Here is a 57,671-nt window from a genome sequence, read left to right as displayed (position 1 = left end):
CCGCACGCCGGTCTACCTCTGGATCCGGGACGACGAGGTCGTCATCCGCGACGCGAGCGCCTTCTGGGGCATGAACGTGCACGACGCCGTGGACGCGATGCGCGCGGAGACCGACGAGGACGCCAAGGTCGCCTGCATCGGCCCGGCCGGGGAGAACCTGTCCCTGATCGCGTCGGTGATGAACGAGATGCACCGGGCGGCGGGGCGTACTGGCGTCGGCGCCGTGATGGGCTCGAAGAAGCTCAAGGCGATCGTCGTGGTCGGCACCGGTCCGGTGACCGTCGCCGATCCGGACCGCTTCAAGTCCGCCGTGCTCAGCTGCACGGGCAAGATCAAGGCCAATCCGGTCGGTGGCGCGGGCCTGAAGGCCTACGGCACCAACGTGCTGGTGAACATCCTCAACGAGGTCGGCGCCCTGCCGACCCGCAACTTCCAGGACGGCCACTTCCCGAACGCGGACAAGACCGGCGGGGAGTCCCTGGCCGCCAACCAGCTGGTCCGGCCGAAGGGTTGCTACGCCTGCGTGATCAGCTGCGGCCGGGTCACCAAGACGGACAACCCGCTGTATCCCGGCATGGGTGAAGGCCCGGAGTACGAGACCGCGTGGGGTTTCGGCGCCGACTCCGGCGTGGACAACCTCGATGCCATCGTCAAGGCCAACTACCTCTGCAACGAGTACGGCCTGGACACCATCTCGATGAGCGCCACGATCGCCTGCGCCATGGAGCTGTACGAGCGCGGTTATCTGACGAAGGAGGACACCGACGGTCTTGACCTGGTGTTCGGCAACGCTCAGGCCATGGTCGAAGCGGTCCGCAAGACCGGCACGGGTGAGGGCTTCGGCAAGCGACTGGCCGAAGGCTCGTACCGGCTGGCCGAAAGCGTCGGTCACCCCGAGCTGTCCATGACCACCAAGAAGCAGGAGATGCCTGCCTACGACCCGCGAGGGGTCCAGGGCATCGGCCTGAACTACGCGACCGGCAACCGCGGCGGCTGCCACGTCCGCGGCTACACCATCTCGTACGAGGTGCTCGGCCAGGGCCCGCCCATGGACCCGCACGCCACCGAGGGCAAGGCGGCGCTCGACATCGCGTTCCAGAACCTGACCGCCGCACTCGACGCCACCGGGTCCTGCCTGTTCGCGACCTTCGGCATCGGAGGCCCCGAACTGGCCGAGATGCTCAGCGCGCTCACCGGTGAGGAGTACTCCCTGGAGGAGTTCCTCAGGGCCGGCGAGCGCATCTGGAACAACGAGCGGCTGTGGAACCTCAAGGTGGGCTACTCGGCCGCGGACGACACGCTGCCCAAGCGGCTGCTGGAGGAACCGATCAAGACGGGCGCGTCACGCGGAGAGGTCAACCGGCTCGACGAGATGCTCCCGGAGTACTACAGCCTGCGGGGCTGGGACGCCGACGGCGTGCCGACGCAGGCAAAGCTCGAGGAACTGGCTCTGTAGCGAAGCAGGCCCGCAGCAAGGCCGATCCGAGGGGGACGGCCACCGGCTGTCTGCCGGTGACCGCCGCTCCCGTGGGGCTCGCGCCGAATCGAGGTTGACCGGTGCACATCAAATATTTCGCGACCTTCCGCGAACTCGCCGGAGAGCGGTCGTTCGACCTCGACGAACCGCCTCCCGACGTCGCCGGACTGCTGGAGCTGCTCGCCACGCGATACGGCGACAGGTTCCGGCGCGCGGTGCTGGCGGACGGACACCTCGGCCCCGAACTGATCCTCCTGGTCAACGGACGCAACGTCCGGCTCACCGGAGGCCTCGCGACACCGCTCACCCCGCGGGACGACGTCTCGGTCTTCCCGATGGTCGCCGGCGGATGAGTCCGGAAGGGATGCGAACCCCGTGCAGATGAACGACTTCGTCCTCGCCCCCGTCGCCGTGCTGCTGGTCGGCGTGGTCCTGCAGGCAGTACTGTCCCGCAGACTGTCCGGGGCCGCCAAGGGATGGCTGGCGACGGGCGTGACGACGGCGTCCTGCGCCGGCGTGGTCGCCCTGTGGCCCACGGTCCTCGACGGTGAGGTGCTCGACCGCCGACTGGGGTCGTGGGACGGGCCCGTCTCGCTGAGCTTCCACGTCGACGGACTCGCCCTGCTGTTCGCCTTCATGGCGACCTCGATCGGCGCGGCGATCCTGCTCTACTCCGTGGCGTACATGGCGCACGACGTCGCCGCCACCCGCTTCTACGTCATCATGCAGGTCTTCATCGCCGGTCTGATCACCCTGGTGTTCGCCGAAGACCTGCTGCTGATGTACGCCGGCTGGGAGATCGTCGGCCTCTGCTCCTTCCTGCTGGTCGGCTTCTGGTACACCGACAGGGCGGCGGCAGCGGGGGCGCGCAAGGTCCTGGTGATGACCCACAGCGCCGGCTACGCCCTCCTCGCCGCCATCCTGGTGATCTACGCCCGCACCGGCACCACGCTGTGGACGGACCCCAAGGTCGCCGAGGCGTTCACCGGCGGCGTCTTCGTCCTCATGCTCGTCTCCGCCGTCGCCAAGTCGGTGCAGTTCCCCCTGCACACCTGGATCCCCTCGGCGATGGCCGCCCCGACCCCGGTCAGTGCCCTGCTCCACGCGGCCGTCTACGTCAAGGCCGGTGTCTACCTCGTCGCCCGTATGCACTCCTTCGGCCCGTGGCCGTCCGCCTGGCAGAACGCCGTGGTCTGGGTCGGTACGGTCACGATGCTCGTCGGCGTCCTGTTCGCGATGATCCAGCACGACGCCAAGCGGCTGCTGGCGTTCCACACGGTCAGTCAGATCGGCTACATGATGCTCGGCCTGGGGCTCGGCACCCCGCTGGGCGTCGCCGCCGCCCTGCTGCACACGTTCAACCACGGACTGTTCAAGGGCGGCCTGTTCCTCGGGGCCGGCGCGGTCCAACACGCCACCGGCACCCGGGACATGGACCGCCTCGGCGGCCTGAGCCGGCGGATGCCGGGCACAACAGCGCTGTGGCTGATCTCGGCCGCGAGCATCTCGGGCGTCCCGCTGTTCAACGGATTCGTCAGCAAGCTCCTGCTCTACGTCGCCGCCCTCCAGGCCGACTTCACCGTGCCCGCGCTGATCGCCTGGGTCGTCAGCGTCCTGACCATGTTCTCCTTCATGAAGGCCAGCTCCGCCCTGTTCTTCGGCGTGGACGGCGAGGCCAGTGCGAAGGCCCACGAGTCGCCCCGGGGCATGCTCATCGGGTCCGGCGTCCTCGCCGCCGGCTGCCTGGTCCTCGGGATCGCGCCGCAGCTCGCCCTCGACCACCTCATCGACCCGGCGCTGACCAGCATGGGCCTGCGAGGGAACCTCGGCGTCGGCTGGTTCGGCTTCGCCTCCGCCGGAAGCTCCTTCCTCGCCGGCGGCCTCGTCCTGGCGCTGCTCTCGGTCGTCGGCGGAGCCGTCGTCCACCAGCGGTTCCGTCGCCGCGGCGCCCTGCCGGCGACCGCCTCCTCCACCACCACCTGGGAACCGCGAGAACTCGTCTCCGCAGGCCCCGCCGCGGCCGCCCTCCCGCCGGTGGGCCTCGGAAGCCACCTGGCGCCTCCCACCGCATCGTTCACCGGTGGGGAGCCGCTGCGGGACCACGGCCACCTGCGCGCCAGCGACTTCTCCTCCCCCGTCTCCCGCGGACTCGCGCCGTTCTACCGATGGGGCGACGCGGACCTGTACTACCTGGCCGTCTGGCACGCGACATTGCGCGTCTGCGCCGTGGCGGGCCGCGCCGGCGCATGGCTTGAACGCCGAGCCGCCGCCGCTCTCACCGCCCTCGCGGTGGCCATGGGCCTCGTCGCCCTCGCCGCGGCCGACGTCGTACGGACCGACGAGCCAACCATCGACGTGACCCGGCCCTGGGCCCTGGCCGCGACGATCGTGACAGCCCTCTGCGGACTGCTCCTCGCGATGGCCACCGCCCAGCCGACCAGGCCGTGGGTCCGGGTCGCCGCCGTCGCCGGACTGCTGGTCGTCCCGGGCCTGCTGGTCCCGTCCGAGCTGGTCCGTGTGCTCCTTCTGGAGGGCGCCGCGTTCGGGGCCTTCCTCGTGCTCGTACTCGCCGGTGTGGACACCGCGGCCCGCAACGCCTACCTCGCGGCGGCCGTGTTCTCCGCCCTCACCCTGGTGACCGGCACCGCCCTCATCGACACGGCTCCGGCCCGTGTGGTCCTGGCGCTGCTCCTGGCCGGGTTCGCCGTCAAGCTGGCGCTGGTCCCCGCCTGCGTGTGGCTGCCCGCGATGGCGGCGCGCACCCCGGCGGCCCTGATCGGACTCGTCGTCGCGGTCGTCGATGTCGCCGCGTTCGCCGAGTTGGTCAGTCTGCGGCAGACCTCGCCGTGGCTGTTCTCGCCCACTTGGCCGTGGCTCCTGCTCGCCCTGCTCTCGGCCGTCGGCGGCGCGGCGCTGGCCCTGGCACAGCAAGACGTCAAGCGCATGCTCGCGTTCTCCACCGTCACCGGTGCCGGGTTCCTGGTGCTCGGGATCGTGCTGGCCGGAGAGTTCGGCCTCGACGGCGCCATGGCCGGGGCCGCCGCCGACGCGCTCGCCATGGCCCTGCTGTTCACGACGCTCGCCGGAACCGAGGCCGACCGCCCCCTGACCCTGTCCTCGCGGGGTGTCGCCCGGGAACACCCGCTGGCCGCGGCCGGCTTCCTCATCGGCGGCCTGGCCGTACTCGGCGTCCCCTTCACAGCGGGTTTCTCCGGCCACTGGCGGGTGTACGCCACCGCCCTGAACGAGAGCGGTCCGGTGCTGGCCCTGCTCGTCGTCGCCACGATCCTGTCGGTGCTGGCCTACTCCCGTGTCGTCGCCCTGGTGTGGTGGGGCGGCGCGGCGGACGCCCCACCCCTGCCCCCCGATCGCCCGCGATCGGTTTCGGTCTGGGCCAGTGAGCCGCCTCCCCTGGTGATCGCCCTCGTCGGCCTGTCGACCGCCGTCCTCGCCACGGGCCTGTTCCCCCGACTGCTACAGGAGTGGGTTGTCCGATGAAACTCCTCAGATCCCTGATGCGCACGGCACGGCGCCGCTCCCCCTGGGTGTTCCACGCCAACGCCGGTAGCTGCAACGGCTGCGACATCGAGTTCCTGACGTGTCTGACCCCCCGCTACGACATGGAGCAGTTGGGCATCCGGCACGAGGGCAGCCCGAGACACGCCGACATCATCCTGGTGTCCGGGCCGGTGACCCGGACGACGTGCGAGGCGCTGCAGACGGTCTACGGGCAGGTTCCCGACCCGAAGGTGGTCGTGGCGCTCGGGTCCTGCCCCACCTCCTGCAACGTCTTCGCCGGAAGTCCCACCGTCGTCGGTCCCCTCGACCGCGTCCTGCCCGTCGACGTCTACGTTCCCGGCTGCCCGCCGCGGCCGGACGCGATGATCGCCGGTCTCGCCGAGGCCGCCGCGATCCTGGCCGGCGACAAGCCGCGACCGGAACACCAGCCAGGTCCGGCCGACCCGGACACGGCCGACCCGGACACGGCGGATCCGGACACGGCGGATCCGGACACGATCGATCCGCTCACGGCGGAAGCCGCCGGAGAGGCAGGCCGGAGATGACATCGGTACGGGCCGCCGTCCAGTTGCTGGTGTTCCCCGGCCTCGGCTACGCCGTCGCCGCGGGTTTCCTCATGGAGTGGATGCAGCGCAAGATCAACGCCCGCCTGCAGGGACGGCTCGGACCGCCGTTCTACCAGCCCTTCTTCGACGTGGTGAAGCTGCTCGGCAAGCGACCGGTCGAACGGCCGCCGTTGCAGGGGCTGATGATGACGGCGCTGCCGGCCGGTGCCGTGGTGGCGACCCTCGGCGCGGTCGCGCTGCTGCCGGTCGTCCCGTCCGGCGGCGGGTTCGCCGGAGATCTGGTCCTGCTCGTCGGACTGATCGAGCTCGGCCCGCTGCTGCTGGTGCTCGGCGGGTTCGCGTCCCGGTCGCTGTGGGGAGGCCTGGGCGCCTCCCGGGAGGCGATCATGACCGCGGCCTACAACCTGCCCTTCCTCACCGCGCTGATCGCGCTCGCACACAGCAGCGGCCTGTCCCTCAACGGGGCGGCGCTGGAAGGCAGTTGGCCGGTACGGGTGCTCGCTCTGCTGGCGATCCTGATCTGCCTCCCGGCCAAGTTGCACCTCAACCCGTTCTCGATCGCCGGCGCCGAGCAGGAGATCTACGCGGGGGCGACCACCGAGTACGACGGGCCGCGTCTGGCGATGTGGGAGCTCGCTCACAGCCTGGAATGGGTGGCGCTGGTCGGGCTGGTGGCCGCGCTCAGTCTGCCGGTCACGGGTCTCGGCTGGCCGGTGCGGGTCCTGGTGTTCCTCGGGCTGTCGCTGCTGGTCGTGGTCCTGCTCTCCGCCACGGCTGCCGCGACGGCCCGCCTGAAGCTCGCCCAGACCGCCCGGTGGTTCTGGCTGTGGGCACTCGTCCCCGCCGCATCCGCCCTCGTCCTCGCCTACGCCGGAATCTAGGAGCCCTCGCCATGAACATCCTCCATCTGATCGGCGGCAACTGGATCCGGCGCCCGCTGACCCAGCGGTTCCCGGACCGGGAGCCACCGCCGGCCGAATACCGCGGGCACGTGACCAACGATGCCGCCGCATGCGTCGCCTGCGGGATCTGCACGCAGGTGTGTGTGTCGGCCGCCATCGAACTGCGCCCCGCGGAGAGCTCCTGCGCCTGGGTCTACGACCCGGCACGCTGCACGTTCTGCGGGTTCTGCGTCCAGTACTGCCCCGTCGACGCGCTCCGCCAGGTGTCGGACCGGGGCGCGTGGGCCCACAGCCCCCACGAGCAGACAGACACCACGGTCATCGACTACCCGCCCTGCGCGGAGTGCGGCAAGCCCGCGATGCCGTACAGCGAGAACCTCGTCAGCACCGCCTACGGAGAGCGCACCGAAGAGCTGCGCCGGCGGGCCCGGCTCTGTGAGCACTGCCGACGGCAGGTGACCGCCGAGGTGATGAGAAAGACGTTCTCCGTCATGAGCGACGCAGGGCGGTCGGAAGGGAGGAGCCATGGACGTTGAGGCACTCCTGCGGAAGCTGGACGACGACGCGCCCTGCGCACCCACCGCCACCGGGTACTGGGCCGCCTGGCCGGACCTCGACGTCCGTGCCATGGCTCGGCTGATGCGGGAGAACGTGGTCCGGCTCGTCACGATCACGGCGGTACCGGAGGCCGGGGACGCGCTGCGGATCATCTACCACTGGGACGCCGACGGCGAACTGCTCAACCTGTCCACGACGGTGATGTCAGGACATGTCCCCACCATCAGCGACATCGTGCCGGGCGCGGACTGGGTCGAGCGCGAGATCCACGACTACTACGGCCTGGAGTTCGACGGCCGTTCCACGACACCGCCTCTGATGCTGCGCGAGGGTGACCCGCCCGGTCTGTTCGCCCGCACACGGCAGCAAGGAAACGAAGCCGACCCCGCGCGGACCGCTCATGCGGCGATCGCGGTCGAGGAGGGTGAACCCCGATGAGTCCCGTCGTCCCGATCGGGCCGTTCCACCCGGCCCTGGAAGAGCCCTACAAGGTGGAAGTCACCTGCGAGGGCGAGCGGATCACCGATGCCTCCGTCGTCGTGGGCTTCAACTTCCGGGGCATCGAGTGGCTGGCCGAGCGCAAGAGCTACACGCAGGACATCGCCCTGCTCGAACGCGTCTGCGGCATCTGCAGCAATGTGCACACGCTGATGTTCTCGCGGGCGGTCGAGAAGATCGCCGGGCTCGAGGTGCCCGACCGGGCCCAGTACATCCGGGTCGTCATCGCCGAGGCCGAGCGGCTGCACAGCCACCTGCTCTGGGCCGGCGTCGCCTGCAACCTCATCGGCTTCGAGACCCTGTTCATGACCTGCTTCTCCCTCCGGGAACAGGTGATGGACATCCTCGAGAGGATCTCCGGCAACCGCGTCAACTACGCGATGAACCGGCCGGGCGGAGTCAACCGCGACATCAGCGACCCCGGGGCCGTTCTGGCCGCGGTCCGCACGATCGAGAAGACCACGTCCGGGAAACTGATCCCGATCATGACCGGCGACCCGACCGTGCGGGCTCGTTGCGCGGGCGTCGGCGTCCTCAGCCGGGACGACGCCCTCGCGCACGGCGCCGTCGGCCCCCTGGCCCGGGCCTCCGGCCTCACCCAGGACATCCGCAGATCCGCTCCGTACGAGGCGTACGACAAGCTCGACTTCGACGTCCCGGTGCGGGACGAGGGCGACGTCCTCGCACGGATCGTCGTGCGCGCCTCGGAGATCCTGCAGAGCTGCCGTCTGATCGAGCAGGCCGTCGAGACGATGCCTGCCGGACCGATCGGAGGGCCGCTGTACCCGTCGGTGCCCGCAGGTGAGGCATCGGTCCGGGTCGAGGCGCCCCGCGGCGAGGTGTTCTACTACCTGGCGTCCGACGGGACCGACGTGCCCGTACGGGTCCGGGTCCGGACCCCCACCTTCGTCAACATGCCGACGGTCCCGCTCATGGCCGTCGGCGAGAGCATCTCCGACCTGCCGCTCATCCAGGCATCCATCGACCCCTGCTACTCCTGCAACGACCGGTAGGCAGGCCGCCGCCGCCCGCAGCGCGGCAGCGCCCGCGGAGTCCCACGACCAGTGCGAGCGGCGCCGGAGGACCTCGTCCGCCGGCTCGGCGGTCGTACGCACCTCAGGCAGACCGCGAGGCCCCGGCGAACAGTTCGGCGGGGCCAGGCTGCGGGACTCCGGCTGGCTCTGCTGGGTCCGGGAGGGGGCGTCGACGGGGGATCATCCGGTCGGCTGCCTCCCGCGTCAGCGAACCGATGGGAGGGCGCGGGCCGGCTGCCTCGGTGCTGCCTCGGCGTCAGCCGACCGATGCGAGGGTGCGGGGCCGGTATCCAACGACCCTTGCCGCGCGAGGAGTTGGTGTTCATCGCCGTCCCCCGAACAGGTGGTGGCGTGGCCGCGGAGTGGTGGTACCGCGGTTGCTGCCTCGTCCCGGGACTGAACGGCGCCTTGGCGAGTGTCGAAATCGGTGGTGCCTCCCTGCCGATAGCGATCGGGCTGCTGGTCATGATGTATCCCGTGCCGGCCAAGGTGCGCTACGACAAACTCGACGCGGTCACCGGCGACCGCAGGCTGATGGCCGCCTCCCTGATCGTCAACTGGTTCGTCGGCCCCACCGTGATGTTCGCCCTGGCGTGGATCTTCCTGCCCGACCTGCCCGAGTACCGCACCGGCCTGGTCATCGTCGGGTCTCGCCCGCTGCATCGCCATGGTCATCGTCTGGAACGACCTGGCCCACGGCGACCGTGAAGCCGCCGCCGTGCTGGTGACGCTCAACTCCCTCTTCCAAGTGCTGGCGTTCGGCGTGCTCGGCTGGTTCTACATCGACTGGCTGCCCGGCCGGCTGGGCCTGGGTGACGGCGAGCGCCTCGACATCTCCATGGGGAAGATCGCCCTGAACGTCGTGGTCTTCCTGGGTGTTCCGCTCGTCGCGGGCTTCCTCACCCGCCGCATCGGCGAGAGGAGACTCGGCCGGGAGCGGTACGAGAACGGCTTCCTGCCGAAGGTCGCCCCCTGGGCGCTGTAAGGGCTGCTGTTCACCGTCATCATCCTCTTCGCCCTGCAGGGGAAGAGGATCACCTCCCAGCCGCTGGACGTCGCCCGCATCGCGGTGCCGTTGCTCGCGTACTTCGCCCTGATGTGGTTCGGGAGCTTCGCCCTGGGCAGGGCCATCGGCCTGCCCTACGACCGCACCGCCACCCTCGCCTTCACTGCCGCGGGCAACAACTTCGAGCTGGCCATCGCCGTCGCGATCGCCACTTTCGGCATCACCAGCGGCCAGGCGCCTTCGGGTGTGGTGGGTCAGCTGATCGAGGTGCCGGTGCTGGTGGCGCTGGTGTACGTGTCGCTCGTCTGGCGACGGAGGTTCCCCACCACACCCCCGATCCGGACCACCGCATCGCACGAGACCTGAGGGGCGGCGCTTCCAGCCGGAGGCGCCTCCCATGAGAGTTTCAACAGAACCCTGCCCGAAATCGGGCAGAAATCTTGCGATTGCCGTCGCTTTACCTCAGGATCGACGGGTGCACGAGGAACTTGTCGATCATCTGACGCGCTCCACCCCGCTCAGCCGTGGTGAGGCGCAGCGAGTCGTACAGGACGTCCTCGCGTACTTCGACGAGACGACCGAGGAATACGTCCGTCGCCGCCATCGCGAGCTCCAGGGTCAGGGCCTGGTGAACGCGGCGATCTTCGAACGGATCGAGGCGGACCTGAAATACCGCGCGGTGGCGCCGCCCGAGCTCTCGCTGAGGCAGCTGCGCCGCATCGTCTACGGGTAGGGGAACCACTTTTATGTGCGGAATTGTCGGATACATCGGCCGACGGGACGTCGCACCGCTGCTGCTGGAGGGACTGCAGCGGCTGGAGTACCGGGGGTACGACTCCGCGGGCATCGTCGTCACCACGCCGACGAGCGGCAAGCTGAAGATGGTCAAGGGCAAGGGCCGCGTCCGTGACCTGGAGGCACGCGTTCCCAAGCGGTTCGCGGGCACCACCGGTATCGCGCACACCCGCTGGGCCACCCACGGCGCTCCGTCCGACGAGAACGCACACCCCCACCTCGACGTCGAGGGCAAGGTCGCCGTCGTCCACAACGGCATCATCGACAATGCCTCCGACCTGCGCGCCAAACTGACCGCGGACGGCGTGGAGTTCCTCTCCGAGACCGACACCGAGGTCATCACGCACCTCATCGCGCGTTCGCAGGCCGAGACCCTGGAGGAGAAGGTCCGCCAGGCGCTGCGCCTGATCGAGGGCACCTACGGCATCGCCGTCATGCACGCCGACTTCCCGGACCGCATCGTGGTGGCCCGCAACGGCTCCCCGGTCGTCCTCGGCATCGGCGAGAAGGAGATGTTCGTCGCCTCGGACATCGCCGCGCTGGTCGCCCACACCCGGCAGATCGTGACGCTGAATGACGGCGAGATGGCCACCCTCAAGGCCGACGACTTCCGTACGTACACCACCGAGGGCACCCGCACGACCGCCGAGCCGACCACCGTGGAGTGGGAGGCGGCGTCGTACGACATGGGCGGCCACGACACGTACATGCACAAGGAGATCCACGAGCAGGCCGACGCCGTGGACCGCGTGCTGCGCGGCCGCATCGACGACCGGTTCTCCACCGTGCACCTCGGCGGGCTCAACCTGGACGCCCGTGAGGCGCGCCAGATCCGCCGGGTGAAGATCCTCGGCTGCGGCACCTCGTACCACGCGGGCATGATCGGCGCCCAGATGATCGAGGAGCTGGCCCGTATCCCCGCCGACGCCGAGCCGGCCTCCGAGTTCCGCTACCGCAACGCGGTCGTCGACCCCGACACGCTGTACGTGGCCGTTTCGCAGTCCGGTGAGACCTACGACGTGCTCGCGGCGGTGCAGGAGCTCAAGCGCAAGGGCGCCCGGGTGCTCGGCGTCGTCAACGTGGTGGGCTCCGCGATCGCCCGTGAGGCGGACGGCGGCATCTACGTCCACGCGGGCCCCGAGGTCTGCGTGGTGTCCACCAAGTGCTTCACCAACACCACGGTCGCCTTCGCGCTGCTCGCGCTGCACCTCGGCCGCACCCGGGACCTGTCGGTCCGCGACGGCAAGCGGATCATCGAGGGCCTCAGGAAGCTGCCCGCGCAGATCTCCGAGATCCTGACGCAGGAGGAGGAGATCAAGAAGCTGGCCGAGCAGTTCGCCGAGGCCCGCTCGATGCTCTTCATCGGCCGCGTCCGGGGCTACCCGGTGGCCCGTGAGGCCTCCCTGAAGCTCAAGGAGGTCTCTTACATCCACGCCGAGGCCTACCCCGCCTCCGAGCTCAAGCACGGCCCGCTGGCGCTCATCGAGCCCGCCATGCCGACGGTCGCGATCGTCCCCGACGACGACCTGCTGGAGAAGAACCGTGCCGCCCTGGAGGAGATCAAGGCCCGCAGCGGCAAGATCCTCGCGGTGGCGCACCAGGAGCAGGAGAAGGCCGACCAGACGGTCGTCGTCCCGAAGAACGAGGACGAGCTGGACCCGATCCTGATGGGCATTCCGCTGCAACTGCTCGCCTACCACACGGCGTTGGCGCTGGGCCGGGACATCGACAAGCCGCGGAACCTGGCGAAGTCGGTGACGGTGGAGTAGCCGAAATACCGCTGCCGGGAGGGCTGCTGACGCCTCTTCAGGAGAGAGGCCAAGTGAACGACCCCCTGTGTGCCACCGAGCACAGGGGGTCGCCCCTTGGAGGCCGGGGCTGCCCTCCCCTGGCTCTCACCTTCGTTCGAGCAGGGAGCCCGTCCCGGCCTGCGCCCGCCTCAGCCGGTGGCCGTCACTCCCCGGCCGGCGGCGCGTCGCGGGAGCGTGGTGGGCCAGTGGGCGAGGGCCGCCGTCGCCGCGTACCAGGCGACCGCGCCCGCCGCCACCGCGAACCAGCCGCCGACCTTGCCGAGCGCGTCACTGCCCCCGAACCGGGAGACGGCGAGCAGCACCAGCGCGAGGCAGAACAATGCGTAGGTGCCCTGGTCGAGGGTGGATCCGCCCGCAACCGTCAGGGAGAGGGCCACCAGGGCGAACAGCAGGAGGAAGAGGCCCGCGGCGTTGTCGGAGACCTGGCTGCCCGCCGAGACGGCCCAGGTGAACCACAGGGCGCCGAGCCCCGCGAAGGCCGTGCCGGTGGCCGTGTCGCGGTCGCGGAAGGCGAACAGGCCCGCGACGAACAGCGCTACGCCGCCCACGTATTGGGCCAGTGACACGGCGTCCGCCGCCGTAACGCCGTCGACTACTTCGGTGTGTCCGAGACCGAACGCCAACAGGGTGATACCCAGGGCGAGTCGGCCGACGATCGAGGTGGTGCTTCCCGCAGAGACTCCGTTGTCCACGGCGGGCTCCCTTCTTGGCTGTGCAGTTGTGCTGCGCGCGTTCCGGTCACTTGGTGGAACCGGCGTCCGGTATATGCCCTTCACAAAGGCACAAACACCTCTACGCGCGGGTAGATTTATGCGACAACAAAGGGAGTTGACTATTCCGCTTCTCTGTCCCACCTGGGACGCGACCGGGAGGGCGGAGCCTTCGGAGGATGACCACGACGAGAGCCGCCAGGAGACGACGACCACGGGAGCCGTCAGTAGACGACGATAGAAGCCGTCACGGATGACGACCACGGGAGCCGTCAGGGAATGACGACCACGGGACGCCGCGCCCGCTTGGCGAGCCGCCCCGCGACCGAGCCGAAGATACGGCCGACGATCCCGTGCGTGGAGCCGACGACGATGGCGTCGGCCTCGTACTCCCGGCCCACCTCTTCGAGTTCGTGGCAGATGTCGCCACCCCGCTCGACGAGGATCCAGGGCACCTCTGCCAGATAGTCAGCGCACGCCAGCTCGAGCCCGAGCACCTCGGTGCGGTGGTCCGGCACGTCGACGAAGACGGGGGGCTCGCAGCCGGCCCACACGGTGGTGGGCAGCCGGTTGGCGACGTGCACGATGATCAGCCCGGAGCCGGAGCGGTGGGCCATACCGATCGCGTACGCGAGGGCGCGCTCACTCGACGTGGAACCGTCGAAGCCGACGACCACGCCGTGCTTGAACGCCGGATCGCAGGTGGGGCGTGTCTCTTCCGCCGCAAAGGGCTCGGCCGCCGTGGGGTCGGCGACGGGACGCTTGCGGTCCGCGGGATCGAAGAATTCGTGACCGGCCATGGGTATCTCGGCGTTTTGATCCTCGTGGGATGGGACGACAACATGCGGCGGAGCTGTGTCCGGGAATCACCTTCCCAACCCCATACCCCCAAGGGTACGGCGCCACTCCTCTCCTGCCCAGAGCCCGCCCGGGCTTCACGGGGTTCCAGGGAGCATGCATGAGCGGACGCCCGTAACGCAATGGTTGCTGCCCCGTACAGCCGGTTTGCACAGGCCTCCGCAGCCGCACCCACCGTTCGGTCACACGTCGGCGCGGAACCGGCGTTGCGTATGACAGTCTCGTACGACTCGTATGGCCCCCGTGAAAGTGACCGCCCGTCCCGCCACGCGTTGAACCCTGGTAAGCCATCGCCCTAGGGAGCCCGCCGTGCCCGGAACCTCGACCGTGCCCCCGCCCGCCCCCGCCCCCCGAGGGGGGCACCGGCCGCAGCCCGAGGGCGCGCCGCCGGGGCAGGACGGCGCGGGCGAGGTGGTCCGCTGGGCGGCCTTCAGCTGCGTGCTGGTTCCGGTCGTCCTCGTCTGGTTCGGGACCTCCCTGGCCGGGGCCGCCGGGGCGGCACTGGGCCTGGCCGCCGTCACGGGCGCCTGCCGGATACTGCTGCGGCACTCCGAGCGGGTGGCGGCACGCCCGTCGGCCGAGGAGATCACGCCCCACCGGGGCCGCCACGGACGGACCGGAACGGGGGCGCACAGAGGCGGCCGCCACTTCGGCGGAACTACGCCGGTTGACTGACCGGTTTGTGCGCGCGCCTCCGAATCTTTTCAGCCAACTTCCACCAACCGGTTACCCCCCGGTCGAACAACCCTGCACCCCCTGTTCGACCTGCGCCGAAAGGGGGCCGAAAGGCCTCCGTACCCTATGGGGATTGGCCACTCGAACGAGGCGCACTTCCCTGCGGGGCCCCCGAGTGCAACGCTTCGTGACCGAATGCTTCACGCCAAGTTGCCATGTCGACATTGTGCCGAGTGCTGAACTGGCCACGTTGGCATCACGGGACACAGTAGATTCGATCTTGACTGTCTTACGGCGGGGGACTCGTGCAGGACCGAGGGGAAACGTGCAGGAGCGACACAACCGAGGAGCCGCGACCACCGAGGGGGGCTTAGCAGTATGAGCCACGACTCCGCTGCCGCGCCGGAAGCCGCGGCCCGGAAGCTGTCCGGGCGACGCCGCAAGGAGATCGTCGCGGTGCTGCTGTTCAGCGGCGGCCCCATCTTCGAGAGCTCCATTCCGCTGTCGGTGTTCGGGATTGACCGCCAGGACGCCGGCGTACCGCGCTACCGACTGCTGGTGTGCGCCGGAGAGGAAGGCCCACTGCGGACCACAGGGGGCCTGGAACTGACCGCGCCGCATGGCCTGGAGGCGATCGCCCGGGCGGGCACCGTCGTGGTGCCGGCCTGGCGTTCGATCACCTCGCCGCCGCCGGAGGAGGCGCTCGACGCGCTGCGCCGGGCACATGAGGAGGGTGCCCGCATCGTGGGGCTGTGCACCGGCGCCTTCGTGCTGGCCGCCGCCGGGCTGCTGGACGGCCGCCCGGCCACCACGCACTGGATGTACGCGCCGACGCTGGCCAAGCGCTATCCGTCCGTGCACGTCGATCCGCGCGAGCTGTTCGTGGACGACGGAGACGTCCTCACGTCGGCGGGTACGGCGGCCGGAATCGACCTCTGTCTCCACATCGTCAGGACGGACCACGGAAACGAGGCCGCGGGCGCGCTCGCCCGCCGTCTGGTGGTCCCGCCCCGGCGCAGCGGCGGTCAGGAGCGCTACCTGGACCGTTCTTTACCAGAGGAGATCGGCGCCGACCCGCTCGCGGAGGTCGTCGCCTGGGCGCTGGAGCACCTTCACGAGCAGTTCGACGTGGAGACGCTCGCCGCGCGCGCGTACATGAGCCGGCGGACCTTCGACCGCAGGTTCCGTTCGCTGACCGGAAGCGCGCCCCTGCAGTGGTTGATCACGCAACGGGTGCTGCAGGCGCAGCGGCTCCTGGAGACCTCCGACTACTCGGTCGACGAGGTCGCCGGGCGCTGCGGGTTCCGTTCGCCGGTGGCGCTGCGCGGGCACTTCCGGCGCCAGCTCGGCTCGTCCCCGGCCGCGTACCGGGCGGCGTACCGGGCCCGGCGCCCGCAGGGCGAGAAGCCGGTGGACAACGAGCCCTCGCTGTCCTCGGACAACGGTCCGCTCCCGCACCAGGCCCGCCGCACCGCGGCGGCGACCTCGCTGGGGCCGACGGCGACCACATCCCTGACGACGGACTCACACCGGCCCGCGTCGGATCTGTACGCGTCGGGGCGGCCCAGCCTGCCCGGACAACGGAGCGCGCCGTAGGACGCGGGACCGCGACCTGCTGAGGGGCCCGGGACGCCCGATGAAGGCGCGCGGGCACCGACCTGATGAGGGCCCGGGAGTTTCTGGCTCCCGGGTCCTCGCCCGTGCGGTCCGCCCGGGAACACCGTGGCGCCCCGAACCCCCAACACCGTGGCGCCCCGAACCCCCAACGCGGCCCCGGGCACCGTCCCCCACCTGCCCCTGACCGGCCACGGGCCGTAGGGTTGAGGCCATGAACGATCGCATGGTGTGGATCGACTGCGAGATGACCGGTCTCTCGTTGTCGAACGACGCTCTCATCGAGGTGGCCGCGCTGGTCACCGACTCCGAGCTGAACGTTCTCGGCGAAGGGGTGGACATCGTGATCCGCCCGCCGGACGCGGCCCTGGAGACCATGCCGGAGGTGGTACGCGCCATGCACACCGCCTCCGGTCTCCTCGACGAACTGGCCGCCGGGACCACGCTCGCCGACGCCGAGGAGCAGGTGCTGGCCTATGTACGCGAGCACGTCAAAGAACCGGGCAAGGCGCCGCTGTGCGGCAATTCGGTGGGCACCGACCGCGGCTTCCTCGCGCGTGACATGCCCACGCTGGAGGACTACCTCCACTACCGGATCGTGGACGTCAGCTCCGTGAAGGAACTCGCCCGCCGCTGGTACCCCCGCGCGTACTTCAACAGCCCCGAGAAGAACGGCAACCACCGGGCGCTGGCGGACATCCAGGAGTCCATCGCGGAGTTGCGCTACTACCGCGAGGCGATCTTCGTCCCGCTGCCCGGCCCGGACTCCGACACCGCCAAGGCCATCGCCGCGAAGCACGTCCTGCCTGCGCCGTAGGCACCGCACGCCCGTGCCGGTGCCGGCGCGACCCCCCGCGAAAGCCGTGCGCGAGCACCCCTTCGGACCCTGTACACTTTTTCTCGGCCGGTCGGCGAAACAGCTCGGACCGGTCGCGGTGGGTGTAGCTCAGCTGGTAGAGCACCTGGTTGTGGTCCAGGATGTCGCGGGTTCGAGTCCCGTCACTCACCCTCGGTGAATCGCCCCGATCCGGGTTCCGGATCGGGGCGATTTCGTTTCCCGTCTGCCGGGTTGCCCGGCTGCCGGCTTCTCGAAGGCGTCCTGACACAGACGCCGGCGCCAAGTCCGCGCCTGCACGCGTGAGTTGATCTCAGGCCGCGCGGACCGGCCCCCGCCTGGACACCGCGCCGTCGCGGGCCTGCCCGCCCCGGGGCGGCGCACCCTCGCGGGGCGCGCTGGACCCGGTGCCGGCCGCGGCCGCCCATTCCATCACCAGTCGCTGGTACTCCCGCCGCTGCTCGGCGTCGAGCCGACCGCGGGCACGCTGCCAGAGCGCACGGATCTCCTCGTTCACCTCATCGGCGGTACGGCGGGCTCGGCGGGGCGTGGACATGGTGTGAAGCATACGTCGCTGCGCGTGAGGACAATGTGAGTGATCCACTCGAAAGGTGAGCGAACGGACGCGATATCCGCGTGAGGCGATCGTCACCTTCCGCGTACGCTCCGCGCATGGAAGCCCAGCCCCTGCACACCGCCCGCCTGGACCTGCTGCCCCTGCTCGTCGAACACGCCGAGGAGATGGCGGTGGTGCTCGCGGACCCGGCGCTGCACCGGTTCACCGGGGGCACGCCGGAGACGGCCCAGGAGCTGCGTTCACGATACGAACGCTGGACCACCGGCTCGCCCGACCCCGGCGTCATTTGGTGCAACTGGGTGCTGCGGCTGCGCGCGGAGTCCAGCCTCGTGGGCACGGTCCAGGCGACGATCACCGACCAAGTGGCCGAAATCGCCTGGGTCGTGGGCACGCCCTGGCAGGGCCGGGGCTTCGCCGGGGAGGCCGCGCGCGCCCTCGCGGCGGCGCTTCCCGTACGCACGCTCGTAGCGCACATCCACCCGCGGCACGCGGCATCCGCGGCCGTGGCCAGGGCGGCCGGTCTGGCACCGACGGACGTGCTGCACGACGGCGAGGTCCGGTGGGAGTCGACGCGGGCCGAAAGGTAGCCGGGGGACGTTCGCGACCTCGCTCACGAGGAAGCCCGCACTACCAGCTCCGTCGGCAGCACCACCTGCCGCCGGTCCAGCCCCCGTGATGCGACGGGGCGGCGGTCGGCGATCTCCGCCAGGAGGAGGTCGATCATCGCCCGGCCCATCTCCTCGATCGGCTGGCGCACGCTGGTGAGCGGTGGGTCCAGGTGGCGGGCGATCGCCGAGTCGTCGAAGCCGACCAGGGCCACGTCGTCGGGTATGCGGCGGCCCGCCTCGCGCAGTGCCTGGCGGGCACCCGCCGCCATCACGTCGGAGCCGGCGAAGACGGCGTCCACCGAGGGGTGGCGGGCGAGCAGGTCGGCCATGGCACGGCGGCCGCCCTCCTCCGTGAAGTCACCCGGCGCGATCAGGGTCTCGTCCACCTCCCGACCCGCCTCCCGCAGGGCGTCGCGGTAGCCGTCGATGCGGCGCTGGGCACCGTAGACGTCGAGCCGTCCCGCGAGATGGGCGATGGTGTGGCGGCCCTGTGCGATCAGGTGCTGGGCGGCGGAACGGCCCCCGCCGAAGTTGTCCGAGTCCACCGAGGGAAGCGTCTCGTCCGCCGAGCGGCGGCCGCTGATCACCGCCGGGATCTCCAACTGCGCCAGCAGGTCGGGCAGGGGGTCGTCGGCGTGCACGGAGACCAGCAGCACCCCGTCGACCCGGTGAGCGGCCAGGTACTGGGCCAGCCGGCGCCGCTCCCGGTCGCTGCCCGCGAAGATCAGCAGGAGTTGCATCTCGGTTTCCGACAGCTCCGCGCCGACCCCGCGCAGCACGTCCGAGAAGTACGGCTCGGCGAAGAAGCGGGTCTCCGGCTCGGGCACGACCAGCGCGATGGCGTCCGTGCGGTTCGCGGCCAGCGCGCGGGCCGCGGTGTTCGGTACGTACCCGAGTTCCGCGACCGCCGCCTCGACCGCGGCCCGGGTCGCGTCACTGACCCGGGGCGAGCCGTTGATCACCCGGGACACCGTGCCCCGGCCCACTCCGGCCCGCGCGGCGACCTCCTCCAGCGTGGGCCGCCCACCACTCCGGCCGCGTCCTCCGTGGACTGCCATGGCCCGCCTCCGTCCCGCCCGGTCACACCGCGTTCGGCTGGAATCTAACAGTCATGCATGATGTCCACCGCCCGGCCGGGGGCCCGCACCGCGACCGACGGGCGTTAGTTAACGTCCCGATAACTGAACACATCTCGCCGCGCGCATCGTCTTGACACCCCCGCCGAGACCGACGACTCTTCAACACATCACATGTGGGAGCGCTCCCACGGCACCTGGCACATACACAACCCGCACGTTCCCCGCCCGAGCCGCAGCATGAACAAAACGGGCCCAACAGAGCAGTTGGCCGGGGGGTCGGCACGTCAGGGCATCAGGAGGACGCAATGCGAGCACGTACCTGGACCCGCCAGACGGTGGTCCTGGCGGCCGTCGCCACGCTGGGCGCCGGGCTGCTGGCCGGCTGTGCCGACGACGGCAAGGACGAGGAGAACTCGTCGTCGGGCGGCGGCGGCGGCAAGACCACGATCTCGGTGGGCCTCTTCGGCACCATGGGCTTCAAGGAAGCCGGTCTCTACGACGAGTACGAGAAGCTCAACCCGAAGATCAAGATCGAGCAGAACGTCGTCGAGCGCAACGAGAACTACTACCCGGCGCTGCTGAACCACCTGACCACCAACAGCGGCCTGCTGGACGTCCAGGCCGTCGAAGTCGCCAACATAGCCGAGGTCACGGCCACCCAGGCCGACAAGCTCGAAGACATGTCGAAGGCTCCGGGCGTGGACAAGAGCAAGTGGCTGCCCTGGAAGTGGCAGCAGGCCACCACCAAGGACGGCAAGACCATCGGCCTCGGCACCGACGTCGGCCCGATGGCGATCTGCTACCGCACGGACCTCTTCAAGCAGGCCGGTCTGCCCACCGACCCCTCCGAGGTCGGCAAGCTGTGGGCCGGTGACTGGGCCAAGCTCGTCGACGTCGGCGAGCGGTACAAGTCGAAGGCTCCCAAGGGCACCTTCTTCATGGACTCCCCCGGCGGCCTGATCAACGCGATCCTCAGCAGCGAGAAGGAGAAGTTCTACGACTCCTCCGGTGAGGTCATCTACAAGACGAACCCGGCCGTCCAGGCCGCCTTCAACCTGACCGCGGAGGCCGCGGAGAAGGGCCTCGTCCAGTCGCAGACCCAGTTCCAGCCGTCCTGGAACTCCACGATCGCCAACAACAAGTTCGCCGCGATCGCCTGCCCGCCGTGGATGCTGGGCACGATCAAGGGCAACGCGAAGCCCGAAGCCGCCGGCAAGTGGGCCGTGGCCGTCGCGCCCAAGGGCGGCAACTGGGGCGGCACCTTCCTCACCGTGCCGAAGAGCGGCAAGAACGTGAAGGAGGCCCAGAAGTTCGTGACCTGGCTGACCGCGCCGGAGCAGCAGGCGAAGCTGTTCAAGGTGCAGGCCAGCTTCCCGAGCGCGCCGTCCGCCTACACCATGCCCGAAGTGACGGACGCGACGAACGAGATGACCGGTGACCAGAAGATCGGCCCGATCTTCGCGGAGGCCGCCAAGGCGGCCCCGGTCCAGGTGATCGGCCCGAAGGACCAGATCATCATGCAGGGCCTGTCGGACAACGGCGTGATCCTGGTGACGAAGGGCAAGTCGGCCAAGGACGCCTGGGAGTCCGCGATCAAGACCATCGACAACAAGCTGGACCAGTGACCCGTATGGCCACCCGGAACGACACCGCCGCGCCCCCTGTGAAGGGGGGCGCGGCCCCGGGCCGCCCGCCCGAGGACGCCGCCGTGGAGAAGGAGCGGCGGCGCCGGGACCGGCTGTCCCGGCGCTGGCAGCGGGACATCCGCTGGAGCCCGTACGCGTTCGTGTCGCCGTTCTTCCTGCTGTTCGTCGCGTTCGGCCTGTTCCCGCTGATCTACACGGGCTGGGCCTCGCTGCACCAGGTGGAGCTGACCGCGCCGACCGACATGAACTGGGTTGGGCTGCGCAACTACACCCGGATCTTCGACGACGACTTCTTCTGGAACGCGGCGAAGAACACCCTGACCATCGGCATCATCTCCACCGTTCCGCAGTTGCTGATGGCGATGGGCATCGCCCACATCCTCAACTACAAGCTGCGGGCCTCGACGTTCTTCCGGGTCGCGATGCTCGCGCCGTACGCGACGTCGATCGCCGCCGCCTCGCTGGTGTTCGTGCTGCTCTTCGGCCGGGACTACGGCATGATCAACTGGGCGCTCGACACGGTCGGCATCGACGCGGTCGACTGGCAGAACGACACGTGGGCTTCGCAGATCGCCGTCTCGTCGATCATCATCTGGCGCTGGACCGGCTACAACGCGCTGATCTACCTCGCCGCGATGCAGGCGATCCCGCACGACCTCTACGAGTCGGCCGCCCTGGACGGGGCCAACCGCTGGCAGCAGTTCATCCACGTGACGCTGCCGGCGCTGCGTCCGACGATCCTGTTCACTTGTGTCGTCTCGACGATCGGGGCGAGCCAGGTCTTCGGCGAGCCGCTGCTGTTCGACGCCAACAAGGGCACCTCCGGCGGCGCGGAGCACCAGTTCCAGACGCTGGGCCTGTATCTGTACGAGCAGGGCTGGGTCGCCCAGCACCTGGGCCGTGCCTCGGCGATCGCCTGGACGATGTTCCTGATCCTGATCGTCATCGGCATCGTCAACTACGTCATCTCGCGCCGGCTGCGCGCCAGTAGTTAGGAGTTGTGGCCGTGACGACGACTGTGACGCCCCCGGAGACCAAGCCCGTCGAGAAGACAAAAGGCCCCCGGCTGCCGAAGTCCGCGCGGGCGGGCGGGCAGTTGCACGGTGGCCCGATCGCGTACGCGATCCTCATCGTGTTCACACTGGTGTCGTTGTTCCCGCTGGTGTGGACGGCGATCGCCGCCTCGCGTGACAACCAGCGGCTCGCGCAGACGCCGCCGCCGTTCTGGTTCGGTTCGGGTCTTTTCGACAAGCTGGAGATCGCCTGGAAGGACGCCAATCTGGGTGAGGCGTTCTTCAACACAACGATCGTGGCGGGCACTTCGGCACTGACCATCGTCTTCATGTCGACGATCGCCGGTTTCGCCTTCGCCAAGCTGCGGTTCAGGGGCCGCGGCGCGCTGATGCTGATCGTGATCGGCACGATGATGGTGCCGCCGCAGCTGAGTGTGATCCCGCTGTACATGATGGTCGCCAAGCTCGACTGGACCGACCAGCTGCAGGCGGTGATCCTGCCGTCGCTGGTGAGCGCGTTCGGTGTGTTCTTCATGCGGCAGTACCTGATCCAGGCGCTGCCCGACGAGATCATCGAGGCGGCTCGTGTGGACGGCGCGAGCAGCTGGCGCGTGGTGTGGCACGTGGTGTTCCCGGCGGCCCGGCCCGCGATGGCCGTGCTCGGGATGCTGACGTTCGTGCAGACCTGGAACGACTTCATGTGGCCGTTCCTGGTGCTGACCCAGATGGGCAACCCGACCGTGCAGGTCGCGGTCGCGGGCCTGGGTCGCGGCTACACCCCCGACCAGTCCCTGATCATGGCCGGCGCGCTGCTCGGCACGCTGCCCCTGCTGCTGGTCTTCGCGATCTTCGGCAAGCAGATCGTGGGCGGCATCATGCAGGGCGCCGTCAAGGGCTGAATCCCCCGACGGGGCCGGGCCAGCGCAGTCCCGGCCCCCGCTTCCCTGAGACCTCTGACCTCTGACCCGCTATGGGAGCGCTTCCATGCCTGAATCCGCAAACCCGGCCACTCTGGCTGCTCCGGCCACCCCGGGGAGCCCGGTGACCTTCCCGCCTGCCTTCCTCTGGGGCGCCGCGACCTCGGCGTACCAGATCGAGGGAGCGGTGCGCGAGGACGGCCGGACGCCGTCGATCTGGGACACGTTCAGCCATACTCCGGGCAAGACGGCAGGTGGCGAGACCGGTGACATCGCTGTCGAGCACTACCACCGTTACCGCGACGACGTGGCGCTGATGAAGGACCTCGGCCTGGGCGCCTACCGCTTCTCGGTGTCCTGGTCCCGGGTGCAGCCGACCGGCCGCGGTCCCGCGGTCCAGCGCGGCCTGGACTTCTACCGCCGCCTGGTCGACGAACTCCTCGCGGCCGGCATCCGGCCCGCGCTCACCCTGTACCACTGGGACCTGCCGCAGGAGCTGGAGGATGCGGGCGGCTGGCCCGAGCGCGACACCGCGTTCCGGTTCGCCGAGTACGCGCAGCTCGTGGGCGAGGCACTCGGCGACCGCGTGGAGCAGTGGATCACCCTCAACGAGCCGTGGTGCAGCGCGTTCCTGGGCTATGCCTCCGGGGTGCACGCGCCGGGCCGTACGGACGCGGAGGCGTCACTGCGAGCGGCGCACCATCTGAACCTGGCGCACGGCCTCGGCACATCGGCCCTCCGCTCGGCGATGCCCGCCCGCAACAGCGTCGCGGTGAGCCTGAACTCCTCGGTGATCAGGACGGTTTCCCAGGATGCGGCGGACCTGGAGGCGGGCCGCCGGATCGACGACCTGGCCAACGGGGTCTTCCACGGTCCGATGCTGCACGGCGCGTACCCCGCACAGCTCTTCGCGGACACGGCCTCGGTCACCGACTGGTCGTACGTCCTGGACGGCGATCTCCAGATGATCCAGCAGCCGTTGGACGCGCTGGGCCTCAACTACTACACCCCCGCCCTGGTTTCGGCGACGGTCAACGCCCCGAGCGGGCCGCGCGCCGACGGGCACGGCGCGAGCCAGTACTCGCCCTGGCCGGGTGCGGACGACATCGCGTTCCACCAGACGCCGGGTGACCGCACGGAGATGGGCTGGACGATCGACCCGACGGGCCTGCACGAGCTGATCATGCGCTACACGCGTGAGGCGCCGGGCCTGCCGCTGTACATCACGGAGAACGGCGCGGCCTACGACGACAAGCCCGACCCCGACGGCAACGTCCACGATCCCGAGCGGATCGCCTATCTGCACGGTCATCTGTCGGCCGTGCACCGGGCGATCGCCGACGGCGCGGACGTCCGCGGCTACTTCCTGTGGTCGCTGATGGACAACTTCGAGTGGTCGTACGGCTACGGCAAGCGCTTCGGTGCGGTGTACGTGGACTACGCGACGCAGGTGCGCACGCCGAAGTCGAGCGCCCGGTGGTACGGGCGCGCGGCGCGTACGGGCACGCTTCCGGCGGTGGACGGGTTCTAGGGGAAGGCCCGACCGCCGGAGGTGAGGGGGGAGGGGCGCGACACTTCGAGGGGGAGTGTCGCGCCCCGAGGGCATGGCGCCCTCACCAGGATGAGCCCCCTCACGACCCGCCGCGCAGCTCCCGCACCACCGCGACCTCCCCCGACGGGACGGCGACGGAGCCCGGCACCGGCTTGCCCGTGAGGAGCTCCGTCGCCTCGGCGGAGACGGGGACCTCGGCAGGCTGGTCGGTGTGGTTGATCAGGAAGAGGTAGTCGGCGTCCGCGCCGCGCCGCAGTACGGCCTCCACACCCTCCGGCGTGGTTCGGACCGGCTCCACACCGGCCTCGGTGCGCATGCGGTCCAGGAGGCCGGCGAGGGTCGTCGGGTCTGGGCGGGTGGCCAGGTACCAGGCGGTGCCCGCGCCGTGGGTGTGCCGCGTCACCGCCGGGACACCGGCCAGGACGCCCGAGGTGTACGAGGCGATCGCCTCGGCGCCTTCGAGACGGAGGCGTTCCGACCACAGCGTGGCGGTGGCGCCCGCGGGGACCTCGCCGCTCAGGCCCGGTGACTCGCCCGGCAGCAGCGGGAAGAGTTCGTCGGTGCGTACGCCCAGGGCCTGACGGAAGGCGCCCGGGTAACCGCCCAGCCGGACATGGCAGTTCTCGTCGACCGCGCCACTGTGGAAGCCCACCGCCAGCGTGCCGCCGCGTGCGGCGAAGCCGGTGAGGTTGGCCGCGCCCGCGTCGTCGACCAGATACAGGCTCGGGGCCAGGACCAGCCGGTACGACGACAGGTCCGCGTCCGGCCGCACGAAGTCCACCGCGACTCCGGATCGCCACAGCGGCTCGTACCAGGCCCGGACCAGGTCCAGGTAGCGGACCTCCTCGCTCGGCTGGGAGGGCAGTTCGAGGGCCCAGCGGGCGTTCCAGTCCCACACCACGGCCACCTCGGCAGTGCGCGTGCTGCCGCGCACCTCGGCCAGCGCCTTCAGATCCGCGCCGAGCCGTACGACGTCCTGCCAGATCCGGCTGTCCGTGCCGGTGTGCGGCAGCATCGCCGAGTGCCACTGCTCCGCGCCCGCCTTCGCCGCCCGCCACTGGAAGTACGCGATGCCGTCCGCGCCGTGCGCCACATGGGCCAGCGCGTTGCGGCGCAGCTCGCCCGGACCCTTGGCCCGGTTGACGGGCTGCCAGTTCACCGCACCCGTCGAGTGCTCCATCAGCAGCCACGGGCGGCCTCCCGCGAGGGAGCGGACGAGGTCGCCGCTGAGCGCTACGTCGATCTCCGACTCGGGGTCGGTGGAGCGCAGGTAGTGGTCGTTGGAGACGATGTCCAGTTCCGGGGCCCAGCGCCAGTAGTCCAGGGCGTCGAAGTTGTACATCACCATGAAGTTGGTGGTGGCGGGGATCTCCGGGGCCGCCTCCCGCAGCACGTCCCGCTCCGCCCGGCACAGCGACAGCAGCTCGTCGGAGCAGAAGCGGCGCCAGTCCAGCTGGTGGGTCGGGTTGGGCACGGCGCCGGTGGCGCGGGGCGGCAGGATCTCGTCCCAGTCGTAGTACCACTGGCTCCAGAAGGTGGTGCCCCAGGCGTCGTTCAGGGCCGCCAGGTCGTCCCCGTACCGGGCGCGCAGCCAGCTCCGGAACGCCTGTGCGCTGGTGTCGCAGTAGCAGGCCGCGTTGTGGCAGCCGTACTCGTTGTGCACGTGCCACATGACGACGGCCGGATGGTCGGCGTACCGCTCGGCGAGGGCCCGCGCGATCCGCAGCGCGGCCTGGCGGTAGGCGGGGCTGCTGGGGCAGAACGTCTGGCGGCTGCCGTACGACAGCGTGCGGCCGTCGTGGTCGACCGGCAGCGCCTGCGGATGGGCACGGAAGAACCACGCCGGCGGGGCCGCCGTCGGGGTGGCGAGGTCCGCGGCGATCCCGTTCTCGTGCAGCAGGTCGAGGATTCGGTCCATGCGTGAGAAGTCGTAGACGCCCTCGGCCGGTTCGAGCAGCGCCCAGGAGAAGATGCCGACGCTGACCATGTTCACCCCGGCCTCGCGCATCAGGCGCACGTCCTCGGCCCACACCTCCTCGGGCCACTGCTCGGGGTTGTAGTCGCCGCCGTAGGCGATACCGGGGACGGACAGCGTTCGGTTCATCGGGCGACTCCCGTCAGGAGGCGGCGGGTGGTTTCCACGCCCCAGGTGTCCAGCGACAGCAGACGGTCGCTGGAGGCCATCAGTCCGCCGGTGGCCTCGACGTGCTCCGCCCAGCGCTCCCGGGTCTCCACGGCCGGGCGGGCCATCAGGCAGTCGGGGTCGTTGACCCAGAGCCGGCCGTGCTGCCACTGGCGGCCGGCACCGGTGAACTCGGCAGGGTCCTGGCCGGGTTGACTGTAGTCGTCGGCCTCGGGGCGGCGGTGCGGGGCCGTGTCGGGGCTGACCCGCATCGCGTCGAACAGGCCGATGGACGGCAGGATCGGGGCGCCGCAGCCGAGCAGGTAGGCGTCCTTCCCGATCGCCTCGCGGATCAGCCGGATGCCCGCCCGGTACGCGGACAGGGCGTCCATGCCCCCGTCGTGGCGCACGCCCTCCAGCGCGCCCGCGTAGAGGAAGTCGACCTTGAAGTAGTCGTAGCCCTCGGTGCGCAGGGTGGCGAAGACGTCCGTCAGGTACGCCGCCGCGCCCGGGTGGGTGGTGTCCAGGGTGTACAGGTCGTGCCCCCAGTTGCGGCCCGCGTGGAGCGGCCCGCCGTCGGCGTCCCGGACCAGCCAGTCCGGGTGCCGTGCGGCGAGGCCGCTGCTCGGGTCGACCAGGAACGGTGCCGTCCAGATGCCCGCCCGGCGTCCCCGCGCCCGGATGGTGTCGGCGATGTCCGCGCGGGAGCGGAAGCGGCCGGAGAGGGTGAGCCAGTCGCCGAGGGCGCTCTGGTAGCCGTCGTCGATCTGGACGACGTCGACGGGCAGGTCGAGGGTGTCCATCGCGCGGAGGTTCTCGTGGATGTCGTCCTCGGTGACGGCGGTGAAGTACTCGTACCAGGAGCACCAGACGGTGGGTGCCGGGCGGGGCGCCTCGACCCCGAGACCGGAGGCCCAGTCCGCCAGCACCGACTGGATGTCCGTACCGGTCCATTCCCTGACCGGGCCGTCGGCGCTGACGTGTGCCGCTCCGTCCGTCACGACGAGGCGGACGGACGGCACCTCGTGGATCGGGTCCACCGCCGCCCACAGCCGGACCGGTGAGCCGTCGCCGGGATCGAGCGCGAGCAGTCCCTCGCCCTGGAAGGTGCCCTCCGGGACGCTGACGCCCGGGCGGTAGCAGACCGTCGCCCAGTTGTCGTTGGTCGGGCGGTACGGCTTGTCGCCGAGGGCGTAGGCGCCGCTGGGGCTCCAGGACTGCCAGCCCTCCTCGTGGACCCGGGCGTTGACCGGGTCCACGGGGAGGGAGGCGACGGGGGTGAAGGGCTGGGGCACGGTGGTTCTCTTTCGGAAGGTCAGGGCTTGTCAGCCCTTGTTGGCGCCCAGCGTGAGGCCGCTGACGAACTGGCGCTGGAGCAGGAAGTACACGATCAGTACCGGGACAGCGGTGATCAGGGCGCCGGCGGCGATCAGGTTGGGATCCGTGAAGTACTGCCCGGAGAGGTTGTTCAGCGCCGAGGTGATCGGCATGTTCTCGCCGGTCGAGATCAGCACGAGGGCCCAGAAGAAGTCGTTGTAGATCCAGATCGACAGCAGGGTGGCCAGTGCCGCCATCGCCGGCTTGCACAGCGGCAGGGTGATCTGCCAGTACAGCCGCCACACGGACGCGCCGTCCACCAGCGCCGCCTCGGTCAGCTCGTGCGGCAGCATCTTCATGTAGTTGCTCAGCACGAAGGCGCAGAAGCCGGACTGGAACGCCACGTGGATGAGGACGAGGCCGAGCGCCGAGTCGTACAGCTTGCCGCTCATCGTGATGCCGGGCAGGTCGATGAGCAGGTAGAGGCGGTACAGCGGGGTGATGATGACCTGCTGCGGCAGCAGGTTGCCGGCCGTGAAGATCAGCAGCAGCGCCAGGTTGAGACGGAAGTCGAAGCGGGCGACGTAGAAGGCGACCATCGACGACAGGAACAGCGTGAGCAGCACGGCCGGAACCGCGATCACCAGCGTGTTCGCGAAGTAGTGGGACATCTCCGACTGTGTGAACGCGTTGGTGAAGTTGTCGAAGTTCAGCGTGTCCGGCCAGGACACATAGCCCTTCTCGCTGGTCTCGGAGTACGGCCGCAGCGCCGAGTACATCGCCCACAGCAGCGGCGCCAGCCAGGAGAGCGCCGCCCCGGCGAGGAAGAGGTGCAGCAGGATCCGGGCCGGGCGGATGGGGGTGCGCTGCTTGCCGAGCGTGGCGGTGGAGGTGCTCATGCGCGCCGCTCCTTCCGGAAGGTGGCCACCAGGTACGGGATGATCACGGCGAGGGAGATCACCAGGAGGACGACGGCGATCGCGGAGCCGTATCCGATGCGGCTGGACTCACCGATGATGTTGTTCGTGATCAGGATGGAGAGGAGCTCGGTGCCCTCGGCGCCCTTGTTGAAGACGAACACCAGGTCGAAGGCGCGCAGGGCCTCGATGATGGTGACGACCAGGACGATGGTGTTGGTGGGCCGCAGGGTGGGGAAGATGACGTTCTTGAACGTCTGCCACTCGTTGGCGCCGTCCAGGGCGGAGGCTTCGCGCAGCGCCGGGTCGACGCCCTTCAGGCCGGCCAGGTAGAGGATCATCAGGTAGCCGGTGTGGCGCCAGGACGCGGCGATGAGGACCGCCCAGAGGTTCAGGTCCGGGTCGCCGATCCAGTCGATGTACTTGCCGGGCTCGTTGGCCCCGATGACGCTGTTGATCAGACCCGTGTCGGGGTTGTAGACCAGCTGCCAGACGAAACCGATGACGGCCATCGACAGGACCACCGGCAGGAAGAAGGCCGTCTGGTAGACCCGGCTGAAGCGGATCTTCTTGTCCAGCTGCACGGCGAGGAACAGGCCGAGCGGCGTCGGGATCAGGATCAGGACCACGAACCAGACGACGTTGTGCTCGACGGCGGGCCAGAACTGCGGGTTGTTGGTGAACAGTTCCTTGAAGTTGTCGAACCCGACCCACTTGATGGTGTCGAAGCCGATGCCGTCCCAGGTGGTGAAGGCGAGCAGGATCGAGGCGAGCGCGGTGACCCAGACGAGGGTCACATGCAGGATCGTCGGCAGGCCGGCCATGAGGCCGAGCGTGAGCCGGTCGCGGCGGGTGAGCAGGCGCTGGTGCCCCTGCTTGGCCGGCTGCTTGACCGGGGCAGCGCCCGGAGGCGGCACGGCGGCCGCCTCCGGGGACTTCGCGGGGATGTCGGTTGTCATTCTGCTGCTCATTCGGACGCGAAGATCGTCTTCTTCTGGCGCTCGATCGAGGTCAACACGCTGTCGACCCCCTTGGGGTCACGGATGAACTTCTGCAGCGCGGGCTGCATCACGGTCGAGGTGAAGTCCGGACGGCTGTCGCGGTCCATGAACTGGGTGAGGCTCTTGGCGCCGGAGATCATCTCGTACGCCTTCTTCTGCAGGGCGCTGTACGAGGAGGTGTCGGCCTTGGTGGAGGCGGCGACGACGTTCGGGTCGGACTTGAGGTAGATCTCCTCGGCCTCCGGAGTGCCCAGGTACTCCAGCAGCTTCACCGAACCCGAGTGGTTCTTCTTCGCCTTGGAGAGCATGAAGCCGTCGGTGGGCGCCTCGACCGTGTCCTGGCCGTAGGCCGGGTCGATCTCCGGGAAGGCGAAGAAGTCGAGGTCCTCGCGGTCGGCCTCGTTGGTGAACTGCTGGCCCACGAAGGTGCCCAGCAGGTACATGCCCGCCTTCTTCGACACCAGCGTCTGGGCGGCGTCCTGCCAGGTACGGCCGACCGCGCCCTCCTGGTGGTAGGGCAGGAGCTCGGACCACAGGTCGAAGACCTTGCGCACCTTGGCGTCCGTCCAGGAGGCCTTGCCCGCCATCAGCTCCACGTGGAAGTCGTAGCCGTTGGCGCGGAAGTTGATCTGGTCGAAGGTGCCCATCGCGGGCCAGGCGTCCTTGTCGCCGAAGGCGATCGGGACGAGGCCGTCCTTCTTCATCTGCTTGCACAGCGCCATCAGCTGGTCCCAGGTGGTGGGGACCTCGTAGCCCTTCTCCTGGAAGACGCTCTTCCGGTAGAAGAGCGCCCAGGGGTAGGTGTACAGCGGCACGAAGTAGTACTTGCCGTCCTCGCCCTTGCTGAGCTTCTTCATCGCGTCGGGGAAGTTCCCGTCGATCTTCTGCCACACGTCGTCGACCGGGGTCGCCAGGCCCTTGGCCGCGAAGAACTGCATGCGGTAGCCCGCGAACCAGTGGAACACGTCGTCCGGCGTGCCCTGCAGATACGAGTTGATCTGCTCCTGGAACGTGTTGTGGTCCTTGGTGTTCACGTCGACCGTCAGGCCGGACTTCTTGCCGAAGGCCGCGTAGATGTCGGCGAAGGCCTTCTTCGGCACCGCGTCGGACGAGTTGGAGCCGACGGTGACGGTCTTCGAGTCGGAGGCGGACGAACCGCTGCCGCCGCAGGCGCTCAGCAGGGGTATGCCGGCCCCGAGCGCGACGGCGCCGCCGGCACCGCGCAGCAGGGTACGGCGACTGGGTCCGGGGAGGGAGAGACCAGAGGGAGTGAGGGACATGTCGGCTCCTGAGGACGAGGTTCGGTACGGCACCAATGGAGTCGGTCATAATCAACCAGAAACCAACTTGACCGAACACGGTGGCGCAATAACAGCCGCATGCCCCGTTATGCGTCAAGCCCTGGAACCACCAGTTGTCGAAACGTAATGGACATACCCCGAACACCACTTCGCTTCAGCACCATGCCCAGAGCACAGGGGGCGCAAAGCCCCACGGCCCCCGCTCTGCCGGAGCGGTCCGGTCCGCTGTGCAAAAACGCGCCGGTCACCGCCTCGCAGCGCCGCGCGGAGCTTCAGTGCGCGCTCCGCGCGGCGGAGAACCTGCGGCGGCGCACCGCCCCCCGATGGCCCCGGCGGACCGGGTCCACCCGGTGCAGCTGGACCCAGACACGGACCTCCGCGCCACCGAGCACGGAGCGCCCGACCCGAACGTCACCGCCCGTCGACTCGGCGAGTCGGCGCACGATGTCCAGCCCCAGCCCGGTCGAGCCGTCGCTCCCGGACCCCCGCCCCCGCGCCATCGCCGCCTCCGGGTCCGCGATCCCCGCCCCGGCGTCGGAGACCAGGATGATCACCGCGTCCTCGGCGTTGTGCACGTCCACCGCGAACGCGGTCCCCTCCGCGGTGTGCCGGAACACATTGCCGAGCAGAGCGTCCAGCGCGGCGGCCAGATCGGCCCGGGCGACCGGTATGCGCACCGGCCGCTCCACCCCGGCGAGCCGCACCTTGCGCCCTTCGTCCTCCGCCAGCGCCGACCAGAAGCCCATCCGCTCCCGTATCACCTCGGCGGCGTCGCACCCGGCCCCGGGCCCGGGCGCAGAGGTCTGCGGCTTGGCCTCCCGCGCGGTCCGGATGATGGTGTCGACCTCGCGCTCCAGCTGCTCGACCGCCACCCGCGTCTGCTCCGCGGCCGGTCCCTCGCCCAGCGAGGCCGCGTTCAGTCGCAGCACGGTCAGCGGAGTACGCAGGCGATGGGACAGATCAGCCGCCAGCTCCCTTTCGTTGGCGAGCAGTTGCACCACCTGGTCGGCCATCGAGTTGAAAGCGACCGCCGCCAGCCGCAGTTCCTTGGGCCCCTCCTCAGGAACGCGCGCTCCCAGCTTCCCCTCCCCCAGCTCATGCGCGCTCTCCACCAGCCGCCGGGCCGGCCGCACCATCCGTACGCCCAGCCGGTCGGCCACCGCCACCGACCCGATGATCAACGCGATGCCCACCCCGGCGAGCACCGCCCACGCGGTGCCCACCCCCTTGGAGACCTCGGACTCGGGCACGAACACCTCGACGACGGCGATCTCACCGGAGCCGACCGCGATCGGCTGCAGCAGCACGGAGCCGCCGGGCACGTCCGTGATGGAGGCCCGGCCCAGTCCCCGGGTGGCCGCGAGGTCTGCCGCCGTGGCCCGCCGCTCGCCGAGTGCCACGGCCGGGGCCCCCTCGGCGGCCGGGATGTGCACCGCCATGCGCCCGTCCGAGCCCGCCTGGGTGGAGGCGACGGCCCGCTCCAGTTCATCGCGTTCGGTGGTGATGGAGAGCGTGGGGCTGATCGCGGCGGCCTGCCGCTCGGCGTTGGAGAAGGCGCGGTCACGGGCCGTCTCACGGACGACCAGCCCGAGCGGGATCGCGAAGGCCACGACCACCATCGTGGTCACGGCGAGACAGACCCGGACCAGCGCCCACCTCATAGCGGTGGCTCCGCTCGCGGTGGTTCCAGCTTCACACCGACCCCCCGAAGCGTGTGCAGATAGCGCGGGCTGGCCGCCGTCTCGCCCAACTTCCGGCGCAGCCACGACAGATGGACGTCGATGGTCTGGTCGTCCCCGTAGGACTGCTGCCACACCTCGGCGAGCAGTTCCTTGCGCGGCACGACCACCCCGGCCCGCCCGGCGAGGTAGGCGAGCAGGTCGAACTCACGGCGTGTCAGGTCCAGGCGCACACCGGCGAGTTCGGCCTCGCGGCGCAGCGGGTCGATGCTCAGCTCGCCGACCCGGATCACCGTCGAGGGAGGGCCGTCCGCCGCGCCGGCGCGGGCGCGGCGCAGCACCGCGGCCATCCGCGCGGACAGGTGCTCCACCGAGAACGGCTTGGTGAGGTAGTCGTCCGCCCCGGCGTTGAGCAGGCGGACGACCTCCGACTCGTCGTCCCGCGCGGTCGCCACGATCACCGGGACGTCGGTGATGCCGCGCAGCATCTTCAGCGCCTCGGATCCGTCGAGGTCGGGCAGTCCGAGATCCAGGATGACGACGTCGAAGCGGTGGTGGGCGACCTCGCGCAGCGCCTCCAGCGCCGTCCCGACGCTGCGCACGGTGTGCGCGGCCTCGGTCAGGTGCCGGATCAGCGCGGAACGCACGAACTGGTCGTCCTCGACCACGAGCACACTTGCCATGCGCGGCACCGTACGCCAAACGAAGCCTGCCCGTTTCGGCCTGTGGACAACTCGTCCGGGAGCGACACCCATGGGACCGGTGAGGCAGTATGGGCCCGCGATGCGCAGAGGTCTGGTACCCGGTCTTGCTTGGCTGCTCGCCACGGGCGCGGCGGTCACGCTGTCGTGGTGGGGTGTCCACACGGTCCTCGCGGGGACGGTGTACGACCCGCCACGGGCGCTGCCGATCAGCGCGGCGACGACGGGTTCCAAGCCGTCGGCGCGGTCGACCGTGCGACCGGTGACCTCACCGTCGGCGGCCGGGCCGACCACGTCCGAGCCCCCGACGAGCGGGGGTTCGGCGAGCCCCGGTGCGACGGGCACCAGCCCGGCGGGGCCGACGGGGCAGCCGTCGGCGTCCCCGGGACAGGCCGACACCCCCGCGGGCCGGGTCAGGAGCTACAACACCGACGGCGGCCGGGCCGTCTTCGACCTCCGTGACACCTACGCCACGCTGGTGTCCGCGACCCCCGATTCGAACTGGTCGATGCAGGTGTGGAAGACGGACACCTGGATCCGCGTGGAGTTCTCCTCGGGCGCCGACCGGGTCTCGGTGTTCTGCACCTGGCACGACAGCGCGCCGCGCGTCGAGATCAACTCGTACTAGTGCTCCGGCAGGCAACGTATGCCCGTGAGGGGCGTCGTTGGGGACCCCTACCAGTCGATCATCGGAAGACCGACGGCGGCGGGGCGGGTGACGCCACCGCGGCCGCGTCCGTGACCGGCACCGCACCGCCGGTGAAGTCACTGAGCGCGCGCCCGTGTTCGATCCGACCGGGGTGCGGGTCGGTGGCGGCGCGCCGGGTCAGTTCGGCGACGGGGAGGGGCTGGTCGGAGGCGACGAGGATGGCGTTCCCGAACCGCTTGCCGCGCAGCACGGCCGGGTCGGCGATCAGAGCGAGTTGGCCGAAAACGGCTGCCGCGGTGGCGATCTGGCCGCGCAGGTGGGCGAGGGGCGGGCCGTCGGCGAGGTTGGCGGCGTAGAGACCGCCGGGTTTGAGGGCCCGCCGGATGTCGTACAGGAACTCGGTCGACGTCAGGTGCGCCGGGGTGCGCGTTGCGCTGAACACATCCAGGATGACCAGGTCCGCCCAGCCGTCCGGCACCTTGGCGAGGCCTTCACGGGCATCCGTGGAGCGGACCCGGATCCGGGCGCCGGGGTCCAACGGGAGCTCATGGCGGACGAGTTCTACGAGGGCCGCGTCCCGTTCCACGATCTGCTGGGTGGAGCGGGGGCGGGTGGTGGCGACGTACCGGGCGAGGGTGAAGGCCCCTCCGCCGAGGTGCACGGCGTGGACCGGCCGACCGGGCGTGGCGGCCAGGTCGATGACGTGGCCGAGTCTCCGCTGGTACTCGAAGCCGAGATGGGAGGGGTCCGCCAGGTCGACGAAGGACTGCGGGGCTCCGTCGATCAGCAGCGTCCAGGCCCGCGGCCGGTCCCGGTCGGGCAGCAACTCGGCGAGCCCGCCGTCAACAGTCGCGACCACCGGATCATCGCCGCCACCTCGCCGCTCCCCACCCCGCTTCTTCCTTGCCATTACCCCATTATCGACGCGGTCCCGGGTAGTCCGCTCGACTGGACGACCGCGGAGGACGTCTCAGCCCGTCCGGCTCTTGTGGTCGCGGCCGCAGGCCGACGGGAGGTCGGGGGGCGGAGCCCGGGCGGACGACTCGGGGCGGTCGGGGGCGACACCACTTCTCAGCCGTGCCCGGCCGAGAGTCTCGCGCGGGCTCCAGGGCCGGCGAGTCGCCCGGAGAAGGATCCCGGGCAAGAATCCCGGGGAAAGCTCCCGTAGGAGTCGTCCGGAGAAGTCGTCCGGGGCGCTGCACGGTGGAGGCTGGAGGGGACCGGCGATTGCCGGGGAACGCTCAGCGGCAGTTGTCGGCCGCCTCGATCAGGCGGGCTGCCTCGCCCAATGCCTCGCGCAATACAACCGGGTCCGTGACCAGGTCCGCCTCGCCGGGAGGCAGCAGCCAGCCGGAGCCCTCGAGCGGTGGCGCGGGGCTGACGCCGCCGAGGGTCTGGGTACAGGCGCTGCCCGGTACGTCCCAGGCGTCCGCCGTGCCGGAGGGCACCAGGAAGCCGAGGGTGTCGCAGCTGTCGTCGTGCAGCACGGGACCGACCGCCTCGCCCGCGCCGCGGCGCAGGATGTCGACCGCCTCCAGGCCCTGCCGGGCCGGGACGGTGACCAGGTCCCACGTGTCCTCGCGGACCGCCGGCGAGGTCATCAGCGGGGCCACCGGCGAGGCGACCGGTGGAACCACCACCGCCGACGCCGCGCCCTCCGGGGCCGGTCTGTGCTGTGCCGCCGACAGCCTCGTATGGGACTCACCGCTCTGGCTTGTCTCCACCACGGGAACCCTCCTCCGTGCGAGAAACGGGAATTCGGGTCGAACTCGGACCACAGGGTTCAACGCGCCAGAACGTCAACGGCTACGGCGAAAAGCCGCCGCAAAGGATGGCAGTTCATGGCAGAACCCGCAGGACATATCCGTTTTGTAGCCAAACCTCGCGTGGCGGCGCGGTCTCACCTAGTACGTTCGTGCCCCGCCGGTGCAGGGCACAACTCCGCCCGGTTCCGGCATGGTTCGACGGTTCGTACGAGAGGGCCCGGCCATGGCGTCGTCATCGGAGACCTCGTCCGAGTACCCCCGGCCGCCGCGGCCGAACCTCGCTTTCCGGGAGCTGCGCGGGCAGCGCTCGCCGGGCGAGTTCGCTGCGGCGGTACGGCGGGCCGCCCGCGAGATCGGCGAGCGGGTCAGCTGTGACGCGCGTTACGTCGGACGGGTCGAGGCAGGCGAGATCCGCTGCCCCAACTACGCCTACGAACGGGTGTTCCTGCACATGTTCCCCGGCCGGACGCTCACGGACCTGGGCTTCACGCCCCGCTCGGTCGTACGCGGCCGGGCGGCCCGCACCACGGAGGAGGAGCCCCCGCGTCCCACGAGCCCGTCGGGTCCCAGGAGTTCGGGGCAGGCGACGAACCCGGCGCGGACGGCGTATGAGAAACGGGAGGGGTCCGAGCCGTATGACACCTACGACAGGTACGGCACCTACGACGCCTACGCACCACACGAGAACCACGATCGGAACCACGAGGAGAGCGACGTGCAGCGTCGCGCGTTCATGACGGGCGGCACCGCCACAGTGGCGACCGCCTCACTGGGCCCCCTGGGGCTCCTGGGCAACGCGGCCTCGGCCACGGAACGCCCCGTGCGCCGGGTCGGTTCGGCCGAGGTCGGCGCGGTCGAGGAGGCCGTGCGCAAGATCCGGCTGCTCGACGACCGGCACGGCGCCGACGGCCTCTACCAGCGGGCCGCGACCCCCCTGCGTACCGCCTACGCCCTGCTGGACGCGGGCACGGCCCGCCAGTCCACCGCCGACCGCCTGCACTCCGGCACCGGCGAACTGGCCATCTCGGTGGGCTGGCTGGCCCATGACTCGGGACGGTTCGACGACGCGCGCTCCCACTACGCCGAGGCCCTCGCCACCGCCCGGATGACCGGCGACGCCGCCCTGGAGGCACACGCCTTCTGCAACACGGCGTTCCTGGCGCGCGACGCGGGCCGGCCCCGCGAGGCGCTCCGCGCGGCGCAGGCCGCGCAGCGCGCCGCGCGCGCCCTGGGCTCGCCCCGGCTGCTGTCGCTGCTGGCGCTGCGCGAGGCGGGCGGCTGGGCCGGGCTCGGCGACCGCACCGCCTGCGCCCAGTCGCTCGCCCGCGCGCGGGCGCTCTACGAGCGGGGCGCCTCGGACGCCGACCCGGAGTGGATGAGCTTCTACGGAGCCGCCGAGGTGGAGGGGCTGGAGGCGCAGTGCTGGTCGACGCTGGGCGACTGGCCCCGCGCGGCCCGGCACGCCCATCGGGCGGCGGCCCTCCAGGACCCGCACTTCACTCGCAACATCGCCCTGTACACGGCGCAACTGGCCGACGATCTGGTCCGCGGCGGCAGACCGGACGAGGCGGCCGTGGCGGGCCTGCGCGTCCTGGACCTGCTGGACCAGGTCCAGTCCTCCCGCATCCAGTCGATGCTGGCGGGCACGGCCCGGGTCCTGCTGCCGCACCGCAGGGCATCGGGAGTCTCGGCCTTCCTGCAACGCCACGCGACCCTGACCCGCCGCGGAGCCGCCTAGCTCCGGGCGAAGACCAGACCAGACCGGGCCAACTGGGCCAGACTTGGCGAGACCGGGCCCCCAAGCGGGGCCGGACCCGGCCCGGGGGAAGCAAAAGCGGCCCCGGTCCGGGCCCGGAGAGCGGCCCCGGTCACGGAGCAAGAAGTCGACCCCGCTTCGGGGCGGAGACCAGCCCCGCCCCCGAGCAGCAAGCCCGGCACCGGGGGGAGCACCCGGCTCCATACGCAGAAGCCGGCCGTCCGGCGCGGGCGGTGGCCATGGCGGCGGGGCACCTTGGCCGGCCGGAGGAACGACCGGCACCGACCGCAGGAACCGATCGCCCCGGACGGAGAGCGACCGGTCTCCGAGCGGAAAGCGACCGTTCCCGGGGCGGGAAGCGACCGGCCCGCGTGCCGAGAACCGACCACCCCCGGACGGAGAGCGACCCGTCTCCAAGCGGAAAGCGACCATCCCCGGGGCGGGAAGCGACCGGCCCGCGTGCCGAGAACCGACCACCCCCGGACGGAGAGCGACCCGTCTCCAAGCGGAAAGCGACCATCCCCGGGGCGGGGAGCAACTGACGTCCGAGCAAAAAGCGACCGCCCCCGGGCAGAGAGCGACCGACCCCCCGAGCAAAAAGCCGACCGTCCCGGAGCAGAAGTCGACCGGCCCCAGGTAGGAGGAGCGGCTGGGCGCGGCGCGATTCCGGTGGCAGGGACCCTTGCAGGAGCGCGGGCCGACAACGGCTCAACTCCGCGGAGTCGGGCAAGAAAACCGGCGCGGTTCCACCGATCGGCACCGGTGCACATGCCACCAACCGGCGTCGGCGCAGTTCCACGGGGCGGGGCCGGGGAACCCAGCACGGAGCAACCCCGCGGGCGATCTCTGCGTCTTGGACAACCGGGGACGCACACGGAGTCGTTCATTCTCATCGTAGGGTCGTACGAACAAGCCACCGGCCCATCGGGAAGCCGGGAAGAAGGGGGAGGGCGATCGGATGCCGCGGACCGAGTCACCAGGCATCGGGGCGACCCCACCGGCCCGGCTGCGCTGGTGGACCGAAGTGCCGCTCATCCTCCTGGTGTACGTCTGCTACTCGGCGGGCCGCCTGCTCGCCCGCGGTGACGTATCGACCGCCGTCGACCACGGCCTGGCGATCCTGCGCGTCGAGAAGTTCCTGCGCATCAACGCCGAGCACCCGCTGAACCGGCTGTTCACGCGCGAGCCCTGGATAGGCATACCCGCCGACTTCTTGTACGCGTCGCTGCACTACGTGGTCACCCCGTTGGTCCTGGTGTGGCTGTTCCGTTCCAAGGCCCTGCACTACCGCGCCGCCCGCACCTGGCTGTGGACCTCCACCTTCATCGGCCTCATCGGCTTCACCCTGCTGCCCACCTGCCCGCCCCGGCTGCTGTCCGCCGGCTACGGCTTCGTGGACACCATGGCCCAGTACAGCGACTACGGCTGGTGGGGCGCCGAGGCCAGTGCCCCGCGCGGCATGGGCGGCATGACCAACCAGTACGCGGCGATGCCGAGCCTGCACGTCGGCTGGGCGCTGTGGTGCGGAGTGATGCTGTGGCGGCACGGAGGCACGCGCCTCGCCAAGACCGCCGCGGTCGCCTACCCGCTGATCACCACGATCGTGGTCATGGGCACCGCCAACCACTACTTCCTGGACGCGGTCGCGGGCGCCGCCGTTATGGGCCTCGGACTGCTGCTGACCCGCCCCGTCATGCGGCTCGCGGACCGGGCGCGAGTGCTGCTGAAGGTGAGTTCCGCGCCGGTCGCCCCGGTCTCTCCCGGCCCTCGTGCCCCAATTGTCAGTGGGGAGTGCCAGACTTCGGCGGGTGAGCGAATTCCCCGACAGCGCACAGACGAACAGCGCACAGACCATGTCGCCCAGGCCGCCCGGCAGATTGCCGGCGCCGGCGACGCGGGGGACGGCACTCCGGCAGCGGCTCGCTGAGCTGCGCGGCCCGGCGGTCCCGCCCCAGCCGCTCGACGCCCGCGCCCTCGCCGCGCTCGCCTCGAACCCCGGCTGCAAGCGACGCGCGCTGCTGGACGGGGCGGGGGTGAACAAGGCGACGCTGGCGAGCGCCCTCGGCTCCCCGTCCGCCTTCGGACAGTCGCAGTTCGCCTTCATGCGGGGCAACGCCTTCGAGGCCCGGGTCAAGGCCGACGGCGGCGCCGAGCTGCTGCGGCTCGTGCACGAACGGATGGGCGGGCCCGCACCGGACGAGGCACGGGTTCCCGACCTCGCGGCCGTGGGCCCCGAAGGGCGGACGGCCCGCACCGCGCTCGCCCTCCGCGAGGCCACCGAGTCCGGCGGCTGGACGCTGCTGGACCATCCGATGCTCGCCCTGGACGTCGCCGGGTCGTCCGCGTTCCTTGAGCCGGACGCGGTCGTCGTGCACCCCGACGGCGGCTGGACCGTCGTGGAGATCAAGTCCTTCCCGATGGTGGACGGCTCGGCGGACCCCGCCAAGGTCGGCGCCGCGGCACGGCAGGCCGCCGTGTACGTGCTGGCCCTGGAGGAGGTCGCCGCCCGCCTCCACCCCGCCCCGGCCGTGCACCACCGCATCCTCCTGGTGTGCCCGAAGGACTTCTCCAACCTGCCGACCGCGTCCGCGGTGGACATCCGCAAGCAGCGCTCGGTGACCCGCCGCCAACTGGCCCGGCTGACCCGTATCGAGGACATCGCGGACGACCTGCCGCCCGGTATCTGCTTCTCCCCCGACCTCCCGCCGACCGAGCTGTCGGCGGCGGTCGAGTCGGTCCCCGCGGCCTACGCCCCCGAGTGCCTGTCGGCGTGCGAACTCGCCTTCCACTGCCGCGAACGCGCGCGCGAGCGGGGGGCGGTGACCGCCCTGGGCCGCGCCCTGCGGGGCGAACTGGGCGGTCTGACCACGGTCGACTCGGTCCTGTCAGCGGCGCACGGCGAGTCCGGCGACCCGGAGGACCCGGCGGTACGGGCGCTGCGCCGGGCCGCGGAACTGCGCCGCGAGGCGCTCGGAGGTCCCGGATGTCACTGATCTCCGCCCTCGCCCGGCTCGAAGCCGTCCAGACCGGCCGCGCCCAGCCCGCCGCCACCGCACGACACCGGCACCTCTCCGACCGCCCCCTCGTCCTCGTACCGCTGACCACCGCGGGAGAGGCCGGGGCGCCGCTCGGAGCACTCGTCGGTACGGACCGGGACGCGCCGCGGCTGCTCGTCGTGCCGCAACCGCGCGACCGCGATCTGCGGTTCGCCTTCCTCGCGGAACTCGCCGACGTCGTCCTGCCGTACATCGACACGTACGCCGAGGCCGCCGAGTCCGCCGAACGCAACGAAACCGACCCGGAGACCGGCAAACGCGTCAAGGTCGAGGTCGAACTGTGCTCCGACGCACCCCAGTTGATCGTGCCGAGCCGGGCCGGCGTCGACTACGTACGACTGCTGGGGCGTTCCATGCGGTTCCGGCGCACCGCCGAGCAGGAACCGGAGGCACCCCATCCCGCGCCACCACGGGTACCACTGCTCGGGCGGTGGCTCACCCACTACGGGGAGCGGGCCCGCGTACCGGGCTCCTCGCTGCTGCTCGCACTCACGGAAGTGCTGTCCCGGCACTGGGCGACCGGACAGAGCAGCCTCGAGGACCAACACCTGGGCGCCCTGCTCGCCTGGATCGACCCACCGGACGGCACCTCCGGCGCCGAAGCCGCGCTGAGCGCCGAACTGGCCCGGGACGAACGGGGCCAGCTGCGGTGTCCGCCGGCCGGACCCGCCACCGACCCGGCCTTCGACAACAAGCTGCTCGCCCCCGCCATCGAGCGCTACGACCGCGCCCGCACCCGGCTCGCCGCCGCCGAGGACGGCCTCCAGGCCGACGACCGGCTCGCGGAACTCACCGCCGCCGAGCACGGGATCCGCGCCCTCGTCGAGAGCCGCACCCGGCCCACCTGGGACGCCGTGTGGCGGGGCATCGACCTGCTGCGCGCACTGCCCGAGGGCGCACACGTGGCCGACCGGTGGACCCGGGACCGCTGGTCGTTCACCGGGCACCGGGACCGGGTCACCGCCGGGGAGCCCCCGCAGCCACGCCACGACGACGCGGTGACGGCGGCGAACAAGCTCGCCACCCGCGAGCGCGAGCAGGCCCGGCTGGAGGCGCAGGAAGCCCTCGACGACCCACTGATCATGGCCGGGCGGCGGCTCGCCGGGGAAGCCTTCGCGGGCGAGGTCATCGACGTGGTGATGGCGTACAGCGACAGCAAACGGCCCAGCCCCCGGCCGCTGGTCACCGTACGCACGGAGGACCGGCCGCACCTCGGCGAGCGCACCAAGGTCTACCGCCAATTGGGCGGGAAACCGCAGGCCGCCGAGTTCGTCCGGTACGAGGGGCAGGAGGGCGCCGGTGCGCTGTTCGTGCTGCGGATCCTCGACAAGATGGGCCGGGGCAAGGAGCCCGAGGCCGGTTCCGTACCGGAGAAGGGCGACCACGTCTGCTTCACGCTCTTCGAACACGAACAGCGTGGCGGGGCGAAACTGCCCGATCCGGAGGAGACACCGTGGACACACGGCGGGCCCCCGGGCGAGCGCACCGAATCACCCCTGCCGGACCCGGTGACGGAGGAGGACGCCCTGTGACCACGACCTTCACCGGCACGCCGGACGCCCCCGGTGTCTTCGACCCCGGCGCCGAGGCCACCCGGGCCACCGACGCCATCCTGCGCGACACGCTGCACGGGCCCGAGCGCGGAGTCGTCGTGGACTCGCCCCCGGGCGCCGGCAAATCGACCCTCGTCGTCCGGGCCGCACTGGAACTCGCCTCCGCCGGGCGCCCCCTGATGGTCATCGCGCAGACCAACGCCCAGGTCGACGACCTGGTGCTGCGGCTCGCCGAGAAGGACCCGACGCTGCCCGTGGGCCGGCTGCACAGCAGCGACCCCGACCCGTACGACAAGGCGCTGGACGACCTCGACAACGTCCGCACGTCCGCGAAGGCCGCCGAGCTGGCGGGACTGGACGTGGTCGTCTCGACCGCCGCCAAATGGGCCCACGTCAAGGTCGACGAGCCCTGGCGACACGCCATCGTCGACGAGGCGTACCAGATGCGCTCCGATGCCCTGCTCGCCGTGGCCGGACTCTTCGAACGGGCCCTGTTCGTCGGCGACCCGGGGCAGCTCGACCCGTTCGCGATCGTGGGGTCGGAGCAGTGGGCGGGGCTGTCCTACGACCCGTCCGCGTCGGCCGTGACGACCCTGCTGGCGCACAACCCCGATCTGCCCCAGCACCGGCTCCCCGTCTCCTGGCGGCTGCCCGCCTCGGCGGCGCCCCTGGTCTCCGACGCCTTCTACCCGTACACCCCGTTCCGCAGCGGCACCGGCCCCGGCGACCGGCGACTGGACTTCGCGGTCGCGTCGGACGGCGGCGGGCCGGACCGGGTGATCGACGAAGCGGCCAGGTCCGGCTGGGGCCTGCTGGAGCTGCCCGAACGGCACACGCCCCGCACGGACCCCGAGGCCGTGCGGGCTGTCGCCCAGGTCGTACGCCGTCTGCTGGACCGCGCCGGCGCCGCCACCTCCGAGCGGTCCCCCGAACCGGTCCCGCTCACCGCCGACCGGATCGCCGTCGGCACGGCCCACCGAGACCAGGCAGCGGCGGTACGGGCCGCGCTGACGGACCTCGGCGTCACCGATGTCACCGTGGACACGGCCAACCGGCTGCAGGGCCGCGAGTACGACGTGACGGTCGTGCTCCACCCTCTCTCCGGCCGCCCGGACGCGACGGCGTTCCACCTGGAGACGGGCCGGCTGTGCGTTCTCGCCTCCCGCCACCGCCACGCGTGCATCGTGGTGTGCCGGGCCGGTGTCCCCGCCCTGCTGGACGACCACCCGTCGACCGAGCCGGTGCAGTTGGGGGTCAATGTGAAGTTCCCCGACGGATGGGAGGCGCATCACGCCGTGCTGTCCCAGCTGTCCGAGCACAGGGTGACGTGGAGGCCCTGACCTGTCCGTCCCCGCCGGCCCGCGCGTGCCGCAGCCTGCTGGTCACGGCGGCGCCGCGCCGGCCGGGCGGGGCGGCATGGTGTTCCTCACGGCGCTCTTGCGCGGGCGCGGGACAATGGACGGTGGTCCACCCACGCAGAGGGGCCACCGACCGTACGAGGAGGACAAGACATGGCGGAGCCCACGCCGCGTCGGAACCAGCCGCGGCTACGCCCCGCGCCCCTGCTCTTCGAGCCCGCGGAGGCCGCCGCCGACCCGGAGCACTTCTTCGATCTCGAGTCGATCGACGATCCCCGGGCGCTGCTGGACCGCGCCACCGAACTGACCCAGGCGTTCCGTGCCGCGACCGACCGGGCCGTCGAGTTCCAGGCGATCGCCGCCGCCCAACTCGCCGATCCCCGCAGATTCGACCGCCTCACGCCCGCAGCGATCGCCGAACGCGCGGAGTGGACCGAGGACTACGCGAAGAAGATGGTGGAGTTCGGCAGGGACCTGATGCGAGGGGTGGAGACCACGGGGAGCGCCGATCCGGTATGACCATCGGATGTCCGTATGGCATATGCCCGGCGGCAAGGTACCCCACCCCGCTCCCTCTTGTCCCGATTTCTGGGAACTCTGCGGGAGGCACCGTTCACTCCCGGTAGTTATGAATGCATGAGCAGCCATCCTCACCCGGCGAGCCCCTCCCTCCCACTCCCCGCCCCCGAGCAGCCCGACACGACGCACGTCACCGCGGACGGCGCGGCCTGGCTGGCCTCCGCCGACCCCTGCCCACGCCGCCTCCTCGCCCGGTGGGCGGAACGACCCGAGGAGCCCGCGGTGCTCAGCTGCGGGACCGTCTTCGACGTGGTGACCGCGCCGGTGCTCTTCGGGCGGCGGATGCTGGACCGGCTGTGGGGTGAGGGGCCGGGGTCCGGGCCGGTGGCCGTGTACCGCGGGCGCATGCTGCTGTTCGCCGCCCCCGGCGCGGCCCAGCGGCTGCCCACGCTGCTCGGCTGGGAGGAGTGGGGGGCCGCCGGCCGCCTCGGGGCGGTGCCACTGCCGCTGCTCTGCCACGGCCTCGGTGACGCGGTGACCGTCCCCGGGCCCGCCACCTGCGGTGATGCGCGACACATGGGCCGCTGGCTGGTCGGCCCCGATACCCGGCAGCCCCTCCTGCCCGGGCCCGATGTGCTCCTCTGGGCGGCCGTGCGGGCGGCTCGCGCGAGCGTTCGGATATCGATTTCTCCTCCCGCCGATCAGGATGCTAAGGTCTACGACGTCAGCAGGCGCCGCTAGCTCAGTTGGTTAGAGCAGCTGACTCTTAATCAGCGGGTCCGGGGTTCGAGTCCCTGGCGGCGCACTCGGACGAGGGCGGAGTGTGTCCACGGAAAGCGTGGACCTGCTCCGTCCTCGTCGTTTTCTGCGCGGCTGCGCCGCGCGTTGTGGGGGCTTTCGCCACCCACACCCCCATGGGGTTGCGCGAGGTGAGGCATCCAGGTGAGGTGGGGCTCGTCCGGGGGGTGGGGCATCCACGTGAGGTGGGGCTCGTCCGGGGGCTTACTGGGGCGGCCTCCGCGTGGGTGTACAGGAGATGGCGTCCACGTGGGGCGGGAGGTCAGCCTCTTGTGATGGTTACCGTCCAGGTGGCGGACGTGGGGCGGTCCTCGACCCTGATGCGGACGCGGTCCTCCCGGATCGTGAAGGTCTCGCCGACATCCACGGGGGCGTCCGCCAGCGGTGGGTACACCGAGGCGTTCCAGCACGCCTCCGTGTACGGGTGGGCGTCGAGGACCTGGACCGGGCCGCCGCCCGACTCCGCGCGATTGCGGACCCGGTAGACCAGCACCCCCTCCCGGCAGGCGGACGCGTCGTTCCCGAGAGGACTGCGCGCCTCGAAGGCGAGCGCGCTGTCCATGCCCGTCGGCACGACCGCCAGCTTCTTGGCCCACCCTGCCTCGCCGCCCGGCGGATCCGCGGCCCTCGGTGGCGCGTACGAGCCGGCGTAGGAACCAACGCCGGAAGGGACGGACGAGCCCACCGCCTCGGCCACACCGATCGGCTCGCTGATCCCGTCGGCCTCCACCGCCTCCAACGTCACCCTCGTACTGCCTGCCCCCCGCGCGCACACCACCTGTTCCGGCGCCAGCCACCCCAGCTTCCACTTGTGCCACGCGAACAGATCCGGAGCCAGGCCGAACTGGCTGCCCATGAGGTCCCAGTCGCCGACGTGTGTGTCCCAGTCGCCCTGGCCGTCGTCGGGGCGGTGGTAGAGGTCGGGCAGGTCGAAGACGTGGCCCGTTTCATGCGCCAGGACCAGGCGGTCCGGCGGGTGGCGCTCGAAGACGGTGACCACACGGCGCAGCGCACTGCCGTCCGCCCGCAGCGGCGCCTCCAGGTTCACCACCTTCGTCGCGTCCGAGTCCACCCCCGGCGCGTCGGGGTCGGCCACGAAGTAGACGATGTCGTACTTGGCGAAGTCGACCCGCGCGTCGGAGGCGGCGAGCGCGTCCTTGATGTAGGCGGTCCGGTGCTCCGCGTTCCAGTCGCGTCTTATCGCGTACGCGGTGGAGGCGCGCGGCATCCTGATCCACCGTCCGAGCGCGTGCGGGCGCAGCGTGAACCTCCCGTAGGAGGCGCGTTCGAAGAAGCGGCTCGTGGCCGGGAAGTGGTCGGCGGCGAGTTGCTGAGGCGTCGTCAGCGGGGCCGAGTCCGGGAAGGAGAGGAAGACCAGGACGGCGTTGAGGGTGCGCAGCGGTCGAGGATACGCCGCGTTCCAGCTGTCAAGTCCCTCGGAGTGGTGTGCGGTGGTGCGTTTCAGGGCGCACGGAGCCGAGAAGGGGGCGGCGACCGTGGGCCCTGCCACCAGTGATGTGGCGGCGAGCGCGGACAGCGAGGTCACGGCGGCGGTCGTACCGTGCCAGCGGGGACGGCCCTCAGAAGCGGACCTTTCCACGAAGGACGACTGACCCGGCACGTCCACCTCCGGATGCGGTTTGCGGGACACCGCACCCAGCCTGGGTGTTTTTGCTCAGTTATGTCCTGTTCTCCTGGCCCGCTCGGGTGAGGGAATCCATCAATCACCGCACCAGAGTGGTCTCCCGACACCCCCGGCGCTCACCCAACGTCACTACCGGTCGGACATCACAGGAACCAGTCCAGGCCACAGAAGAAACGATCTGTCGGATGCTGCCGCACACCGGGAACACTGAAGAGTGGCTGGCTGCTCCCTTCGGCCACCCTCTATGATCGGCACACTTTCCTGCCCGGACACGGCTTGAGCGGCCGTCCATCACCGGCCGACCACCCCGACGAGACCCATCCGAAGAACGACTGCACTGCGGGAGCGAACGGTGAGCGGAACGTCCGATGGGCCGATGCCCGCGGCAGACCTCGTCCGGTCGGCCGTCACAGAGCGTCGTGCAGACGTACATCCCGACGAACATCCTGACGAACATCCCCCAGCGGGTCCCGGCGTGGGTTCCGATGTGCGTCCTGGGACCTTTCGGGCCGCCTTCGCGGAAGGGCCCGCGATGGCCGTGGTCGACCGCGAGGGCCTGGTCGTCACCGCCAACACCGCGCTGGGCAGGGTGCTGGGGATCGCTCCGGACCGGCTGGCCGGGCGGCCCGTGGGCGATCTGGTGGACCTGGCCTCCGACGCCCGCACCTGGCAGGCGTACCGCGAGGTCCTGAGCGGCCGGCAGGCACGGTTGAACTGCACCCGCCGGATCAAGCACCCCGACGGGGAGTGGCTGTGGGTACAGCTGACGCTCACTCCGCTGCCCGAGGACGAGCAGGCGCTGCTGCTGTCGGTCAAGGACATCAGCGCGCGCCGCGAACTCCAGGCCAAACTCCGGCACTTGCAGATGCATGATGCGGTGACCCGGCTGCCCAACCGGACCCTGTTCTTCGAGCGTCTGTCCACCGCACTGGAGGCGGAGCCCTACGACGAGGCCGGCACCGGCCGGATCGGGCTGTGCTACCTGGACCTCGACGGGTTCAAGGCGGTCAACGACACGCTCGGCCACCGGGTGGGCGACCTGCTGCTCGCGGCGGTGGCCGAGCGGCTCAACCGGTGTGCCGACGAGGCGGGGTACGCGCGTATGGCCACCCCGCTGGTGGCGCGGCTCGGCGGGGACGAGTTCGCGCTGCTGGTGGAGAACTCCACCGGGACCGAGCAGTTGGCGGAGCTCGCCGAGTCGGTGCTGAAGGCGCTGCGGGCGCCGTTCGACCTGTCCGGGCAGCGGCTGTCGGTGTCCGCGTCGATCGGAGTCGTGGAGCGGCAGGCGTCCGGGACCACCGCGACCGGGCTGATGCAGGCCGCCGACACCACGCTGTACTGGGCGAAGGCGGACGGCAAGGCCCGCTGGACGCTCTTCGACCCGGAGCGCAACGCGCACCGGATGACCCGTCAGGCGCTGTCCTCCACACTGCGGCCGGCCATCGAGCGGGGCGAGTTCGCCCTGGAGTACCAGCCGCTGGTGAGCATGGAGCAGGGCGATGTCCGCGGGGTGGAGGCGCTCGTACGCTGGAACCACCCCCAGTTCGGCACGTTGGCGCCGAATCGGTTCATCGGACTGGCCGAGGAGGACGGTTCGATCGTGCAGCTCGGGCAGTGGGTGCTCGCCACCGCCTGCCGGCAGGCCCGGACGTGGCAGCTGGAACACCCGGACGTACCGCCGGTGTTCGTGAGCGTCAATGTGGCGGTGCGTCAGGTCTGGGACTCGGACCTCGTGGCGGATGTGGCGGCGATCCTCGCGGAGACCGAACTCGCTCCGCACCTGCTCCAGTTGGAGCTCACCGAGTCGGCGGTGATGGGTTCGGCGGGCCGCCCGCTGCAGGCCCTGCAGGCACTCAGTGACATGGGCGTGCGCATCGCCATCGACGACTTCGGCACCGGCTACTCCAACCTCGCCTACCTCAGCCGGCTGCCGGTGTCCGTACTGAAACTGGACGGCTCGTTCGTCCGGGGCTTCCAGTACGAGGACGACGGCGGATCGGGCGCCGGGCACTCCGGCCGTCCGAACCCGGCGGACGAGGTGATCGTCGAGGCGCTGATCCAACTGGCGCACCGGCTGGGCCTCACGGTGACGGCCGAGTGCGTGGAGACCTCCGGTCAGGCGACCAGGCTGCGGCGCATCGGCTGCGACACCGGGCAGGGATGGCTGTACTCGCGGCCCGTGCCGCCGGACCGCATCTCGGAGCTGCTGCGGGGCGCGGTGCGTTCCGTGCGGTGACGGTCCGGGCGGTGACGGGAGCGGGCGGCGACGGGATCGGACGGCGAGGTGCACTGCGCTGACGGGAGCGGGCGGTGACGGGATCCGGGGACCCGGACCATGTGGTGACCGGTTCCGCCGGCCGCTTGCCCCGTACCTACCGCTGCGGCAAGTCGTAGGCGTCCGCGACGAGTTCGTACGAGCGCAGGCGCAGGTCCGCGCTGTGGGCGTGTGAGGTGATCATCAACTCGTCGGCGCCGGTGCGCTTTTGCAGGTCGTCCAGGCCCGTGCGGACCCCGTCCGCGGTGCCGTGGATGACGTTGGAGTTCCAGCCGTCGACGAACTCCTGCTCCAGCGGGCTGAACTCATACGCCTCCGCCTCCTCCGGGGTGGGGACCAGACCGGGGCGGCCGGTGCGCAGGCGAATCATGTTCAGGGCGGCGGCCCGGACCTGACGGCGGGCCTCCCGCTCGTCGTCGGCGGCCAGCGCCGAGACACCGATCAGCGCGTAAGGGGCGTCCAGCACCTCCGACGGCCGGAACGACTCGCGGTAGAGGTCGAGCGCCGGGATGGTGTTCTGGGCGGAGAAGTGGTGGGCGAAGGCGAAGGGCAGGCCGAGGGCGGCGGCGAGACGGGCGCTGAAGCCGGAGGAGCCGAGGAGCCAGACCGGTGGGCGGTGCGGGCACTGGACGCCGCCGGGTGAGGTGCCCTGGACGGGGCCGGGTACGGCGTGGACGCGGCGGTAGGGGTGGCCGTCGGGGAAGTCGTCGTCGAGGAACCGGGTGAGTTCGACGAGCTGCTGCGGGAAATCGTCGGCGCCTTCGTGCGGCCGGTCCGTGCGGCGCAGGGCGGCGGCCGTGGCACCGTCCGTACCGGGCGCCCGGCCGAGGCCCAGGTCGATCCGGCCCGGTGCCATCGCCTCCAGCGTGCCGAACTGCTCCGCGATCACCAGGGGAGCGTGGTTGGGGAGCATCACGCCGCCCGAACCGAGCCGGATGCGGTCGGTGTGGGCGGCGAGGTGGGCGAGGATCACGGCCGGGGAGGAGGAGGCCACGCCGGGCATGGAGTGGTGTTCGGCGACCCAGTAGCGGTGGAAGCCGCGGGATTCCGCCAGACGGGAGAGGGCGACGCTGGTGCGCAGGGCGTCGGTGGCGGTGCGGCCGGCGCCGACCGTCACCAGGTCCAGTACGGACAGCGGCACCGGTGCGGTGCCCGCGGCTTTGCCTCGTATCTCGTCGGGCGTGTGGTCCGCTTGGGTCACGGGGGCCTCCTGGTCCGGTGCGTCGCGCTGTCCGCGGGGCTTAACAGGAGACGGCCTCCGCTTATTCCCCTTACTCCCCGGCGCTGCGCCCCGCGCGGGGCCGGAGGGGCCGAAGATCCCCTCGCCGGAACCGGAGCATCCTCGGCCCGTCGGCCTCACACCTGCACCAGCGGCTCCTTCGTGAACAGGCTTCCGAGCTGCGGGGCGTTCACCCTGCGGCCGGCCAGGCGCAGGGCCTCCCAGACCGTCACCTGGTTCGCGGTGAGGACCGGTTTGGCCAGTTCCTTCTCCAGGGCCGGGATGTGCGAGGCCGTGTGCAGGGCCATGTCCGGGAGCAGGAGGGCCTGGGCGTCCGGGTGGTCGCCCGCGCGGGCGAGCGCGAGGACCTCCTCGTAGCCCCAGGCCCCGGCCTCCGCGGCGGTGATGCTCCCGCTGCCGCGCACCGCCAGGACCGAGAACCCGGCGTCCCTCAGGAAGGCGGCGAAGAGGGCCGCCACGTCGTCCGGGTAGGTCGCCGCGACGGCGACCCGCCGGGCGCCGAGCTCCTGGGCCGCGTGCACGAAGGCGAAGGACGTGGACGAGGCCGGCATACCGGCCGTCCGGGCCAGGGTGCGCACCTGCTCGTGGGCACCGGACCAGCCGTGGACGAAGCTTCCGCTGGCGCACGCCCACACCACCGCCTCCGCGCCGGACAGCCGCAGCTCCTCCACACCGGCCGCGAGCCGCGCGGTCGTCCCCATCTCCAGCAGCGCGTCCACACGGTGCGCGTCCTCGCCGATGTCGGTGTGCACCAGGGGGAGGCGGATGTCGCTGCCCAGGAGCTGTTCCATGCGTGGGTAGTCGTCCTCGGCCGAATGACCGGGGTACAGAAATCCGAGCGCGGTCATGCCCAACCTTCCTGTTCTTCCGGCAGTACGGGTTCCTGCCGCGCGGCGGCGTCGATCGACCGCTGACAGGGCCCACTGCTCGGGTACCCAAGTGGCGCAGCGCGGCCCATATGCTCACCTGGTTGGCCGAGATCACTGGTGCGCCGGTCGGTGTCGTCGACCGTGCCTCGACGGTCTCATCGGCGGCGCCGTTGCATCGCCGCTGCATCACCGCCTGCGACGCCGTCACCACAGAAGGCGGCGCGCCGGGACGTCGGGACGGGGACGGACCGGGACCGGGTACGGGACCGGGACCGGGTACGGGTACGGGTACGGGTACGGCGACCGTGCGACGACCCTTGTTGACGAAGGTAGATTCGGGTGCGAGCGTGGTCAATCCGCGCATGTCAGACAGCGTGCGCGGCACTCCCACAGAAACGGTCCCCAGTGCCGAACGGTCCCGAGAACACCCTGCTCGTCCTGGACGCCGAGCCCCCGCCCCGGCTGGGCCGGCTCACCGGACGCGCCCGGGTCGTGCACGCCGACGACCGCACGCTTGCCGAGTTGCTGCCCGCGGCTGACGTGCTGCTCGTCTGGGACTTCCAGTCGCACGCCGTACGGACGGCCTGGCCCGGCGAGGGCCCCCGGCCGCGCTGGGTGCACACGGCCAGCGCGGGCGTGGACCATCTGATGTGTCCTGAACTCGCCGCCTCGGACACCGTCGTCACCAACGCCCGCGGCGTCTTCGACGCGCCGATCGCGGAGTACGTGGCCGCACTGGTGCTGGCCATGGCCAAGGATCTGCCGCGCACCTGGGACCTGCAGCGGGAGCGTGTGTGGCGGCACCGCGAGGGAACGCGGGTGGCCGGCACGCGCGCGTGTGTTGTGGGGTCCGGGCCGATCGGCCGGGCGATCGTGAAGACGCTGAAGGCACTCGGTGTCACCACCGCGCTGGTCGGCCGCACCCCGCGTACCGGGGTGTACGGGCCTGAGGAGCTGGACCGGCTGCTGGCCGGGGCGGACTGGGTGATCTCCGCGGCGCCGCTGACGGAGGCGACGCGCGGGATGTTCGACGCGCGGCGCTTCGGGGTGATGCAGCCGTCGGCGCGTTTCGTCAACGTCGGCCGGGGCGCGCTCGTCGACGAGCGGGCGCTCGCGGACGCGCTGCGGAAGCGGTGGATCGCGGGGGCCGCGCTCGACGTCTTCGAGCACGAACCGCTGGGCCCGGACAGTGCGCTGTGGGAGGTGCCCGGGCTGATCGTCTCGCCGCACATGAGCGGGGACACGGTGGGCTGGCGGGACGATCTGGGTGCGCAGTTCGTGGAGTTGTACGAGCGCTGGGAGGCCGGTCGGCCCTTGCTGAACGTGGTCGACAAGGAACGGGGGTACGTGCCCGGACACTGACATCCGGGTAGGACCCCCGCAGTGATCCATACCGCTGCCCCGGGAGGACGCATGTCGGAACTCGACCGGTTCACCGCGCAACGGCTCGTCGACGGCTACCGCAAGGGGGAGTTCAGCCCTGTCGAGGCGACGCGTGCCGCGCTGCGGAGGATCGAGGCGACCGAGGGCACCGTCAACGCGTTCGTACGGGTCTTCGCCGAGGAGGCGCTCGCGCAGGCAGAGGAGTCCGCCGCGCGCTGGCGGCGCGGGGAGCCCCTGGGGCTGGTGGACGGGGTCCCGACGACCGTGAAGGACATTCTGCTGCTGCGCGGGGCGCCCACCCTGCGCGGGTCCAGGACCATCGACCTGAAGGGACCCTGGGGGGAGGACGCGCCGTCCGTGGCCCGGCTGCGCGAGCACGGGGCGGTCTTCCTCGGCAAGACGACGACGCCCGAGTTCGGCTGGAAGGGCGTCACCGACTCACCGCTGTCGGGGGTCACGCGCAATCCGTACGACACCTCACGCACCTCCGGCGGGTCCAGCGGAGGTGCGGCGGTGGCCGTCGCGGTCGGCGCGGGGCCGCTGGCGCTGGGCACGGACGGCGGCGGCAGTGTGCGCATCCCGGCCGCCTTCTGCGGGATCTTCGGGCTGAAGCCGACATACGGCAGGGTGCCGCTGTATCCCCCGAGCGCGTACGGGACGCTCGCCCACGTCGGGCCCATGACCAGGGACGCGGCGGACGCGGCACTGATGATGGACGTGATCGGCGGGGCCGACTCCCGGGACTGGTCGGGGCTGGGGCCCGCCGAGGGGTCGTTCGTGGACGCGCTGGGAGGTGGGGTGCACGGTCTTCGGGTCGCCTACTCGCCGTCGCTGGGTGGGCAGGTTGCCGTGCGGCCCGCGGTCGCCGCGGTCGTACGGCGGGCGGTCGAGCGGCTCGCCGGGCTCGGGGCGTACGTGTCCGAGACCGACCCGGACTTCACCGATCCGGTGGGGGCGTTCCACGCGCTGTGGTTCAGCGGGGCGGCGCGGGTGATCCAGCATCTGGGGCCGCACCAGCGGGAGTCGCTCGATCCGGGGCTGCGGGAGATCTGCGCACTCGGGGCGCGGCTGTCCGCACTGGACTATCTGGCTGCGGTGGACGTGCGGATGGAGCTGGGGCGGCGGATGGGCCGCTTCCACGAGACGTACGACGTGCTGGTCACGCCGACGCTGCCGGTCACCGCCTTCGAGGCCGGCGTGGAGGTTCCGCCGGGTACGCGGCAGCGCCGCTGGACCGGATGGACACCGTTCACGTACCCCTTCAACATGACGCAGCAGCCCGCGGCGACGATCCCCGTGGGCACGGCCGACGACGGGCTGCCCGTGGGACTGCAGGTGGTGGCCGCCCGGCACCGGGACGACCTCGTCCTGCGGACGGCGCACGCGCTGTACGAGGCGGGCGTCGCCGGGATCGAAGCGCCGACCGCGGTGTAGCCACCTCCGGCACGGAGAGTCCGTTGGAGGGGTGGCCACCCCTGGTCATGGACAGTCCGGCGGACGGGACCGTCGTCCTCCCGACCCTCCATGAGTCGTCAATGTCATGGTTGCCCCTCGGCTTAGGGAAATGAGCGGGAAGGTTTCCCGCGCGGCTTCGCAGGTGCGGGGCGCCTGATCGTCCAGGAGCTTCGCCGTGCCGTGGACTTCCCGCTTGACCAGCGAGATGGCGTTGTGGCGGCCGGCCAGGCACCCCATGGTCCACCCGCGGTCAACAGCGCGTCCGCAAAGCGGAGTCGGAGCGGCACGGCGAACGGGGCCGAAATTCATCGGGCATGATTCGCATGAGTTCGGGTAGCCGCGCGGCCATGGCTCCACCATTCGGGAATGGCGCAGACAGACCTCTCATATCCGGGACAACTTCCAGTACCGCATCGGGGACCACCACCCGCCGCTCGCTCCTCGCGGGTGTCGCGGCACTCGGTGCGTTGGGCGCGACCGGCTGCAGCAGGGTGGCCACGGCGGACGGCGTGGAGGGCGGTGACCTCCTCGACCGGCTCAGGGCACAGGGCGTGGTCCGGCTCGGCATCGCCGGCGAGATCCCGTTCGGCTACATCGACAAGAACGGCGAACTGACCGGGGAGGCACCGGAACTCGCCAAGGTCGTCTTCAAACGGCTCGGAGTCGACCGCGTCCAGCCCGTGCCCACGGAGTTCGGTTCGCTCATCCCTGGGCTCAACTCGCAGCAGTTCGACGTCGTGTCGGCCGGGATGTACATCAATCCCGAGCGCTGCGCACAGGTGATCTTCTCCGATCCGGACTACCAGATGAAGGACGCCTTCATCGTGCGGAAGGGGAACCCGAAAGGGCTGCGCGACTACGCGGACATCGTCGAGAAGAAGGCGAAGTTCGCCACCGGGACCGGGTACGCCGAGATCGGCTACGCGGTCGAGGCGGGCTACAAGGAGAGCGACATCCTGATCGTTCCCGACCAGGTCGCCGGGCTGAACGCCGTGGAGGCGGGGCGGGTCGACGTGTTCGCGGGTACGGCGCTCACCGTCCGCGAGGTCGTCAAGAAGTCCTCCAGGACAGAGGCGACCAAGCCCTTCGCGCCGCTCGTCGAGGGCAAGCCGCATGTGGACGGCGGGGGGTTCGCGTTCCGGCCGACCGAGACGAAACTGCGGGACGCCTTCAACGTCGAGCTGAGGAAGCTCAAGGAGAGCGGTGAACTCTTCCGGATCCTGAAGCCGTTCGGCTTCACCGAGGCGGAGATGACCGACATGACCGCGAAGGAGCTCTGTCGCGGATGACAACGGGCCTCTGGGAACTCGTACTCAAGGGCATCTGGGTCACCGTCCAACTGCTTGTCCTCAGCGCGTTGCTGGCCACGGCGGTTTCCTTCGTGGTCGGTGTGGCCCGCACGCACCGGCGGAGGGTCGTCCGCTTCCTGGCGGGCCTGTACACCGAGGTGTTCCGCGGGACCTCCGCACTGATCATGATCTTCTGGGTGTTCTTCGTGCTGCCGGTCGCCTTCGGCTGGCAGCTGGTGCAGATGTGGGCGGCCGTGCTCGCGCTGGGGCTGACCTACGGTGCTTACGGCGCGGAGATCGTGCGGGGCGCGCTGAACTCCGTCGATCCGGCGCAGCGGGAGGGCGGGATCGCGCTCAGCTTCACGCCCTGGCAGCGGATGCGGCTGATCCTGCTGCCGCAGGCGGTGCCGGAGATGATCCCCTCGTTCTCCAACCTGCTGATCGAGCTGCTGAAGGGCACCGCGCTGGTCTCCATCATCGGCATGGGCGACCTCGCGTTCAGCGGCAACCTGGTGCGGCTGGCGCTGCAGGAGAGCGCGCAGATCTACACGTACATCCTGCTGATCTACTTCGTGATCGCGTTCGTGCTGACCCGGCTGATGCGTGCCCTGGAGCGCAGGCTGAAGGCCGGGATCGGCAGGGCTCCGCAGCCCGCGGTGAGCAAGACCGAGCTGCGCCGTCCCGAGACGGCCGGGGTGGGCGCGGGCGCCGGGGATGGTGCGCTGTGACGTGGGACTGGAGCGCCGTCGGTGACTTCATGCCGCGGTTCTGGGACGGTCTGCTGGTCACCCTGCAGGCGCTGGTCGTCGGTTCGCTGATCTCCTTCGCCCTGGGACTGGTGTGGGCGCTGCTGATGCGGGCGCCGAGCCGGTGGGTGCGCTGGCCGGTGGGCATGGTCACGGAGTTCATCCGCAACACCCCGCTGCTGGTGCAGCTGTTCTTCCTGTTCTTCGTGCTGCCAGAGTGGAACATCACGTTCTCCGCCCTGACCACCGGTGCCATCGCGCTCGGGCTGCACTACTCGACGTACACGATGCAGGTCTACCGGGCCGGTATCGAGGCGGTGCCGGCCGGCCAGTGGGAGGCCGCCACGGCGCTCAGCCTGCCGGTGCGGCGCACCTGGACCGCGGTGGTCCTGCCGCAGGCGATCCGCCGGGTGGTGCCCGCTCTCGGCAACTACGTCATCGCGATGCTCAAGGACACCCCGATGCTGATGACGATCACCGTGCTGGACATGCTCGGTCAGGCGCGGCTGTTCTCGCAGCAGCAGTTCCAGTTCACCGAGCCGCTCACGGTCATCGGCGTGGCCTTCATCCTCATCTCCTACCCCGCCTCCCTCCTCATCCGAGCCCTGGAGCGACGCCTTGTCCGCTGACACCCCGCTGATGAAGGAACCCGACGCCAACGCCGGCGCCGACGCGAACGCCAACCCGCCGGTGGACGGCAGCGAGCTGATCCGGTTCGAACACGTCACCAAGCGCTTCGGCACCAACACGGTCCTGGACGGGCTGGACTTCTGTGTCGACTCCGGCAAACACGTCACGCTGATCGGGCCGTCCGGCTCCGGCAAGACGACGATCCTGCGGATGCTGATGACGCTGGTCAAGCCCGACGAGGGCACGATCACCGTCGCCGGGGAACGGCTCTTCCCGGCGAACGAGCAGCAGATTCGTGACGTCCGCAAGAAGATCGGGATGGTCTTCCAGCAGTTCAACCTGTTCCCGAACATGAAGGTGCTGCGCAACATAACGGAGGCCCCGGTCACCGTGCTCGGCCTCCCCAAGGACGAGGCCGAGCAGCGTGCCCGGGACCTGCTGGAGCTGGTGGGGCTCACCGACAAGGCCGACGCCTATCCGACGCAGCTGTCCGGCGGGCAGCAGCAGCGCGTCGCCATCGCACGGGCGCTCGCGATGCGGCCGCAGGTGCTGCTCCTGGACGAGGTCACCTCGGCACTCGACCCCGAGCTGGTCGCGGGGGTCCTCGACGTGCTGCGGGACATCGCCCGCACCACGGACATCACCATGCTCTGTGTGACCCACGAGATGAACTTCGCCCGTGACATCTCCGATCAGGTGCTGATGTTCGATTCCGGCCGGGTGATCGAGTCCGGTTCGCCGGAGCGGATTTTCAGTGATCCCGAGCACGACCGGACCCGGGAATTCCTCAGCGCAGTCCTGTGACTACGGGTAGTGACGCCTGGTGAGCCGACAGGTCCGGACCATTTGGCCGTGACCGGGGCATATGCCATAGTGGCGCGTTCCTGATGAGCGGCGTGGAACGCTCCTCCCATCTGGTCAACAGCCCCTCCGTCACGGCCTCTTGGGGGCTATCGTGGAGACAGCTCAGCTGTCCGAAAAACGGCCACCGAAGCGCAGGGGGATCACCGTGGCGCTGAAGCACGAGCCGACCACTCCCAACCACTCGGCCCAGGACGCCCTGCGCGTCCTGGAGATCGTGGCCCGCCGCAGCACCGGCGTGACCGACGCCGAGCTGGCCCGCCACCTCCGCCTCGACCCCGCCCGGCTGACCTCCCTGCTGCGGATGCTGCGCCGCGAGGGCTATGTGGAGCAGCAGACCGACGGCGCGTACGTCAGCGGCGCGGCCCTCAGCCGGCTCGGCGCCGCGCGGGGCCGCGAGCAGGCGCTGCGCGTCCAGATCCAGCGTGCGCTGGACCGGCTGCGGGACTCGGTGGGCGCCGCGGTGTACATGAGCCGCTACATCGACGGCGAGATCGCCGTCACCCAGTGCTCCGACGGCCCCGGTACTCCGTCC

50 protein-coding genes, 2 tRNA genes and 1 pseudogene (2 of these 53 only partly in view) are annotated in these 57,671 nt (G+C 70.7%); 37 read left to right on the top strand and 16 right to left on the bottom strand.

The features are described 5' to 3' along the window. The 11 genes and pseudogenes from EF387_RS24295 to glmS form a co-directional block, all read left to right on the top strand. A protein-coding gene (locus tag EF387_RS24295) for an aldehyde ferredoxin oxidoreductase family protein (RefSeq protein WP_128378726.1) crosses the window boundary here: on the top strand, positions 1–1,456 show its 3' portion. It extends 347 nt beyond the left edge of the window; 1,456 of the gene's 1,803 nt are visible here — the last part of the coding sequence; its start codon lies off the left edge, out of view; it ends in the stop codon at positions 1,454–1,456. 101 nt (positions 1,457–1,557) lie between these two features. After that, positions 1,558–1,830, top strand: a complete 273-nt coding sequence (locus EF387_RS24290) for a MoaD family protein (RefSeq protein ID WP_128378725.1) — start codon at positions 1,558–1,560, stop codon at positions 1,828–1,830. Between the two features lie 28 nt (positions 1,831–1,858). Then, positions 1,859–4,975, top strand: coding sequence for a proton-conducting transporter transmembrane domain-containing protein (locus tag EF387_RS24285; protein WP_238431670.1), 3,117 nt, complete (start codon positions 1,859–1,861; stop codon positions 4,973–4,975). Next, positions 4,972–5,541 (top strand): NADH-quinone oxidoreductase subunit NuoB, encoded by a 570-nt coding sequence (locus EF387_RS24280; protein ID WP_128378723.1) that lies wholly within the window; start codon positions 4,972–4,974, stop codon positions 5,539–5,541. The genes EF387_RS24285 and EF387_RS24280 overlap by 4 nt, the downstream gene beginning before the upstream one ends. After that, a complete protein-coding gene (locus tag EF387_RS24275; RefSeq protein ID WP_128378722.1) occupies positions 5,538–6,443 on the top strand; it encodes an NADH-quinone oxidoreductase subunit H in 906 nt (301 codons plus the stop codon). The genes EF387_RS24280 and EF387_RS24275 overlap by 4 nt, the downstream gene beginning before the upstream one ends. An 11-nt stretch (positions 6,444–6,454) precedes the next feature. Then, on the top strand, positions 6,455–7,000 hold the full coding sequence (locus EF387_RS24270) for a 4Fe-4S binding protein (protein WP_128378721.1): 546 nt from the start codon (positions 6,455–6,457) through the stop codon (positions 6,998–7,000). Further along, positions 6,990–7,460, top strand: a complete 471-nt coding sequence (locus EF387_RS24265; RefSeq protein ID WP_128378720.1) for an NADH-quinone oxidoreductase subunit C — start codon at positions 6,990–6,992, stop codon at positions 7,458–7,460. Before EF387_RS24270 ends, EF387_RS24265 begins: the two co-directional genes overlap by 11 nt. Further along, positions 7,457–8,533 (top strand): hydrogenase large subunit, encoded by a 1,077-nt coding sequence (locus tag EF387_RS24260; RefSeq protein WP_128378719.1) that lies wholly within the window; start codon positions 7,457–7,459, stop codon positions 8,531–8,533. Before EF387_RS24265 ends, EF387_RS24260 begins: the two co-directional genes overlap by 4 nt. Positions 8,534–8,938: 405 nt before the next feature. After that, positions 8,939–9,926 (top strand): annotated as a pseudogene (gene arsB, locus EF387_RS24255) (ACR3 family arsenite efflux transporter); the annotation flags it as partial. 109 nt (positions 9,927–10,035) lie between these two features. Then, entirely contained in the window at positions 10,036–10,293 is a 258-nt protein-coding gene (locus EF387_RS24250) for a hypothetical protein (protein ID WP_128378718.1), read from the top strand. A gap of 13 nt (positions 10,294–10,306) precedes the next feature. After that, on the top strand, positions 10,307–12,124 hold the full coding sequence (gene glmS, locus EF387_RS24245; protein WP_128378717.1) for a glutamine--fructose-6-phosphate transaminase (isomerizing): 1,818 nt from the start codon (positions 10,307–10,309) through the stop codon (positions 12,122–12,124). 170 nt (positions 12,125–12,294) lie between these two features. Here glmS and EF387_RS24240 read toward each other — a convergent pair whose 3' ends face one another. Together EF387_RS24240 and EF387_RS24235 are read right to left on the bottom strand one after the other, a co-directional pair. Continuing rightward, complete coding sequence (locus EF387_RS24240) at positions 12,295–12,858, bottom strand: GPR1/FUN34/YaaH family transporter (protein WP_128378716.1); 564 nt, start codon at positions 12,856–12,858, stop codon at positions 12,295–12,297. A 290-nt stretch (positions 12,859–13,148) separates the two neighbouring features. After that, the gene (locus tag EF387_RS24235) at positions 13,149–13,676 is read right to left on the bottom strand and encodes a universal stress protein (protein WP_128378715.1); all 528 of its coding nucleotides are present in this window, start codon (positions 13,674–13,676) and stop codon (positions 13,149–13,151) included. Between the two features lie 367 nt (positions 13,677–14,043). On the opposite strand from EF387_RS24235, the gene EF387_RS24230 reads away from it, so the two are divergent. The 4 genes from EF387_RS24230 (at position 14,044) to EF387_RS24215 (ending at position 17,031) form a co-directional block, all read left to right on the top strand. Next, positions 14,044–14,409 carry a hypothetical protein gene (locus EF387_RS24230; RefSeq protein ID WP_420802613.1) on the top strand — a complete coding sequence of 122 codons (366 nt, stop codon included), beginning with the start codon at positions 14,044–14,046 and terminating at the stop codon, positions 14,407–14,409. 378 nt (positions 14,410–14,787) lie between these two features. After that, the gene (locus tag EF387_RS24225; RefSeq protein ID WP_128378714.1) at positions 14,788–16,005 is read left to right on the top strand and encodes a helix-turn-helix domain-containing protein; all 1,218 of its coding nucleotides are present in this window, start codon (positions 14,788–14,790) and stop codon (positions 16,003–16,005) included. Positions 16,006–16,237: 232 nt separating this feature from the next. Further along, positions 16,238–16,840 carry an oligoribonuclease gene (gene orn / locus EF387_RS24220; protein WP_128378713.1) on the top strand — a complete coding sequence of 201 codons (603 nt, stop codon included), beginning with the start codon at positions 16,238–16,240 and terminating at the stop codon, positions 16,838–16,840. Positions 16,841–16,958: 118 nt separating this feature from the next. After that, a tRNA-His gene (locus EF387_RS24215) sits at positions 16,959–17,031 on the top strand. 140 nt (positions 17,032–17,171) lie between these two features. Here EF387_RS24215 and EF387_RS24210 read toward each other — a convergent pair. Continuing rightward, the gene (locus EF387_RS24210) at positions 17,172–17,414 is read right to left on the bottom strand and encodes a hypothetical protein (protein ID WP_162467196.1); all 243 of its coding nucleotides are present in this window, start codon (positions 17,412–17,414) and stop codon (positions 17,172–17,174) included. 116 nt (positions 17,415–17,530) lie between these two features. Here EF387_RS24210 and EF387_RS24205 point away from each other — a divergent pair, with 116 nt between their 5' ends. Beyond that, positions 17,531–18,022, top strand: a complete 492-nt coding sequence (locus EF387_RS24205; RefSeq protein WP_128378711.1) for a GNAT family N-acetyltransferase — start codon at positions 17,531–17,533, stop codon at positions 18,020–18,022. Between the two features lie 23 nt (positions 18,023–18,045). On the opposite strand, the gene EF387_RS24200 is transcribed toward EF387_RS24205, so the two are convergent. Further along, complete coding sequence (locus EF387_RS24200; protein ID WP_128378710.1) at positions 18,046–19,101, bottom strand: LacI family DNA-binding transcriptional regulator; 1,056 nt, start codon at positions 19,099–19,101, stop codon at positions 18,046–18,048. Between the two features lie 326 nt (positions 19,102–19,427). On the opposite strand from EF387_RS24200, the gene EF387_RS24195 reads away from it, so the two are divergent. The 4 genes from EF387_RS24195 (at position 19,428) to EF387_RS24180 (ending at position 24,229) form a co-directional block, all read left to right on the top strand. Further along, positions 19,428–20,747, top strand: a complete 1,320-nt coding sequence (locus tag EF387_RS24195; protein ID WP_128378709.1) for an ABC transporter substrate-binding protein — start codon at positions 19,428–19,430, stop codon at positions 20,745–20,747. A gap of 5 nt (positions 20,748–20,752) precedes the next feature. Then, positions 20,753–21,763 carry a carbohydrate ABC transporter permease gene (locus EF387_RS24190; protein WP_128378833.1) on the top strand — a complete coding sequence of 337 codons (1,011 nt, stop codon included), beginning with the start codon at positions 20,753–20,755 and terminating at the stop codon, positions 21,761–21,763. A gap of 11 nt (positions 21,764–21,774) precedes the next feature. Next, positions 21,775–22,680 carry a carbohydrate ABC transporter permease gene (locus EF387_RS24185; protein ID WP_128378708.1) on the top strand — a complete coding sequence of 302 codons (906 nt, stop codon included), beginning with the start codon at positions 21,775–21,777 and terminating at the stop codon, positions 22,678–22,680. Positions 22,681–22,765: 85 nt separating this feature from the next. Then, the gene (locus tag EF387_RS24180; protein WP_128378707.1) at positions 22,766–24,229 is read left to right on the top strand and encodes a GH1 family beta-glucosidase; all 1,464 of its coding nucleotides are present in this window, start codon (positions 22,766–22,768) and stop codon (positions 24,227–24,229) included. A gap of 100 nt (positions 24,230–24,329) precedes the next feature. Here the strand turns inward: EF387_RS24180 and EF387_RS24175 are convergent, their stop codons facing one another. From EF387_RS24175 to EF387_RS24145, 7 genes are all read right to left on the bottom strand, one after another. Continuing rightward, positions 24,330–26,354: a beta-galactosidase gene (locus tag EF387_RS24175; protein ID WP_128378706.1), complete on the bottom strand. Its 2,025-nt coding sequence runs from the start codon at positions 26,352–26,354 to the stop codon at positions 24,330–24,332. Continuing rightward, entirely contained in the window at positions 26,351–27,667 is a 1,317-nt protein-coding gene (locus EF387_RS24170; RefSeq protein WP_128378705.1) for a glycoside hydrolase family 36 protein, read from the bottom strand. Before EF387_RS24170 ends, EF387_RS24175 begins: the two co-directional genes overlap by 4 nt. Before the next feature lie 30 nt (positions 27,668–27,697). Then, positions 27,698–28,588, bottom strand: a complete 891-nt coding sequence (locus EF387_RS24165; RefSeq protein WP_128378704.1) for a carbohydrate ABC transporter permease — start codon at positions 28,586–28,588, stop codon at positions 27,698–27,700. Then, entirely contained in the window at positions 28,585–29,565 is a 981-nt protein-coding gene (locus EF387_RS24160; RefSeq protein WP_128378703.1) for a carbohydrate ABC transporter permease, read from the bottom strand. Before EF387_RS24160 ends, EF387_RS24165 begins: the two co-directional genes overlap by 4 nt. Before the next feature lie 8 nt (positions 29,566–29,573). Continuing rightward, positions 29,574–30,887: an ABC transporter substrate-binding protein gene (locus EF387_RS24155; RefSeq protein WP_128378702.1), complete on the bottom strand. Its 1,314-nt coding sequence runs from the start codon at positions 30,885–30,887 to the stop codon at positions 29,574–29,576. 293 nt (positions 30,888–31,180) lie between these two features. Further along, a complete protein-coding gene (locus EF387_RS24150) occupies positions 31,181–32,569 on the bottom strand; it encodes a sensor histidine kinase (RefSeq protein WP_128378701.1) in 1,389 nt (462 codons plus the stop codon). Continuing rightward, a complete protein-coding gene (locus EF387_RS24145; RefSeq protein ID WP_162467198.1) occupies positions 32,566–33,270 on the bottom strand; it encodes a response regulator transcription factor in 705 nt (234 codons plus the stop codon). Before EF387_RS24145 ends, EF387_RS24150 begins: the two co-directional genes overlap by 4 nt. Before the next feature lie 100 nt (positions 33,271–33,370). On the opposite strand from EF387_RS24145, the gene EF387_RS24140 reads away from it, so the two are divergent. Next, a complete protein-coding gene (locus EF387_RS24140) occupies positions 33,371–33,916 on the top strand; it encodes a hypothetical protein (RefSeq protein ID WP_128378699.1) in 546 nt (181 codons plus the stop codon). Between the two features lie 58 nt (positions 33,917–33,974). Here EF387_RS24140 and EF387_RS24135 read toward each other — a convergent pair whose 3' ends face one another. Together EF387_RS24135 and EF387_RS24130 are read right to left on the bottom strand one after the other, a co-directional pair. After that, complete coding sequence (locus EF387_RS24135; RefSeq protein WP_202918358.1) at positions 33,975–34,847, bottom strand: spermidine synthase; 873 nt, start codon at positions 34,845–34,847, stop codon at positions 33,975–33,977. Positions 34,848–35,178: 331 nt separating this feature from the next. Then, entirely contained in the window at positions 35,179–35,538 is a 360-nt protein-coding gene (locus tag EF387_RS24130; protein WP_128378831.1) for a hypothetical protein, read from the bottom strand. A 388-nt stretch (positions 35,539–35,926) separates the two neighbouring features. Between EF387_RS24130 and EF387_RS24125 the strand changes: the two genes are divergently transcribed. From EF387_RS24125 to EF387_RS24090, 8 genes are all read left to right on the top strand, one after another. After that, complete coding sequence (locus EF387_RS24125) at positions 35,927–37,441, top strand: NsdA family TPR-like regulatory protein (protein WP_128378698.1); 1,515 nt, start codon at positions 35,927–35,929, stop codon at positions 37,439–37,441. A 976-nt stretch (positions 37,442–38,417) separates the two neighbouring features. After that, a complete protein-coding gene (locus EF387_RS24120) occupies positions 38,418–39,386 on the top strand; it encodes a phosphatase PAP2 family protein (RefSeq protein WP_128378697.1) in 969 nt (322 codons plus the stop codon). Beyond that, positions 39,313–40,452 (top strand): hypothetical protein, encoded by a 1,140-nt coding sequence (locus EF387_RS24115; RefSeq protein ID WP_420802615.1) that lies wholly within the window; start codon positions 39,313–39,315, stop codon positions 40,450–40,452. The genes EF387_RS24120 and EF387_RS24115 overlap by 74 nt, the downstream gene beginning before the upstream one ends. After that, positions 40,443–42,047, top strand: a complete 1,605-nt coding sequence (locus EF387_RS24110; RefSeq protein ID WP_128378695.1) for a hypothetical protein — start codon at positions 40,443–40,445, stop codon at positions 42,045–42,047. Before EF387_RS24115 ends, EF387_RS24110 begins: the two co-directional genes overlap by 10 nt. Next, positions 42,044–43,408 (top strand): AAA domain-containing protein, encoded by a 1,365-nt coding sequence (locus tag EF387_RS24105; RefSeq protein WP_128378694.1) that lies wholly within the window; start codon positions 42,044–42,046, stop codon positions 43,406–43,408. The genes EF387_RS24110 and EF387_RS24105 overlap by 4 nt, the downstream gene beginning before the upstream one ends. Before the next feature lie 171 nt (positions 43,409–43,579). Further along, entirely contained in the window at positions 43,580–43,945 is a 366-nt protein-coding gene (locus EF387_RS24100; protein WP_128378693.1) for a hypothetical protein, read from the top strand. Positions 43,946–44,062: 117 nt separating this feature from the next. Then, the gene (locus EF387_RS24095; protein ID WP_128378692.1) at positions 44,063–44,686 is read left to right on the top strand and encodes a hypothetical protein; all 624 of its coding nucleotides are present in this window, start codon (positions 44,063–44,065) and stop codon (positions 44,684–44,686) included. After that, positions 44,677–44,750: transfer RNA gene (locus tag EF387_RS24090), tRNA-Lys, on the top strand. Before EF387_RS24095 ends, EF387_RS24090 begins: the two co-directional genes overlap by 10 nt. 255 nt (positions 44,751–45,005) lie before the next feature. Here the strand turns inward: EF387_RS24090 and EF387_RS24085 are convergent. Continuing rightward, a complete protein-coding gene (locus EF387_RS24085; protein WP_128378691.1) occupies positions 45,006–46,394 on the bottom strand; it encodes a M6 family metalloprotease domain-containing protein in 1,389 nt (462 codons plus the stop codon). A 526-nt stretch (positions 46,395–46,920) separates the two neighbouring features. On the opposite strand from EF387_RS24085, the gene EF387_RS24080 reads away from it, so the two are divergent. Continuing rightward, a complete protein-coding gene (locus tag EF387_RS24080) occupies positions 46,921–48,624 on the top strand; it encodes a putative bifunctional diguanylate cyclase/phosphodiesterase (RefSeq protein ID WP_420802612.1) in 1,704 nt (567 codons plus the stop codon). Positions 48,625–48,760: 136 nt separating this feature from the next. Here EF387_RS24080 and EF387_RS24075 read toward each other — a convergent pair whose 3' ends face one another. Next, positions 48,761–49,864, bottom strand: a complete 1,104-nt coding sequence (locus EF387_RS24075) for an LLM class flavin-dependent oxidoreductase (RefSeq protein WP_128378689.1) — start codon at positions 49,862–49,864, stop codon at positions 48,761–48,763. Positions 49,865–50,019: 155 nt separating this feature from the next. Beyond that, positions 50,020–50,751: a maleate cis-trans isomerase family protein gene (locus EF387_RS24070; protein ID WP_128378688.1), complete on the bottom strand. Its 732-nt coding sequence runs from the start codon at positions 50,749–50,751 to the stop codon at positions 50,020–50,022. Positions 50,752–51,177: 426 nt separating this feature from the next. Here EF387_RS24070 and EF387_RS24065 point away from each other — a divergent pair, with 426 nt between their 5' ends. The 7 genes from EF387_RS24065 to EF387_RS24030 form a co-directional block, all read left to right on the top strand. Continuing rightward, positions 51,178–52,134, top strand: a complete 957-nt coding sequence (locus EF387_RS24065) for a D-2-hydroxyacid dehydrogenase (RefSeq protein WP_128378687.1) — start codon at positions 51,178–51,180, stop codon at positions 52,132–52,134. A gap of 51 nt (positions 52,135–52,185) precedes the next feature. Further along, positions 52,186–53,589, top strand: a complete 1,404-nt coding sequence (locus EF387_RS24060; protein ID WP_128378686.1) for an amidase — start codon at positions 52,186–52,188, stop codon at positions 53,587–53,589. A gap of 368 nt (positions 53,590–53,957) precedes the next feature. Further along, positions 53,958–54,899, top strand: a complete 942-nt coding sequence (gene ehuB / locus EF387_RS24050; protein WP_128378685.1) for an ectoine/hydroxyectoine ABC transporter substrate-binding protein EhuB — start codon at positions 53,958–53,960, stop codon at positions 54,897–54,899. Then, a complete protein-coding gene (gene ehuC / locus EF387_RS24045) occupies positions 54,896–55,627 on the top strand; it encodes an ectoine/hydroxyectoine ABC transporter permease subunit EhuC (protein ID WP_128378684.1) in 732 nt (243 codons plus the stop codon). The genes ehuB and ehuC overlap by 4 nt, the downstream gene beginning before the upstream one ends. Continuing rightward, positions 55,624–56,274 (top strand): ectoine/hydroxyectoine ABC transporter permease subunit EhuD, encoded by a 651-nt coding sequence (gene ehuD / locus EF387_RS24040; protein ID WP_128378683.1) that lies wholly within the window; start codon positions 55,624–55,626, stop codon positions 56,272–56,274. The genes ehuC and ehuD overlap by 4 nt, the downstream gene beginning before the upstream one ends. Positions 56,275–56,284: 10 nt before the next feature. Next, entirely contained in the window at positions 56,285–57,079 is a 795-nt protein-coding gene (ehuA, locus tag EF387_RS24035; RefSeq protein ID WP_128378829.1) for an ectoine/hydroxyectoine ABC transporter ATP-binding protein EhuA, read from the top strand. Between the two features lie 205 nt (positions 57,080–57,284). Then, positions 57,285–57,671, top strand: partial view of an IclR family transcriptional regulator gene (locus EF387_RS24030; RefSeq protein WP_128378682.1) — the 5' portion only. 372 nt of this gene lie beyond the right edge of the window; only the first 387 of its 759 coding nucleotides appear in the window; its start codon is at positions 57,285–57,287; the stop codon falls past the right edge of the window.

This window comes from Streptomyces cavernae, assembly GCF_004023625.1.
GTDB classification, from domain to species: domain Bacteria; phylum Actinomycetota; class Actinomycetes; order Streptomycetales; family Streptomycetaceae; genus Streptomyces; species Streptomyces cavernae.
The sequence above is the reverse complement of the archived record's forward strand: the minus strand, read 5'-3'. Positions and strand labels throughout refer to the sequence as shown.

Coding starts and splice junctions, on each gene's coding strand:
- EF387_RS24285 (WP_238431670.1), top strand. CDS start 1,859: ATGAACGACTTCGTCCTCGCCCCCGTCGCCGTGCTGCTGGTCGGCGTG.
- EF387_RS24280 (WP_128378723.1), top strand. CDS start 4,972: ATGAAACTCCTCAGATCCCTGATGCGCACGGCACGGCGCCGCTCCCCC.
- EF387_RS24275 (WP_128378722.1), top strand. CDS start 5,538: ATGACATCGGTACGGGCCGCCGTCCAGTTGCTGGTGTTCCCCGGCCTC.
- EF387_RS24270 (WP_128378721.1), top strand. CDS start 6,455: ATGAACATCCTCCATCTGATCGGCGGCAACTGGATCCGGCGCCCGCTG.
- EF387_RS24265 (WP_128378720.1), top strand. CDS start 6,990: ATGGACGTTGAGGCACTCCTGCGGAAGCTGGACGACGACGCGCCCTGC.
- EF387_RS24260 (WP_128378719.1), top strand. CDS start 7,457: ATGAGTCCCGTCGTCCCGATCGGGCCGTTCCACCCGGCCCTGGAAGAG.
- glmS (WP_128378717.1), top strand. CDS start 10,307: ATGTGCGGAATTGTCGGATACATCGGCCGACGGGACGTCGCACCGCTG.
- EF387_RS24235 (WP_128378715.1), bottom strand. CDS start 13,676: ATGGCCGGTCACGAATTCTTCGATCCCGCGGACCGCAAGCGTCCCGTC.
- EF387_RS24225 (WP_128378714.1), top strand. CDS start 14,788: ATGAGCCACGACTCCGCTGCCGCGCCGGAAGCCGCGGCCCGGAAGCTG.
- orn (WP_128378713.1), top strand. CDS start 16,238: ATGAACGATCGCATGGTGTGGATCGACTGCGAGATGACCGGTCTCTCG.
- EF387_RS24210 (WP_162467196.1), bottom strand. CDS start 17,414: ATGTCCACGCCCCGCCGAGCCCGCCGTACCGCCGATGAGGTGAACGAG.
- EF387_RS24205 (WP_128378711.1), top strand. CDS start 17,531: ATGGAAGCCCAGCCCCTGCACACCGCCCGCCTGGACCTGCTGCCCCTG.
- EF387_RS24200 (WP_128378710.1), bottom strand. CDS start 19,101: ATGGCAGTCCACGGAGGACGCGGCCGGAGTGGTGGGCGGCCCACGCTG.
- EF387_RS24195 (WP_128378709.1), top strand. CDS start 19,428: ATGCGAGCACGTACCTGGACCCGCCAGACGGTGGTCCTGGCGGCCGTC.
- EF387_RS24190 (WP_128378833.1), top strand. CDS start 20,753: ATGGCCACCCGGAACGACACCGCCGCGCCCCCTGTGAAGGGGGGCGCG.
- EF387_RS24180 (WP_128378707.1), top strand. CDS start 22,766: ATGCCTGAATCCGCAAACCCGGCCACTCTGGCTGCTCCGGCCACCCCG.
- EF387_RS24175 (WP_128378706.1), bottom strand. CDS start 26,354: ATGAACCGAACGCTGTCCGTCCCCGGTATCGCCTACGGCGGCGACTAC.
- EF387_RS24165 (WP_128378704.1), bottom strand. CDS start 28,588: ATGAGCACCTCCACCGCCACGCTCGGCAAGCAGCGCACCCCCATCCGC.
- EF387_RS24160 (WP_128378703.1), bottom strand. CDS start 29,565: ATGACAACCGACATCCCCGCGAAGTCCCCGGAGGCGGCCGCCGTGCCG.
- EF387_RS24155 (WP_128378702.1), bottom strand. CDS start 30,887: ATGTCCCTCACTCCCTCTGGTCTCTCCCTCCCCGGACCCAGTCGCCGT.
- EF387_RS24150 (WP_128378701.1), bottom strand. CDS start 32,569: ATGAGGTGGGCGCTGGTCCGGGTCTGTCTCGCCGTGACCACGATGGTG.
- EF387_RS24145 (WP_162467198.1), bottom strand. CDS start 33,270: ATGGCAAGTGTGCTCGTGGTCGAGGACGACCAGTTCGTGCGTTCCGCG.
- EF387_RS24140 (WP_128378699.1), top strand. CDS start 33,371: ATGCGCAGAGGTCTGGTACCCGGTCTTGCTTGGCTGCTCGCCACGGGC.
- EF387_RS24135 (WP_202918358.1), bottom strand. CDS start 34,847: ATGGCAAGGAAGAAGCGGGGTGGGGAGCGGCGAGGTGGCGGCGATGAT.
- EF387_RS24130 (WP_128378831.1), bottom strand. CDS start 35,538: ATGACCTCGCCGGCGGTCCGCGAGGACACGTGGGACCTGGTCACCGTC.
- EF387_RS24125 (WP_128378698.1), top strand. CDS start 35,927: ATGGCGTCGTCATCGGAGACCTCGTCCGAGTACCCCCGGCCGCCGCGG.
- EF387_RS24120 (WP_128378697.1), top strand. CDS start 38,418: ATGCCGCGGACCGAGTCACCAGGCATCGGGGCGACCCCACCGGCCCGG.
- EF387_RS24115 (WP_420802615.1), top strand. CDS start 39,313: ATGTCGCCCAGGCCGCCCGGCAGATTGCCGGCGCCGGCGACGCGGGGG.
- EF387_RS24110 (WP_128378695.1), top strand. CDS start 40,443: ATGTCACTGATCTCCGCCCTCGCCCGGCTCGAAGCCGTCCAGACCGGC.
- EF387_RS24100 (WP_128378693.1), top strand. CDS start 43,580: ATGGCGGAGCCCACGCCGCGTCGGAACCAGCCGCGGCTACGCCCCGCG.
- EF387_RS24095 (WP_128378692.1), top strand. CDS start 44,063: ATGAGCAGCCATCCTCACCCGGCGAGCCCCTCCCTCCCACTCCCCGCC.
- EF387_RS24080 (WP_420802612.1), top strand. CDS start 46,921: ATGGCCGTGGTCGACCGCGAGGGCCTGGTCGTCACCGCCAACACCGCG.
- EF387_RS24070 (WP_128378688.1), bottom strand. CDS start 50,751: ATGACCGCGCTCGGATTTCTGTACCCCGGTCATTCGGCCGAGGACGAC.
- EF387_RS24060 (WP_128378686.1), top strand. CDS start 52,186: ATGTCGGAACTCGACCGGTTCACCGCGCAACGGCTCGTCGACGGCTAC.
- ehuB (WP_128378685.1), top strand. CDS start 53,958: ATGGCTCCACCATTCGGGAATGGCGCAGACAGACCTCTCATATCCGGG.
- ehuC (WP_128378684.1), top strand. CDS start 54,896: ATGACAACGGGCCTCTGGGAACTCGTACTCAAGGGCATCTGGGTCACC.
- ehuA (WP_128378829.1), top strand. CDS start 56,285: ATGAAGGAACCCGACGCCAACGCCGGCGCCGACGCGAACGCCAACCCG.